The sequence below is a fragment of the Reyranella sp. GW821-FHT14A01 genome, from assembly GCF_058803965.1.
Map to the genome: position 1 here is coordinate 1 of NZ_JBXAPM010000014.1, position 55,389 is coordinate 55,389.

56 protein-coding genes (1 of these 56 only partly in view) are annotated in these 55,389 nt (G+C 65.7%); 30 read left to right on the forward strand and 26 right to left on the reverse strand.

Annotated elements, in window-relative coordinates; all coding sequences use genetic code 11:
• Together AC1ROX_RS23565 and AC1ROX_RS23570 are read right to left on the reverse strand one after the other, a co-directional pair.
• Positions 1-623, reverse strand: a 623-nt coding sequence (locus AC1ROX_RS23565) for a helix-turn-helix domain-containing protein (RefSeq protein ID WP_493129744.1), incomplete at its 3' end; no start/stop codon positions are given.
• 186 nt (positions 624-809) lie between these two features.
• Positions 810-4,613: a Calx-beta domain-containing protein gene (locus AC1ROX_RS23570; protein ID WP_493129746.1), complete on the reverse strand. Its 3,804-nt coding sequence runs from the start codon at positions 4,611-4,613 to the stop codon at positions 810-812.
• Positions 4,614-4,953: 340 nt separating this feature from the next.
• On the opposite strand from AC1ROX_RS23570, the gene AC1ROX_RS23575 reads away from it, so the two are divergent.
• From AC1ROX_RS23575 to AC1ROX_RS23590, 4 genes are all read left to right on the forward strand, one after another.
• A complete protein-coding gene (locus AC1ROX_RS23575) occupies positions 4,954-5,472 on the forward strand; it encodes an RNA polymerase sigma factor (protein ID WP_493129748.1) in 519 nt (172 codons plus the stop codon).
• Positions 5,473-5,608: 136 nt separating this feature from the next.
• Complete coding sequence (locus AC1ROX_RS23580; protein ID WP_493129750.1) at positions 5,609-6,550, forward strand: FecR family protein; 942 nt, start codon at positions 5,609-5,611, stop codon at positions 6,548-6,550.
• Between the two features lie 142 nt (positions 6,551-6,692).
• Entirely contained in the window at positions 6,693-9,146 is a 2,454-nt protein-coding gene (locus AC1ROX_RS23585) for a TonB-dependent siderophore receptor (RefSeq protein WP_493129752.1), read from the forward strand.
• A 28-nt stretch (positions 9,147-9,174) separates the two neighbouring features.
• The gene (locus tag AC1ROX_RS23590) at positions 9,175-10,455 is read left to right on the forward strand and encodes a PepSY-associated TM helix domain-containing protein (protein WP_493129754.1); all 1,281 of its coding nucleotides are present in this window, start codon (positions 9,175-9,177) and stop codon (positions 10,453-10,455) included.
• Positions 10,456-10,528: 73 nt separating this feature from the next.
• Here the strand turns inward: AC1ROX_RS23590 and grxD are convergent, their stop codons facing one another.
• From grxD to purC, 6 genes are all read right to left on the reverse strand, one after another.
• On the reverse strand, positions 10,529-10,870 hold the full coding sequence (gene grxD / locus AC1ROX_RS23595; RefSeq protein ID WP_216961105.1) for a Grx4 family monothiol glutaredoxin: 342 nt from the start codon (positions 10,868-10,870) through the stop codon (positions 10,529-10,531).
• A gap of 55 nt (positions 10,871-10,925) precedes the next feature.
• Positions 10,926-11,162, reverse strand: a complete 237-nt coding sequence (locus AC1ROX_RS23600; protein WP_493129757.1) for a BolA family protein — start codon at positions 11,160-11,162, stop codon at positions 10,926-10,928.
• Positions 11,163-11,185: 23 nt separating this feature from the next.
• Positions 11,186-13,417, reverse strand: coding sequence for a phosphoribosylformylglycinamidine synthase subunit PurL (purL, locus tag AC1ROX_RS23605; protein ID WP_493130102.1), 2,232 nt, complete (start codon positions 13,415-13,417; stop codon positions 11,186-11,188).
• A 46-nt stretch (positions 13,418-13,463) separates the two neighbouring features.
• Positions 13,464-14,156: a phosphoribosylformylglycinamidine synthase subunit PurQ gene (gene purQ, locus AC1ROX_RS23610; RefSeq protein ID WP_493129759.1), complete on the reverse strand. Its 693-nt coding sequence runs from the start codon at positions 14,154-14,156 to the stop codon at positions 13,464-13,466.
• Between the two features lie 109 nt (positions 14,157-14,265).
• Positions 14,266-14,508, reverse strand: coding sequence for a phosphoribosylformylglycinamidine synthase subunit PurS (purS, locus tag AC1ROX_RS23615; RefSeq protein ID WP_493129761.1), 243 nt, complete (start codon positions 14,506-14,508; stop codon positions 14,266-14,268).
• 9 nt (positions 14,509-14,517) lie between these two features.
• On the reverse strand, positions 14,518-15,282 hold the full coding sequence (gene purC / locus AC1ROX_RS23620) for a phosphoribosylaminoimidazolesuccinocarboxamide synthase (protein ID WP_493129763.1): 765 nt from the start codon (positions 15,280-15,282) through the stop codon (positions 14,518-14,520).
• 140 nt (positions 15,283-15,422) lie between these two features.
• Between purC and AC1ROX_RS23625 the strand changes: the two genes are divergently transcribed.
• Entirely contained in the window at positions 15,423-16,544 is a 1,122-nt protein-coding gene (locus tag AC1ROX_RS23625; protein WP_493129765.1) for a ferritin-like domain-containing protein, read from the forward strand.
• A 152-nt stretch (positions 16,545-16,696) separates the two neighbouring features.
• Here AC1ROX_RS23625 and AC1ROX_RS23630 read toward each other — a convergent pair whose 3' ends face one another.
• The 4 genes from AC1ROX_RS23630 to AC1ROX_RS23645 are packed head-to-tail and all read right to left on the reverse strand — an operon-like array spanning position 16,697 to position 19,845.
• The gene (locus AC1ROX_RS23630) at positions 16,697-17,401 is read right to left on the reverse strand and encodes a class I SAM-dependent methyltransferase (RefSeq protein ID WP_493129767.1); all 705 of its coding nucleotides are present in this window, start codon (positions 17,399-17,401) and stop codon (positions 16,697-16,699) included.
• A gap of 7 nt (positions 17,402-17,408) precedes the next feature.
• The gene (locus AC1ROX_RS23635; protein WP_493129769.1) at positions 17,409-18,422 is read right to left on the reverse strand and encodes a glycosyltransferase family 2 protein; all 1,014 of its coding nucleotides are present in this window, start codon (positions 18,420-18,422) and stop codon (positions 17,409-17,411) included.
• A gap of 41 nt (positions 18,423-18,463) precedes the next feature.
• On the reverse strand, positions 18,464-18,997 hold the full coding sequence (locus AC1ROX_RS23640) for a carbonic anhydrase (protein WP_493129771.1): 534 nt from the start codon (positions 18,995-18,997) through the stop codon (positions 18,464-18,466).
• On the reverse strand, positions 18,994-19,845 hold the full coding sequence (locus AC1ROX_RS23645; protein WP_493129773.1) for an HTD2 family dehydratase: 852 nt from the start codon (positions 19,843-19,845) through the stop codon (positions 18,994-18,996). Before AC1ROX_RS23645 ends, AC1ROX_RS23640 begins: the two co-directional genes overlap by 4 nt.
• A gap of 113 nt (positions 19,846-19,958) precedes the next feature.
• Between AC1ROX_RS23645 and AC1ROX_RS23650 the strand changes: the two genes are divergently transcribed.
• From AC1ROX_RS23650 to AC1ROX_RS23665, 4 genes are all read left to right on the forward strand, one after another.
• On the forward strand, positions 19,959-20,285 hold the full coding sequence (locus AC1ROX_RS23650) for a DUF1476 domain-containing protein (protein ID WP_493129775.1): 327 nt from the start codon (positions 19,959-19,961) through the stop codon (positions 20,283-20,285).
• Between the two features lie 92 nt (positions 20,286-20,377).
• On the forward strand, positions 20,378-21,430 hold the full coding sequence (locus AC1ROX_RS23655) for a TRAP transporter substrate-binding protein (RefSeq protein WP_493129777.1): 1,053 nt from the start codon (positions 20,378-20,380) through the stop codon (positions 21,428-21,430).
• Between the two features lie 7 nt (positions 21,431-21,437).
• Positions 21,438-21,917, forward strand: a complete 480-nt coding sequence (locus AC1ROX_RS23660; protein ID WP_493129779.1) for a TRAP transporter small permease — start codon at positions 21,438-21,440, stop codon at positions 21,915-21,917.
• Entirely contained in the window at positions 21,914-23,233 is a 1,320-nt protein-coding gene (locus AC1ROX_RS23665) for a TRAP transporter large permease (RefSeq protein ID WP_493129781.1), read from the forward strand. Before AC1ROX_RS23660 ends, AC1ROX_RS23665 begins: the two co-directional genes overlap by 4 nt.
• 8 nt (positions 23,234-23,241) lie before the next feature.
• Here AC1ROX_RS23665 and purB read toward each other — a convergent pair whose 3' ends face one another.
• A complete protein-coding gene (purB, locus tag AC1ROX_RS23670; protein ID WP_493129783.1) occupies positions 23,242-24,567 on the reverse strand; it encodes an adenylosuccinate lyase in 1,326 nt (441 codons plus the stop codon).
• Between the two features lie 52 nt (positions 24,568-24,619).
• Here purB and AC1ROX_RS23675 point away from each other — a divergent pair, with 52 nt between their 5' ends.
• Positions 24,620-25,453 carry an HAD-IIB family hydrolase gene (locus AC1ROX_RS23675; RefSeq protein ID WP_493129785.1) on the forward strand — a complete coding sequence of 278 codons (834 nt, stop codon included), beginning with the start codon at positions 24,620-24,622 and terminating at the stop codon, positions 25,451-25,453.
• Here AC1ROX_RS23675 and AC1ROX_RS23680 read toward each other — a convergent pair.
• Complete coding sequence (locus tag AC1ROX_RS23680; RefSeq protein WP_493129787.1) at positions 25,414-26,046, reverse strand: 3-keto-alpha-glucoside-1,2-lyase-like domain-containing protein; 633 nt, start codon at positions 26,044-26,046, stop codon at positions 25,414-25,416. The genes AC1ROX_RS23675 and AC1ROX_RS23680 overlap by 40 nt on opposite strands.
• 102 nt (positions 26,047-26,148) lie before the next feature.
• Between AC1ROX_RS23680 and AC1ROX_RS23685 the strand changes: the two genes are divergently transcribed.
• A complete protein-coding gene (locus tag AC1ROX_RS23685; protein ID WP_493129789.1) occupies positions 26,149-27,021 on the forward strand; it encodes a fumarylacetoacetate hydrolase family protein in 873 nt (290 codons plus the stop codon).
• Between the two features lie 128 nt (positions 27,022-27,149).
• Here AC1ROX_RS23685 and AC1ROX_RS23690 read toward each other — a convergent pair whose 3' ends face one another.
• Both AC1ROX_RS23690 and lipP1 read right to left on the reverse strand, forming a co-directional pair.
• On the reverse strand, positions 27,150-27,785 hold the full coding sequence (locus AC1ROX_RS23690; RefSeq protein ID WP_493129791.1) for a TetR/AcrR family transcriptional regulator: 636 nt from the start codon (positions 27,783-27,785) through the stop codon (positions 27,150-27,152).
• A gap of 14 nt (positions 27,786-27,799) precedes the next feature.
• Positions 27,800-28,864, reverse strand: a complete 1,065-nt coding sequence (gene lipP1, locus AC1ROX_RS23695; RefSeq protein WP_493129793.1) for a LipP1 family hormone-sensitive lipase — start codon at positions 28,862-28,864, stop codon at positions 27,800-27,802.
• 65 nt (positions 28,865-28,929) lie between these two features.
• Between lipP1 and AC1ROX_RS23700 the strand changes: the two genes are divergently transcribed.
• Positions 28,930-30,213, forward strand: coding sequence for an adenylate/guanylate cyclase domain-containing protein (locus tag AC1ROX_RS23700; protein ID WP_493129795.1), 1,284 nt, complete (start codon positions 28,930-28,932; stop codon positions 30,211-30,213).
• The gene (locus tag AC1ROX_RS23705) at positions 30,198-30,674 is read left to right on the forward strand and encodes a gamma-glutamylcyclotransferase family protein (protein WP_493129797.1); all 477 of its coding nucleotides are present in this window, start codon (positions 30,198-30,200) and stop codon (positions 30,672-30,674) included. The genes AC1ROX_RS23700 and AC1ROX_RS23705 overlap by 16 nt, the downstream gene beginning before the upstream one ends.
• Before the next feature lie 104 nt (positions 30,675-30,778).
• Here the strand turns inward: AC1ROX_RS23705 and AC1ROX_RS23710 are convergent, their stop codons facing one another.
• From AC1ROX_RS23710 to AC1ROX_RS23735, 6 genes are all read right to left on the reverse strand, one after another.
• On the reverse strand, positions 30,779-31,747 hold the full coding sequence (locus AC1ROX_RS23710) for a dienelactone hydrolase family protein (protein ID WP_493129799.1): 969 nt from the start codon (positions 31,745-31,747) through the stop codon (positions 30,779-30,781).
• Positions 31,747-32,190, reverse strand: a complete 444-nt coding sequence (locus AC1ROX_RS23715) for a VOC family protein (RefSeq protein WP_493129801.1) — start codon at positions 32,188-32,190, stop codon at positions 31,747-31,749. The genes AC1ROX_RS23710 and AC1ROX_RS23715 overlap by 1 nt, the downstream gene beginning before the upstream one ends.
• Positions 32,191-32,266: 76 nt before the next feature.
• Positions 32,267-33,133, reverse strand: a complete 867-nt coding sequence (locus AC1ROX_RS23720; RefSeq protein ID WP_493129803.1) for a transglutaminase-like domain-containing protein — start codon at positions 33,131-33,133, stop codon at positions 32,267-32,269.
• A complete protein-coding gene (locus tag AC1ROX_RS23725; RefSeq protein ID WP_493129805.1) occupies positions 33,130-33,558 on the reverse strand; it encodes an SRPBCC family protein in 429 nt (142 codons plus the stop codon). Before AC1ROX_RS23725 ends, AC1ROX_RS23720 begins: the two co-directional genes overlap by 4 nt.
• Entirely contained in the window at positions 33,468-33,890 is a 423-nt protein-coding gene (locus AC1ROX_RS23730) for an ArsR/SmtB family transcription factor (RefSeq protein WP_493129807.1), read from the reverse strand. Before AC1ROX_RS23730 ends, AC1ROX_RS23725 begins: the two co-directional genes overlap by 91 nt.
• A 50-nt stretch (positions 33,891-33,940) precedes the next feature.
• Entirely contained in the window at positions 33,941-34,681 is a 741-nt protein-coding gene (locus AC1ROX_RS23735) for a DUF72 domain-containing protein (RefSeq protein WP_493129809.1), read from the reverse strand.
• A gap of 41 nt (positions 34,682-34,722) precedes the next feature.
• Here AC1ROX_RS23735 and AC1ROX_RS23740 point away from each other — a divergent pair, with 41 nt between their 5' ends.
• Positions 34,723-35,223, forward strand: a complete 501-nt coding sequence (locus AC1ROX_RS23740; RefSeq protein WP_493129811.1) for a response regulator — start codon at positions 34,723-34,725, stop codon at positions 35,221-35,223.
• A gap of 22 nt (positions 35,224-35,245) precedes the next feature.
• On the opposite strand, the gene AC1ROX_RS23745 is transcribed toward AC1ROX_RS23740, so the two are convergent.
• Both AC1ROX_RS23745 and AC1ROX_RS23750 read right to left on the reverse strand, forming a co-directional pair.
• The gene (locus AC1ROX_RS23745; RefSeq protein ID WP_493129813.1) at positions 35,246-36,244 is read right to left on the reverse strand and encodes a hypothetical protein; all 999 of its coding nucleotides are present in this window, start codon (positions 36,242-36,244) and stop codon (positions 35,246-35,248) included.
• A gap of 25 nt (positions 36,245-36,269) precedes the next feature.
• Positions 36,270-38,123 (reverse strand): hypothetical protein, encoded by a 1,854-nt coding sequence (locus AC1ROX_RS23750; protein ID WP_493129815.1) that lies wholly within the window; start codon positions 38,121-38,123, stop codon positions 36,270-36,272.
• A gap of 423 nt (positions 38,124-38,546) precedes the next feature.
• On the opposite strand from AC1ROX_RS23750, the gene AC1ROX_RS23755 reads away from it, so the two are divergent.
• The 3 genes from AC1ROX_RS23755 (at position 38,547) to AC1ROX_RS23765 (ending at position 41,019) form a co-directional block, all read left to right on the forward strand.
• Positions 38,547-39,200, forward strand: a complete 654-nt coding sequence (locus AC1ROX_RS23755; protein ID WP_493129817.1) for a glycoside hydrolase family 19 protein — start codon at positions 38,547-38,549, stop codon at positions 39,198-39,200.
• Between the two features lie 67 nt (positions 39,201-39,267).
• Positions 39,268-39,414 carry a hypothetical protein gene (locus tag AC1ROX_RS23760; protein WP_493129819.1) on the forward strand — a complete coding sequence of 49 codons (147 nt, stop codon included), beginning with the start codon at positions 39,268-39,270 and terminating at the stop codon, positions 39,412-39,414.
• Between the two features lie 81 nt (positions 39,415-39,495).
• Positions 39,496-41,019, forward strand: a complete 1,524-nt coding sequence (locus AC1ROX_RS23765; protein WP_493129821.1) for a M15 family metallopeptidase — start codon at positions 39,496-39,498, stop codon at positions 41,017-41,019.
• An 18-nt stretch (positions 41,020-41,037) separates the two neighbouring features.
• On the opposite strand, the gene AC1ROX_RS23770 is transcribed toward AC1ROX_RS23765, so the two are convergent.
• Positions 41,038-41,832 (reverse strand): adenylate/guanylate cyclase domain-containing protein, encoded by a 795-nt coding sequence (locus AC1ROX_RS23770; protein WP_493129823.1) that lies wholly within the window; start codon positions 41,830-41,832, stop codon positions 41,038-41,040.
• A 224-nt stretch (positions 41,833-42,056) separates the two neighbouring features.
• Here AC1ROX_RS23770 and AC1ROX_RS23775 point away from each other — a divergent pair, with 224 nt between their 5' ends.
• A complete protein-coding gene (locus AC1ROX_RS23775; RefSeq protein WP_493129825.1) occupies positions 42,057-42,590 on the forward strand; it encodes a hypothetical protein in 534 nt (177 codons plus the stop codon).
• 53 nt (positions 42,591-42,643) lie between these two features.
• Here AC1ROX_RS23775 and AC1ROX_RS23780 read toward each other — a convergent pair whose 3' ends face one another.
• On the reverse strand, positions 42,644-43,360 hold the full coding sequence (locus tag AC1ROX_RS23780; protein WP_493129827.1) for a LuxR C-terminal-related transcriptional regulator: 717 nt from the start codon (positions 43,358-43,360) through the stop codon (positions 42,644-42,646).
• A 339-nt stretch (positions 43,361-43,699) separates the two neighbouring features.
• Here AC1ROX_RS23780 and AC1ROX_RS23785 point away from each other — a divergent pair, with 339 nt between their 5' ends.
• The 12 genes in view from AC1ROX_RS23785 to AC1ROX_RS23840 are tightly spaced (at most 21 nt apart) and all read left to right on the forward strand, a layout consistent with a single transcriptional unit that may run on beyond the window.
• Positions 43,700-44,089: a hypothetical protein gene (locus AC1ROX_RS23785; protein WP_493129829.1), complete on the forward strand. Its 390-nt coding sequence runs from the start codon at positions 43,700-43,702 to the stop codon at positions 44,087-44,089.
• Positions 44,089-44,673, forward strand: a complete 585-nt coding sequence (locus tag AC1ROX_RS23790) for a Pvc16 family protein (RefSeq protein ID WP_493129831.1) — start codon at positions 44,089-44,091, stop codon at positions 44,671-44,673. Before AC1ROX_RS23785 ends, AC1ROX_RS23790 begins: the two co-directional genes overlap by 1 nt.
• On the forward strand, positions 44,673-45,557 hold the full coding sequence (locus AC1ROX_RS23795; RefSeq protein ID WP_493129833.1) for a hypothetical protein: 885 nt from the start codon (positions 44,673-44,675) through the stop codon (positions 45,555-45,557). The genes AC1ROX_RS23790 and AC1ROX_RS23795 overlap by 1 nt, the downstream gene beginning before the upstream one ends.
• A gap of 19 nt (positions 45,558-45,576) precedes the next feature.
• Positions 45,577-47,481 (forward strand): phage tail sheath family protein, encoded by a 1,905-nt coding sequence (locus AC1ROX_RS23800; protein ID WP_493129835.1) that lies wholly within the window; start codon positions 45,577-45,579, stop codon positions 47,479-47,481.
• Positions 47,482-47,492: 11 nt separating this feature from the next.
• Positions 47,493-47,945, forward strand: coding sequence for a phage tail protein (locus tag AC1ROX_RS23805; RefSeq protein WP_493129837.1), 453 nt, complete (start codon positions 47,493-47,495; stop codon positions 47,943-47,945).
• 4 nt (positions 47,946-47,949) lie between these two features.
• Complete coding sequence (locus AC1ROX_RS23810; protein ID WP_493129840.1) at positions 47,950-50,154, forward strand: phage tail sheath C-terminal domain-containing protein; 2,205 nt, start codon at positions 47,950-47,952, stop codon at positions 50,152-50,154.
• A gap of 1 nt (position 50,155) precedes the next feature.
• A complete protein-coding gene (locus AC1ROX_RS23815; protein ID WP_493129842.1) occupies positions 50,156-50,632 on the forward strand; it encodes a phage tail protein in 477 nt (158 codons plus the stop codon).
• On the forward strand, positions 50,629-51,387 hold the full coding sequence (locus tag AC1ROX_RS23820) for a CIS tube protein (RefSeq protein WP_493129844.1): 759 nt from the start codon (positions 50,629-50,631) through the stop codon (positions 51,385-51,387). Before AC1ROX_RS23815 ends, AC1ROX_RS23820 begins: the two co-directional genes overlap by 4 nt.
• Positions 51,388-51,408: 21 nt before the next feature.
• Positions 51,409-51,570 (forward strand): hypothetical protein, encoded by a 162-nt coding sequence (locus AC1ROX_RS23825; RefSeq protein ID WP_493129846.1) that lies wholly within the window; start codon positions 51,409-51,411, stop codon positions 51,568-51,570.
• Positions 51,570-52,643: a phage late control D family protein gene (locus tag AC1ROX_RS23830; protein ID WP_493129848.1), complete on the forward strand. Its 1,074-nt coding sequence runs from the start codon at positions 51,570-51,572 to the stop codon at positions 52,641-52,643. Before AC1ROX_RS23825 ends, AC1ROX_RS23830 begins: the two co-directional genes overlap by 1 nt.
• Before the next feature lie 2 nt (positions 52,644-52,645).
• A complete protein-coding gene (locus tag AC1ROX_RS23835; protein WP_493129851.1) occupies positions 52,646-53,362 on the forward strand; it encodes a phage baseplate assembly protein V in 717 nt (238 codons plus the stop codon).
• On the forward strand, positions 53,356-55,389 hold the 5' portion of the coding sequence (locus AC1ROX_RS23840; protein WP_493129853.1) for a hypothetical protein. 114 nt of this gene lie beyond the right edge of the window; 2,034 of the gene's 2,148 nt are visible here — the first part of the coding sequence; the start codon lies at positions 53,356-53,358; its stop codon lies beyond the right edge, outside the window. Before AC1ROX_RS23835 ends, AC1ROX_RS23840 begins: the two co-directional genes overlap by 7 nt.

Genomic DNA, 55,389 nt, shown 5'->3' on the forward strand with positions numbered 1-55,389 from the left:
GGCGGGCCGTTGTCGGTCAGGATCACCTCGGGCAGGCCATAGCGCTCGAACGCCGCCTGCACGGCACTTTGCACCGTCGCACGGCGCTGGTTGTCGGCCGCCTGCAGGATCACGGCGTAGCGCGAATGGTCGTCCACCACCGTCAGCGGATGCAGCTGGCCACCGCCGAACGGCACGTCGCCCTTGAAGTCCATCTGCCACATCGCGTTGGGCTCGGCATGCTCGAAGCGCTTCCACACCTTGCGCCCCGCCGCCACCATCGGCTCGCCATGCCGGTGCAGGATCTCGGTGATCGTCGACGGTGCCGGCGGCGTCACGCCCTGCCGCCGTAGACTGGCCGCGATCTTGCGGCCACCCCACACCGGATTGGCCCGACGGACCGCCAGCACTGCCGCTTCCAGCGTGCCGTCCGTCCGCGACGGCGAGTGCTGCGGACGGCGCGGCCGATCGGCCAGTCCTTCCACCCCGAGCGTTCGGTATCTCTCCAGCCACTTGTACAGAATCCGCGGCTGGATGTTGAACCGACGGCATAGCTCACGCCGGTTCGATCCCTCCGCCAAGGCAAGGCGGCACAGCTCTTCCCGGCTCTTCTCCCGGTCCTGGAACGGCATCGGAAACCTCATGGGTACACTCCCTGGGAGTGTTCACCATGTCTCCGAACATCCGTTCACTATGTCTCCGGTCCGTACACGATGGGGAGGTGGCGGCATCTTACGCCGTCGGAGGGGTCATGGCTTTGCTCGGCCCATGACCCCATCGCCCCGTGTGACGGGGCACTTCCCCATCTGAATGGGGAAGCAGGCTCGGCCTCAGATCATCAAGTCGTATTGGTGCGCCGCATGCGCGGCGTCCAGGGCCGCGGTCCATTCCGCGATGGCGCTGGCATCCTTGGCGGCGATGTTGGTCAGGGAGAGTTCCGCCAGCGAGACGTCGGTCAGCTTGTAGGTCTGGTTGTTGCCCTCGATGGTGATGACGGTCGAGCCGTTCACCTCGGCGATGGAGAAACTGTCCTTCGCCATCCAGCTGAAGTCGAGCGTGTCGAGGGCGGTGTCGAAATCGATCGCCTTGTTGGCGCCCCAGGCCCAGGTGATCGCGAATGTATCGGCCTTGCCATTGCCCACATGGCCCTGGTCCGGCTCGCGATCGTCATTGACGATGGTGCCGGTGGCGGTCGCATCGGCAAGGGTGGCGCCGCTGGCGTCGGAGAGCGTGACCGTGAAGGTCTCGTTCTCCTCGAACACGGTGTCACCCTTGATATCCACATGCACCGTCTTCGAGGTTTCGCCCGCCGCGAAGGTGAGGGTGCCGTTGCCGGCCACATAATCCGAGCCGGCGGTCGCCGTACCGTCTGCGGTGGAATAGGCCACCGTCACGGGCCCCGTGGCGGCCTTGTCGAGCGTCACGGTGAACATGAAGTGCGCATGGTCGCCATTGCCCTCGGTGACGGAGAGGTCGGCGATCGAGAGGGCCGGCGGGACCGGGGCGCTGTCGTCGTCGATGATGGTGCCGACGGCGGTGGCGTCGGCGATCGTGGCGCCGACGGCGTCGGAGAGCTTGACCTTGAAGGTCTCGTTGCCCTCGACAAGCGCGTCACCCTTGATGTCGACATGGACCATCTTGGAGGTCTCGCCGGCAGCGAAGGTGATAGTGCCGCTGGACGCGACATAGTCCTTGCCGGCCTTGGCCGTGCCATTGGCGGTGGAATAGGCCACCGTCACGGCCTCCGTGGCGGCCCTGTCGAGCGTCACCACAAACATGAAATGGGCATGGTCGCCATTGCCTTCCACCACCGAGAGGTCGGCGATGGAGAGGGAAGGGGCGCGATCGTCGTCGACGATGGTGCCGGTGGCGGTGCCGTCGGCAATCGTGGCGCCGGCGGGATTGGACAGGTTGACCGTGAAGGTCTCGTCTTTCTCGGCAAGCGCGTCGGCCTTGATGTCGACATGGACCATCTTCGAGGTCTCACCGGCGGCGAAGGTGACGGTGCCGCTGGAGGCGACATAGTCCTTGCCGGCCTTGGCCGTGCCATTGGCGGTGGAATAGGCCACCGTCACCGGGCCGTCGGCGACCTTGTCGAGCGTCACCACGAACATGAAATGGGCATGGTCGCCATTGCCTTCCACCACCGAGAGATCCGCGATGGAGAGGGTGGGAAGTACATCGCCATCGTTCCCGGTGACGCCGTCGGTCGCCCCGGACGCCCCCGCCACCGTGCCGCCACCGGCAATGGGCAGGTTGAAGTCGACGATCTGGCCGTTCGAGGCCTGCCCCATGCCGATCTTGCCGGACAGATCGTCCTCGCGGACCTGGGTGAAGGTGAACTCGAAATTGGCCGAGGAGAGATCGGCCCGGGTGACGCCGAGCAGGATGAGCTTCTGGCCCGTGCTGAGATCCTCGATGACTGCGCCTTCGGGGCTGTCGCTCATCGTGAGGTTTTCGCGGCTGCCGTAGAATTTGAAGTTCACCACGTCGGTCGCGGGATCGAAGGCGACCCGGTCCACCTGACCGACTTCATGGGAGCGCATGTAGACGGTGTCGGCGGCGAGCACCGGTCCGTTCTCCCAGGCGAGCGCGCCGCTCAGCGCCTCTCGCAAATGGTTGTTGTCGATCAACGTGAAATTTTCCACCGAGAGGTCGGCGAGGCGAACGCCCTGCACGATCACCGTCTCGCTGTTCCAGGGGCTCCTGAAGCCGAAGCCCTGGGGCGTGTCGATGACGATGAAGGAATGGATGTTGGCGTTGCCGAGGTCGATCTTGTCGACTGCCGGATTGAAGCCGACGATATCGGCGCCGCTCACGGAATTGACGAGATAGACCTTGCCGGGGCCGTTGCCCGGATCCACGACCGTGTCGTCGTCGGTGATCTGCCCGATCGCCGTGCCATCGGCGATGGTTGCGCCGGTGGCGTCGGAGAGGTTGAAAGAAAAGGTTTCGTTCGCCTCCACCGCGGTATCGCCGTTGACCACCACATGCACGTGCTTCGAGGTTTCGCCGGCCGCGAAGGTCAGCGTTCCGGAGAGGGCGGCATAGTCGGAGCCCGCGGCTGCCGTGCCGTTGGCGGTGCCGTATTTCACGGTCACGGGGCCGGTCGCCGCCTTGTCGAGCGTGACGATGAACATCAGCTCGGCGGTGCCCGAATTGCCCTCGCGCATGGAAACGTCGCCCACCGAGAGCGCGGGCAATGTGGGGCCCGCATCGTCGTTGGTGAGGGTGCCGGTCGCCGAGCCGTCGGCGATGGTCGCGCCGGCGGCATTGGCCAGGCGGACGGTGAAGGCCTCATTGCCCTCCACCGCCGTTTCGCCGTTGACCGTCACCTGGATGGTCTTCGAGGTTTCCCCCGCGGCGAAGGTGAGGGTGCCGCTCGCGGCGACATAGTCGCTGCCGGCCGCGGCGGTGCCGTCAGCCGTGGAATAGGCGACCGTGACCGGGCCGGTTGCCGCCGCGGACAGGGTCACGGTGAAGGTCATGAGCTTGGTGCCGGCGTTGCCCTCCTGCACCGACGCGTCGGCGATGGACAGGCTGGGCATCGCCGGCTCTGTCGAGTCGAAGGCCTCGACCCATTCCTGGATCGCGTCCGCGTCCTTCGCGCGGATATTGTCCATGCTCAGTTCGGCGAGCGTCACGCCGTCGAGCTTGTAGGTCTGGTTGTTGCCGGCGATGGTGATGATCACCGAGCCGCCCACCTCGGCGATGGAGAAATTGTCCTTCTGGAACCAGCCGAAATCGAGCACGTCCAGCTCGGGATCGAAGCCGAGGACCGTATTGGTGCCCCACATCCAGTTGATGGTGGTCACGGTCGCCGCGCCGTCGCCCTCCGTCTGGCCGTCGTCCCCTGTATCTCCGCCGGTGGAGCCGCCGTCCGCCTGGGTGCCGTCCCAGCCCGAGAAGTCGGAAACGGTGCCGTCATTGTTGAAGTCGTCGTTCCAGAGTTCCTCGGCCATGGCGAGAGTCTTGCCGGCTTGCTGGGCGGCGATGAGGGCCGAATAGCTCGGCGTGTCATAGGCGCCGAACTGCTGGATGTATTTGAGGATGGAGGTGCCGTATTCGTCGGCCGAGGCGCTGCCGTTGTTGAGAAGGTCCAGCGTGCCCCAGGCCCCGCGCAGATGGGCGGCGGCAAGGATGCCGGTGAGGCTGAGCGTGACGGTGATGCTCTGGCCGTTGGTGTCCACATAGGTGCGCTGGGTCCCGATCAGCGCGTCGAGGCTGGTGCCTTTGGCCTCGAGCCCGCTCTCGATGACGTTGAGGTTGTAGCCGAAGGCATCGAGGATGATGGCTTCCTGGATGTCGGTCTTGAGCGTGGCGAAGCTGTCGACGCCGTTCTTGCCGGTGAAATGGCCGGTCCACAGGTTGCCGGTGTTGCCCTGGTAGTAGCCGAGATCGTTGAGCAGCGCCTCGCCGAACTGGTAGCCAACGAAGCCCAGCGCATTCACGGAGGTGTACTGCATGTCATGCCAGGAGAGCTGGCCGGCCTGATAGGCGTTCCAGTTGGCATCGCCCACCCAGCCGCGGATCTGCCATTCGGTGATCTGCCCCGAGAGGTAGCGATCGTAGTCGACACCCGATTCGAACGCCCGCAGAGCGTCCAGAAAGTCCGTGAAAGTCCCGTTCGACATAACTCGCGCCTCCGACTGCACCGCTGATATCTGCACGCAATACCCCAATACTATAGACGTTCGATGTCACTCCTCCTTCGAAGACTGCAATGTCGATAGCGGATGGGCTCGCAGCTCGCCGAGACGCTGGTGAAAATGAACCCCGGCGCCGTGTGGCCCTGGGTTCGAGCGGAGGTAAAGCCGGGGGGCGCCTTCCGTTTCGTTTGTTTCGTTTATTGCGTTTATTTCGTTTGTGCGCCTCGCCGATGTCGTCGAGGCGAAGGCGCGGAGCGAGCTCTGTTGATCTCGCGTCCCGTCTCCGATATCAGACTGCGAACCATTCTCATCGCAAAGGTATCTGGTGCAGCCGGCGGAAACGCTCGCCCTCTATCGGGAAAATCGCGACGAGCTGCTGAACTACGCGGCGCGGATCGTGCGCGACCGGGCGAGCGCCGAAGACATCGTCCAGGAGGCGTGGCTCAAATTCTCCGACCGGCTCCAGCAGGGCGGCGAGATCGGCCAGCCGCTGAACTACCTCTATACGATCGTCCGGAACCTGGCGTTGAACCTCGTCCGGCGCGCGGCCATGCAGAGCAAGGTCGTCGTGCCGGTGCCCGAGATCGAGAACGTCGTCCATGACGCGCCCTCGGCCGAGCAGGTCCTCTATTACAAGGACGAACTCAGGGTCATGGCCGACGCCATTGCCGAGCTGCCCGAACGCACACAGGTCGCCTTCCGCCTCTACAAGATCGAGGGCAAGCCGCTGCACGAGATCGCCGCGAGGCTCGACATCTCGGTACCCCGCGCCCACCAGCTCGTGAAGGAAGCGGGCCTGCACGCGGCGCGGCGTCTCCTGGGCGACGAGCGCTCGTCGAAATAAATTTCTTGATCGCCTTAAACCGGCAGCGCGTCCTTGATCTATCTAAGGGGGAACGCGTCTTGCGAACCCGCCGCGTGAACCCAGGACAGCCTTGAGCCGAGTGGAAACCCCAGAGCAGACGCCCCGAGAGCAGGCCATGGACTGGCTGCTGCGGCTGGAAGCCCATCCGGATGACCGCTCGGTCCGGACGGAATTCGAGACGTGGCTCGGCCGTCCGGCGAATGAGGCCGCGTTCGACGAGATGAAGCGCGTCTGGGCGCGGCTCGATGCTCTGGCAACTCCGGCCGATCGGCTGGAGACGGAGGCCTTGCCCTCGCTGCCGGCCATCGCCGCGGCCCCATCGACGCGCCCGAACCTGCTGCGCCGGTCACTGGCGCTGGCGGCCGTGGCCCTGATCGCCTGCGCCGCCGTCTTCTCTTATCCCGCGCTGCGCCTGCATCTCGACGCCGATCATCTCACCGGCACGGCTGAGACGCGTACGATTCGGCTGGAGGATGGCAGCCTCGCGATGCTCGACGCGCAAAGCGCCGTCTCCGTCAATTTCACGACCGGCCAGCGCGAGATCGTGCTGCTCGAAGGCAACGCCTTCTTCGAGGTCGTGCCCTCGACCGAACGGCCGTTCGTCGTGCGCGCGGGCGATGTCGCCGTGACGGTGGTCGGCACCGCCTTCGCCGTGCAGACCAATCCGCGAGAGGTCTCGGTATCGGTGCAGTCCGGGGTCGTGCGCGTGGCGAGTTCAGCGGGAGCACAGCCCGCGACACTGACACGCGGCGAGCGGCTGACGATCGACCGCGCGACACGGCACGACGTTCGCAGCGAAGTCCTGCCCGAAGACGTCGCCTCGTGGCGCGACGGCCGCCTCGTCGTGCACAACATGCCGCTGCGCGCGGTGGCCGACGAACTCGGCCGTTATCAGAGCGGCATGATCGTCTTCCAGGATTCGGCGATGGCGGACCGTCGGGTCAACGGTGTGTTCAATCTGCGGCGGCCTGCCGAGGCGCTCTCGGCGGCGGTCGATACCCAGAACGGCCGGATCCGCTCGGTCACGCCGTACTTGATACTCGTCTCCGCTAAATAGACGCCTCGCCTGCGCAAACTTTTTTGCACTTTTGCCTTAATCGGCTGGGCCCCGCTTTGTCGTGACAGATAGAGGCGGGTGCATCGCCCGCCTCGTGGTCCTCCGTGTACCCGCCGGCACGGAGCCGGGGGAGTGTCGAAGAGTGAGTCAGTCGAAGCGTAAGGTATTCGGCAAGGTCGTTCTGTTGACGGCGCTGATGGGCAGCGTCGCATTCGTTCCCGCCCAGGCGCAGGATGCGCTCGCCCAGACGGTGGCGGACGATCAGCAGCAGGCCCAGGCCGGCGCCGCGCCCGTCACCTTTAATATTCCCGCCCAGCCGCTGGCGCAGGCGCTGACGCAGTTCGGTCGCCAGTCCGGCCTTCAGGTCGCGGTCGATGCTGCCGCCGTCGCGGGCAAGTCGAGCGGTGGCGTCTCCGGCACGATGAGCGCCCAGAGCGCGCTGCAGCAGCTTCTGGCGGGCACGGGAGTCACCTATCGCTTCACCTCGCCGAACGCGGTCAGCGTCGTTGGAGCGGCACCCGGCGCCTCGGGCGCCCTGCAACTCGATCCCGTGCAAGTCCAGGGGAATACGGTTCCTGCACAGGCCGAGATCGGCAGCCTGCCGCCACCTTTTGCCGGCGGCGAGGTTGCCACTGGTGGGCGTGTAGGCGTCCTCGGTAACCGGGACTACATGAACACCCCGTTCAGCACGACGAGCTACACGCAGCAGTATCTCAAGGACAATCAGGCAATGACGCTGATCGACGCGGTTGCTGACGACCCGACGATCCGCGCGCTTTATGGACAAGGCTCCTACAGCGACGCCTTCATGATCCGCGGCTTTTACCTCGGACCGCCCGACATGGCGTTCAACGGGCTGTACGGCGTCAACCCGCAGAACTCGATCAACCTGCTGGGCATCGAGCGCGTCGAAATCTTCCGTGGTCCCAGCGCATTGCTCTCCGGCATGGCGCCTTCAGGCGCGATCGGCGGCACGATCAACCTGGTGCCGAAGCGCGCGACCGATGCGCCGATCACGCAGGCGACGGCGCGCTATTCCTCGGCGAGCCAGTTCGGCGGCCAGTTCGATTTCGGCCGCCGCTTCGGCCCGGACAATGCGATCGGCTTGCGCGTCAATGCCGGCTATTCCGGCGGACAGACGCCGGTGGACAATCAGTCGGACTCGCTGCTGGGCGTTACCGTAGGCGTCGATTTCCGGAGCGAAAACACGCGGCTCGATGCGGACTTCGGTTACCAGAACCGCAACATCATCGGCGCCCAGGGCGGCACTTCAGTGGCTGCAGGCCTCACGGTGCCGGCGGCCCCTAAGGCCACTCTGAACTACTACCAGCCTTGGGGCTTCTACGCGACCAACGATGCCTACGGCGACTTGCGCTTCGAGCATGACATCGTTTCGAATCTCACGGCCTATGTGAAGGTCGGTGGGAAGAGGACCAACGGCTCGTATGTCCTCGACTTTCCCATGATCAACAACACGCAGGGCGCGACGTCGTCGACCCCGAGCCGGTGGTTCCAGTTCAGCGAGTCGATCTCGACGGAAGCGGGATTGCGGGGCCGCTTCGAGACGGGCTTCCTCAAGCACGAGGCGGTAGTCAGCGGCTCGTGGCTCTCGCTCTCGAGCGGCGGCATATCCCGGCCACTCAGCCTGGTCCGTTCGAACATCTACTCGCCGATCGATGCACCGGCGGCAAATCTGACGAACATCCCGAATGGTGCGCCGCTGACTTCGAAGAACGTGCTCGGCAGCATCAGCCTGATCGATGCGATGTCGGCCTGGGACGAGCGCGTACAGTTGATCGGCGGTGTGCGCGTGCAGAGTGTGCAGACGTCCAACTGGAATGCCACGACCTACTTGCCGACCGCCGGCTACAGCCAGAGCGCCGTGACGCCATCGCTCAGCTTGGTCGTCCGGCCGTGGAAAGAGTTTGCCCTCTACGGCAACTACATCCAGGCACTGGAGCGTGGGCCGATCGCGGCGGCTGGTACGCTGAACGCCGGCCAGACCTTCGCGCCGTTCGTGTCGACGCAGTTCGAGGTCGGCGCCAAGCTCGACTTGGGTAATTTCGGCGCGACCTTGTCAGCCTTCCAGATCACCAAGCCCAGCGCCTTCGTGAATCCGGTCTTGAACATGCTCGTGGTCGATGGCCAACAGCGCAACCAGGGCATCGAGTTCACCATGTTCGGCGAGCCCATCAAGGGCCTGAGGCCAATCGGCGGCTTCACCATTCTCGACGCGAAGCTGACCAGTACGCTGAACGGCACGAACAACGGCAAGTATGCGCCTGCCGCTCCCGCCTTTCAGGCCAATCTGGGCGTCGACTGGGATACTCCCTGGGTGAAAGGCCTGACGGCCGGTGGGCGCATGATCTACACCGGCAACTCCTACATCGACCCTGCCAACAACTTCGGGACACCGGCCTGGACCCGCTTCGACCTGCAGGCGAAGTACGTGTTCGAGCGCGCCGACGGCAAGCCGATCGCGCTGCGCGGCCAAGTCCTGAACGTCGGTGACAACAATTATTGGATCGCCACGAGCGGGTATCTGACCCAAGGCCAGCCGCGGACCTTCATGCTGTCGCTGACCGCCGACTTCTGACGCAACTCCGAACCTCAAGGTCGTCCCCATGAGGCTTGTCTTCACCATCCTGCACCGCTGGGTCGGCCTCGTGATCGCGGGGTTCCTATTCGTCTCGGGCCTGACCGGAGCGGTGATCTCGTGGGACCATGAGCTGGACGACCTGCTCAATCCTCACCTCATGGAGGCGAAGTCGACCGGCCCCGCCCTGCCGGTCCTCGACCTTGCCAAGAAGGTCGAGGCGGCCGATCCGCGCGTGCAGGCTGTCGCCTTCCCGATGGTGGTCGAACCAGGCGAATCGCTGGCGATCGCCGTCCTGCCGCGTGTCGATCCCTCGACGAACCGGCTGTACGAAACGGAATACAATCAGATCTTTCTCGATCCGGCGACGGGAGAAGAGCTGGGACGTCGCAAGTACGGACAGGCATTTCCGCTGTCTCGCGAGACGTTTGTCTCCTTCCTTTACCAGTTTCATTACAGTCTCCACATCCCGGAGTTCTGGGGCATCAATCGGTGGGGCGTGTGGCTGATGGGCGGTATTGCCGTCCTTTGGACCATCGACTGCTTCATTGGCCTCTATCTCACGACGCCGCTCCGCCGCGGCCCCAATCCGGGCCGCCCCGCCGATGTCGAGCGAGTGCTGCGCCGTGGCTGGTGGTCGCGCTGGAAGCCGGCTTGGATGATCAAGACAAGCGGGAGCGCCTACCGGATCAATTTCGACATCCATCGCGCGTTTGCGCTCTGGACGTGGATGCTGCTGTTCATCGTGGCTTTCACGGCCTTCTCGCTCAATCTGACGCGCGAGCTGTTCTTGCCTTTGATGCAGATGGTTTCGACGGTCACGCCGACTCCCTTCAATTCGCGTCCGCTGAGCGACCGCCACCATCCGATCGAGCCGCGAATCAGCTATGAGCAAGCGATCGCCGCCGGCCGTGCCGAGGCCGATAAGCAGGGCTGGAACCTTCCGATAGGGCATATCTTCTACGCCCGCCGCCAGGGGTTTTACGGCATCCGCTTCTTCAAGGGCGACGCTCATGGCGCGGCCGGGGTTGGACCTCGCGTGATCTTTGTCGACGGCGGTGACGGCACGATCATCTTTGAACGTATTCCGTGGAAGGGCACTGTCGCGGACATTTTCATCCAGGCGCAGTTCCCCCTGCATTCCGGCCGCATACTTGGTACGCCGGGCCGCATCCTGATCTCGGTAATGGGACTTGTCGTCGCCGCGCTCTCGGTGACCGGCGTGGTGATCTGGTATCGCAAGCTTCGGGCGAGGCGGGCGGTGCAGCGGAGCCGCACGCCAAGATCGAAGCTGGCACCCGCCGAGTAGTCATTGGCGCGCTCCAATGAAAAACGGGGGCACTTGCGCACCCCCGTTTCGAAAATTCCTGTGTGGAAGACGTTTACGCAGCCTCGGCCAGCGCCACGCCCTTTTCCTTGAAGACCTGCTCGAGCTCGCCGGTCTCGAACATCTCGCGGATGATGTCGCAGCCACCGACGAACTCGCCCTTCACGTAGAGCTGGGGGATGGTCGGCCACTGGCTGAATTCCTTGATGCCCTGGCGCAGTTCCGGGTCGACGAGGATATTGACGCCGTGGAACTTCACGCCGAGCTGGCTCAGCACGTCGACCACCGCGGCCGAGAAGCCGCACTGGGGAAACACGGGCGTGCCCTTCATGAACAGCAGAACGTCGTTCTTGCCGATCTCGTCGCGGATACGCTCGAACACCTGGGGTTCGCTCATGATCGATCTCCGTGGAGCGCCACCGGGGCGCGGGGTATGCCCGAATATAGGGCGTTCAGGGGCGCTGCGCCATGGTGGTCAGCTTGAGGGCGTGCAGGACGCCGCCCATGCGGCCACCCAGTGCGCCGTAGACCATCTGGTGCTGCTGGATCTTCGATTTGCCGGCAAAAGCCGCAGAAATCACCGTGGCAGCGTAGTGATCGCCGTCTCCGGCGAGGTCCTGGATCTCGACTTCGGCATCCGGAATGCCGTCCTTGATCAGGCGAACGATGTCGTTTGCTTGCATAGGCATGAGAAATCCTCAGGCGGCGCTGTTCATGTAGCGCTGTTCATGTAACCCGGGAGCCAGGCCTCGTGGGCGTCGCGCAGCTCCTGCAACGGCACGCTGAGCAGCCCGTCGACCACGATGTCCGGCCCATTGGAATAGCCCAGCAGCACGGCCGGAACGCCGGCCTTCCGCGCGGCCTCGACGAGGGCGCCGCCATCGTCGGTGGCGATCAGGTAGCGGCCCTGGTCCTCGCCGTAGAGATAGGCATGGGGGGCAACGTCGCTCGGGGGCAGCTTGATGCAGGCGCCGACGCTGCCCGACAGGCACATCTCGGCCAGCGCCACCAGCAGGCCGCCGTCCGAGAGGTCGTGGCAGGCATGGACGCGGCGGCCGGCGATCTGGCCGCGCACGAAGTCGCCGTTGCGGCGTTCGACGGCGAGATCGACCGGCGGTGGCGCACCTTCCTCGCGGCCGTGCAGCTCGCGCAAGAAAATCGACTGGCCGAGCCAGCCTTTCGTCTCGCCGACCAGCACCAGGGCGAGGCCGGACTGGGTGAGGCGCGAACCCGCCGAGGCCGCGATGTCGTCGATCACGCCTACCGCGCCGATGGTCGGCGTCGGCAGAATCGGCCGGCCCTCGGTCTCGTTGTAGAGCGAGACGTTGCCCGACACGACGGGGAAGTCGAGCGCGATGCAGGCCTCCGCCATGCCCATGATGGCGCCGGCGAACTGGCCCATGATCTCGGGCTTCTGCGGGTTGCCGAAGTTCATGTTGTCGGTGACGGCGAGCGGCCGGGCGCCGACCGCGGTGATGTTGCGCCACGCCTCGGCCACGGCCTGGCGGCCGCCGGTCTCGGGATGGGCCTGCACGTAGCGCGGCGTGCAGTCCGAGGTCATGGCGAGGCCCTTGTGGCCGGCGCTCTTGGCGGTGCCCTTCGGCGCGGCGGGCACGCGCACCAGCGCGGCGTCGCCGCCCTGCGGGCGGATCGCCGTGTTGCCCAGGATGAGATGGTCGTACTGGTGCCAGATCCATGCTTTGCTGGCGAGATCGGGGCAGCTCATCAGCGTGAGCAGCGAAGCCTTCCAGTCCTTCGGCGCCGGCACCGTCGCGGCGTCCAGCTCGGCCGGCAGTGGCGTCAAGGTCCACGGGCGCTCGTACATCGGCGCTTCCGTGACCAGCGGCGGGATCGGGATGTTGCCCACCACATCGCCGTGCCAGGACAGGACCATCCGCTCGGTGTCGGTGAGATGGCCGATCACGGCGAAGTCGAGTTCCCACTTCTCGAAGATCTTGCGCGCCTCGTCCTCGCGGCCGGGCTTCAGCACCATGAGCATGCGCTCCTGGCTCTCCGACAGCATCAGCTCGTAGGGGTTCATGCCGGTCTCGCGCATCGGCACCTTGTCGAGTTCCATGACGAGGCCGAGGCCGCCCTTGGCTGCCATCTCGAACGACGACGAGGTGAGGCCGGCCGCACCCATGTCCTGGATGGCGATGATGGCGTCGGTCGCCATCAGCTCGAGGCAGGCTTCCAGCAGCAGCTTCTCCACGAAGGGATCGCCGACCTGCACCGTGGGCCGCTTGCTCTCGCTGTCCTCGTTGAACTCGGTCGACGACATGGTGGCGCCGTGGATGCCGTCGCGGCCGGTCTTGGAGCCGACATAGACCATCGGATTGCCGACGCCGGTGGCGGCCGCATAGAAGATCTTGTCGGTCGGCGCGACGCCAACGGTCATGGCGTTGACCAGGATGTTGCCGTTGTAGGCGGCGTGGAAGTTGGTCTCGCCGCCGACGGTGGGAATGCCCATGCAGTTGCCGTAGCCCGCGATGCCGGCCACCACGCCCGAGACGAGATGGCGCGTCTTGGCGTTCTTCGGGTCGCCGAAGCGCAGCGCGTTGAGGTTGGCCACCGGCCGCGCGCCCATCGTGAAGACGTCGCGCATGATGCCGCCCACGCCCGTCGCCGCGCCCTGGTAGGGCTCGATGTAGGAGGGGTGGTTGTGGCTTTCCATCTTGAAGATGGCGGCCTGGCCGTCGCCGATGTCGATGACGCCGGCATTCTCGCCCGGGCCCTGGATGACCCAGGGCGCCTTGGTCGGCAGCTTCTTCAGCCACACCTTGGAAGACTTGTAGGAGCAGTGCTCGCTCCACATGGCCGAGAAGATGCCGAGCTCGACCATCGTGGGATCGCGGCCCATGATCTTCAGCAGGCGCTCGTATTCATCCGGCGCCAGCCCGTGCTCGGCCACGATCTGCGGGGTGATCGCGGGTTCGTTCGGCAGCTTGACCGGCGGGTTCTTCTCTTGGGCAACAGTCACGAAAAATTCCTCACGAAAGCGCCTCGACCATGCCCTCGAACAGAGCCTTGCCGTCGGTGCCGCCGAACATCGGCTCGACCGCGTTCTCGGGATGGGGCATCAGGCCCAGCACCGTCTTGGTGTCGTTGAAGACGCCGGCGATGTTGCTGCTCGAGCCGTTGGGATTGCCGCGCCCGTCGACGATCGAGCCGTCGGGTCCGCAGTAGCGGAAGGCGATCTGGCCGCGATCCTCGAGCTTCTTCATCGTGTCGGCGTCGGCGAAATAGTTGCCCTCGGCATGGGCCACCGGGACCTTGATCACCTGGCCCGCCTGGTAGCGGTTGGTGAAGAGGCTCTGGCTGGTCTCGACCCGGAGATGCACGTCGGCGCAGACGAACTTGAGGTGCGAGTTGCGCATCAGGGTGCCCGGCAGCAGGCCCGCCTCGGTCACGATCTGGAAGCCGTTGCAGATGCCCAGCACCGGCACGCCCTGCGCCGCGCGCTTCTTCACCTCGGCCATCACCGGCGACTGCGCGGCCATGGCGCCGCAGCGCAGGTAGTCGCCGTAGGAGAAGCCGCCCGGCACCACGATCAGGTCGACCTTCTCGAAGTCGCCGTCGCCGTGCCACACCATCTGCGGCCGGCGCCCGGTGACCAGCTCGATCGCCTGGGCCACATCGCCTTCGCGATTGGAGCCGGGGAAGACGAGGACCGCCGCTTTCATTTCATGATCTTCCGCTGGGGGCGCGCCACTCCGTGGCGCGTCATTGTTGATACAGGCGAAGATCGCGCCACTGGAGTGGCGCGCCCCCAGCCAAGACGCGACTCCATCGCTAGCCCACCAGTTCGATCGAGTAGTTCTCGATCACCGTGTTGGCGAGCAGCTTCTTGCACATCTCCTCGAGGCGGGCCTTGGCCTTCGCCTGGTCGGTCTCGGTGAGCTCGAGCTCGATGAACTTGCCCTGGCGGACGTCGCCGACCTCGGGGAAGCCGAGGCGATTGAGCGAATGTCCGATGGCCTTGCCCTGGGGATCGAGCACGCCGTTCTTGAGCGTCACGTGGACTCTGGCTTTCATGTCGCCTCTTTACTGCAGCGTGGTGGGGCCGCGCACGTCGCCCGGTCCCTGGTCGATGAGGATGCCGAGGCGCCGCGCCACTTCCTGGTAGGCTTCCTCGACCTTGCCGAGGTCGCGGCGGAACCGGTCCTTGTCCATCTTCTCGTTGGTCCTCAGATCCCACAGCCGGCACGAATCGGGGCTGATCTCGTCGGCCAGCACGATCCGGACCATGTCGTCCTCGTAGAGGCGGCCGAACTCGATCTTGAAGTCGATCAGCTTGATGCCGCAGCCGAGGAACAGGCCGAACAGGAAATCGTTCACGCGAAGTGTGAGGGCCACGATGTCATCGAGGTCCTGCGGCGTCGCCCAGCCGAAGGCCGTGATGTGCTCCTCGGTGACCATCGGGTCGCCCAGCGTGTCGTTCTTGTAGAAGAACTCCATGATCGAGCGGGGAAGCTGCGTGCCTTCCTCGACGCCGAAGCGCTTGGCGAAGGAGCCGGCCGCGACGTTGCGGACCACAACCTCGAGCGGGATGATCTCGACCTGGCGGATGAGCTGCTCGCGCATGTTCAGGCGACGGATGAAGTGGGTCGGCACACCGATCTCACCGAGCTTGATCATCAGGAACTCGGAGATGCGGTTGTTGATCACCCCCTTGCCGGTGATCGTGCCCTTCTTCTGGTTGTTGAACGCGGTGGCGTCGTCCTTGAAGTACTGGACGATCGTCCCGGGCTCGGGCCCCTCGAACAAGGTCTTGGCCTTGCCCTCGTAGATGCGGCGACGGCGGGACATGTCTCACTCCTGCGCGGGCGCTGCAGATCGCCCGCCGTTCGGCCGGAATATGGCGGAAACGCCATGCCCCGGTACTGGGGAAAAATCCATTGAAAAAGGTGACGGTGCCGTCATATTGACCTTGTAACAGGAGGCCTCACATGGCCCAGCAAATCACTTACGACAAGGCCTATGACACGGTCGGGCCCGGAGATTTTCCGGCCATGCTGGACGTGCCGCGTTACGGGCGTCGGACAGATGCCTTTGACGGCATCATTTCGGCCACCCACGACCATTTCTGGGACCCCCTGGACCGGAATTACATCGATTTCGACCTGCCCTTCGACATGACCCGGACTCCGATCATGCCCCTGGACACGGTCGTCGAGCTGAGAAGCGCGGTGGCCGACCGGCTGGACGAGGGCCAGAGGATCGGGCTGGGCAACGATGTCATGCACTGGTCGATCTCCAACCTGCTGCACGGAGAGCAGGGCGCGCTGTCGCTGTCGGCCAGCCTCTGCCACATCCTGCTCGATCCCGGCGCCCAGGAATACGCCGCCAACCAGGCGCGCGAGGAAGCGCGACATGTCGCAGGGTTCACGCGCTATATCGGCAAGCGCTGGGGCGCCCCGCTGCCGGTCGGCAAGACGATCTCCAGCGTACTCACAGATCTGGTGACGACCCAGGAGGTCTACAAGAAGATCGTCGGCATGCAGATGCTGATCGAAGGCATCGCCATGGGCTCCTTCGCGACCCTGAACGCCAAGACCAACGACCCGGTCCTGCGCCGGCTGGTCCAGCTGGTGATGAGCGACGAGGCCTTCCATCACCGGTTCGGCCGCATCTGGGCATCCCGGACCATCAGCCATCTCAGCGAGGACGAGCACAGGAAGGTCGAGGACTGGGCGGCGCAGATCTTCCAGACGCTGCTGTTCAACCTGATCAACGCCGAGCAGAAGCAGGTCATCTACGCCAAGTACGGGCTCGACTGGCAGTGGGTCCGCGACGCGATGAAGGAGGTCTTCACCGACGAGGACCGCCGCGCCAACCTGAAGGACAGCACCAACATCTTCCGCGTCCTCATCAAGACGCTCCTCCATGCCGGTATCATCACCTCCCGCACCGCGCCGCTTTACGGTGTCTGGGTCGACATGAAGGAGCTGGAAGCCGAGGGCGACGGCATCCCCGGCGACATCGTCGCCGAGGAGATGATGGTCACGCTCCGGGAGATCAACGCCAAGCGGAAACGGATCGCGTCGAAGGATGTGGTGGCCGCGGGCTGACGCAGGAAAGATCCTTCGCTTCGCTCAGGATGACACTGTTGTTGAGGTAGACGCAGTGCGTCGATCTCAAAATAGGTGTCATCCTGAGCGAAGCGAAGGATCCTTAAATCTTATCATCTCATTGGAGCGCGCCACTGGAGTGGCGCGCTCCATTAGGGCTTCCGTGCGAGCACGAAGCAGGAGAGGCCTGCTAGGCGGTTCAACGGGAACAGCGGGAGTTCGGCGGCGCAGATCGTGGTGAGGATCGCGTTCGTGACGGGGCCTTGCTTCTTCAGGCTGCTGCGCGGTTCGGTGGTGTTGCGGTCGGAAAGGCGGACCGCCGCTGCCAACGGAAACACGAAGCCGAAATAGTAGCTGCCGCGCACGATCTCGAGGCCAGCATCGCGCATCGCGGTTTCGATCTCGGGCAGAGTGTAGCGGCGCTTGTGCTCCAGGAAGACGTCGTGGCCGCTCCACAGGAAGGCGAAGGCCGGCACCGTCACGAGGAAGTGCGCGCCCGACGGCACCTTCTCCGCATAGTGCCGCAGCAGCCGGCGATCGTCGTCGACATGCTCCAGCACGTCCATCATCAGCACGAGGTCGCAGTCGGTCGGGCCGGTGTCGCGGCGGTAGCGCACCGGCTTGCCGGCGACGCGGTCGTCGCGGTCCGCGGGGTAGCCGATGTCGACGCAGAGCGCGCTCTCGGCCGGCGTCGCCTCGAGAAGATGGCGCGAGAAGAAGCCCGAGCCCGCGCCGATGTCGAGCAGGCGCTTGGGCGCCAGCGAGCCCACGGCGCGGCGCAGCGCGGCGGCCTTGGAGCGATAGTACCAGTGGCTGCCGATGCCGGCGCCCAGGATGTCTTCTTCCTTGAGGTCCATTGCGGCGTCAGGTCACCGGCGGCTTCGGCGCGACATCCTCATAGACGCCCTCGACGACATAGATCGGTCGGCCCTTCACCTCGACGAACAGGCGGCCGAGATATTCGCCGATGATGCCCAGCGACAGGAGCTGGATGGCGCCCATCAGCAGGATGGCGATCAGCAGCGAGGCGTAGCCCGGCGTGTCGACACCGAAGATCAGCACGCGGGTGACGATGAACAGGGCGTAGAGCACGGCCACCGTGGCGATCGCGAGCCCGACATAGAACCAGGCGCGCAGCGGCGCGGTCGAGAAACTCACCACACCGTCGATGGCGAAGTTCCAGAGCCGCCAGAAGTTGAACTTGGTCGTGCCGGCGACCCGCTCGGGCCGCTCGTAGGGGATGCCGACCGAGTTGAAGCCGACCCAGGCGAACAGGCCCTTCATGAAGCGGTTGCGCTCGGGAAGCTGGCGCAGCACCTCGACGGCGCGGCGGTCGACCAGGCGGAAGTCGCCGACATGGGCCGGGATGCGCACCGGCGACATGGAATTGAACACCCGGTAGAACCAGCCGGCCGAGACGCGCTTGGCCGGCGTATCGGCGTGCCGTGACGCGCGGATGCCGTAGACGATGTCATAGCCCTCGCGCCAGCGCGCGATGAAGGCGCCGATCAGCTCGGGCGGATCCTGCAGGTCGATGTCCATCGGGATCAGGATGTCGCCGCGCGCATGGTCGATGCCGGCGGTGAGGGCGGCCTCCTTGCCGAAGTTGCGCGACAGGTTGACGATGCGGATGCGCCGGTCGGTGCGGCCGCGATGGAACAGGCGCGCGAAGGTATTGTCGCGCGAGCCGTCGTTCACGAACACGAGTTCGAACCGGACGCCGTCGCGCTCCAGCAGCGGCACCACGGTGGCGAGGAAGAGGTCGACCGTCTCCTCCTCGTTGAACACCGGCACGACCAGTGACAGAAGAGGATCGACCGGCCGCCGCGCGCGCTGGGCGGCGAGCTGGTGTTCCAGTGCCGCGTCCTTGTCGATCACGAAGGGAAGGGATTGCTCGGGCACGAGATTGGCGGGATGAGCTAGGCCACCGCTTCGACGGTGCCGTTGAGGTCCATGATTCCCAATTCGACGATGAGCTGCGGCTGGCGCTTCAGGGCCTGGTCGCGGAAGGCGCGCAAAGCCTGGCTGAGCATCTCGGTCTCGTAGGCCTTGTCGGTCTTCAGCCGGTCGCCGTAGGCAACCGCCGCGGCACCGCAGTCCCGATGCGCCATGCCGATCAGGCGCTTCACGTTGTGGAGCTGGCAGGAGATGTCGAGATTGGCTTCCCAGGCGGCGCGCCATTCCTGGAAGATCGGCGCCACCGCGGCGACCGGGCCGCCGGCGATGTTGAACTGGCTGTAGTTGTTCTGCCAGCCGCGCGAGGTCATGTACTTCCAGGTGTCGGTGGTGAAGCGCGGGTCGATGCACTTCATCAGCATCGCCTCGTAGCCCTCGTCGAGGGCCAGCGCGGAGCCGGCAGAGGCGATCGCAGCGGCGCCCAGGCCCAATCCCATCAGGTTCCGCCTGGAAAGGGCGGCCAGGCAGCCGCAACCGGCATGATGCTTGTGGGTCATCGGAAGGTAGCCTTGCCCTGTTGTGCGAGGCCGCCGTTGGAATCGGTGACCCATGTTGTGACCGAGCCGTCCTGTTCGCGGCGGCCCCCGACCGTGAGCGTGGCGCCGCCGAAGACCGGCGACAGGGCTCGGAATTCGAAACTCCTGGCCACCTTACCCGCGTTGGAGCGCCGCGCCAGTTCGATCTGCAGCATTCCCATCAGCGGGCCGTGCACGATCAGGCCGGGATAGCCTTCGGTGCCGGTCACGTAGGGCTGGTCGTAGTGGATGCGATGGCCGTTGAAGGTGAGGGCGGAGAAGCGGAACAGCAGCACCGGGTCGGCCAGGATCGAGCGCGTCCAGGTGGCGTCGGTCGGTGCCGGCTTGGGCGGCCGCGGCGTCTCGCCGGGCTTCGCCGCCTCGCGGTAGACGATGTCGTGCTCCTCGACGAAGGAGACGCCGCGGGGGCCTGAGATGGTGTGCTGCACGGTCACGAACACCATCGATCCTGTGGAGCCGGTCTTGGGTTCGACCGACTTGATCTCGGACAGGCGCCGGATCGTCTCTCCGACCCGGATCGGCTCGCCGTCGAAGGAGAAGCGGCTGCCCGCCCACATGCGGCGTGGCAGCGGCACCGGTGGCAGGAAGTCGCCGCGTTCGGCATGGCCGTCGGGCCCGATCTTCGACTGCGGCGCGATCTCGAGGAAATAGAGCCAGTGCCAGAGCGGCGGCAGGGGATCGCCGTTCTTCGGCTCGGGATCGCCCTTCTCGTCGAAGGTCGCGGACAGGGCGCGGACCGGGAAGGGGGCGGCGAGATCCTCCATGGACTGCGTCCGGCCGATCCAATCTTTGAGCTTTTCCAGCGACATGATGGGGTTTCCTCTTTGCCGGCGTGACACTGCCACTGCGAACGTGGGGTGGAAAGACAGTGTCGCGACCGCTATATAGCGGCCCAACAAGACATGCCCAAACGGAGCGGCCGATGACCACGTTCGACGATCGCGAGAAGGCCTTCGAGGCCAAGTACGAGCACGACCAGGAACTGAAATTCAAGGTCAATGCGCGCCGCAACAAGCTCTTGGGCCTGTGGGCAGCCGGCCTGCTGGGCAAGACCGGCGACGATGCCGAGGCCTATGCCAAGGAAGTCGTGATGGCCGATTTCGAGAAGCCGGGCGATTCCGACATCCTGCACAAGCTCATGAAGGACTTCGCCGCCGCCGGAAAGCCGATGGAGGATCACACCATCCGCAAGCAGTCCGAGCGCCTGGCCGACGACGCCCGGAAGCAGATCATGACGGAAGTCCGCTAAGGCGGCTCGGGCTTCATGTTCCTCTCCCCCTATCGGGGGCGAGGAGTCTGATTTAGGCTGTCTCCCATAAGAAAAGTCTTAGGGAGGCATGAGTGCCGATCAATCGTCGCAAGATGTTTGCGTATGCCGGCGCCGCCGTGGCGGCGCCGGCGTTGCTGCGCGAGGGCCATGCGCAGGCCGCGGAAGTGAACCTCAAGCTGCATCACTTCCTGCCGGCGGCCTCGAACATCCACCAGAAGTTCCTGACGCCGCTGGTGCGCAAGATCGAGGCCGAATCCAACGGCCGCATCAAGATCACGATCTTCCCGGCGATGCAGCTCGGCGGCGCCCCGCCGCAACTCTACGACCAGGCGCGCGACGGCGTGGCCGATATCATTTGGACCCTGCCGGGCAATACGCCGGGCCGCTTCCCGGCCAGCGAGGCGATGGAGCTGCCCTTCGTTGCCGACAAGCTCGGCATCGTGAACGCCAAGGCGTTCCAGGAATATGCCGACACCTACCTCAAGGACGAGTTCAAGGAAGTCCATCTCATCTGCGCTTGGGCGCACGATGCCGGGCTGATCCATGCCAACAGGCAGGTGAAGACGATGGAGGACCTGAAGGGTCTGAAGTTGCGCTTCCCGACGCGGCAGGCCGGCGAGGCGCTGAAGGCGCTGGGCGCCAGCCCGATCGGCATGCCGATCCCGCAAGTGCCCGAGAGCCTCGCGCAGAAGGTGATCGACGGCTGCGTCGTGCCCTGGGAGGTCGTGCCAGCGATCAAGGTGCAGGAGCTGCTGAAGTACCATACCGGCATTCCCGGCTCGCCGACGCTCTACACCGCGACCTTCGTGCTCGCCATGAACAAGGGCAGCTACGACAAGGTGCCGGCCGACCTGAAGAAGGTGCTCGATGCCAACTCGGGCATGGCGGCCGCCACGATGGCCGGCAAGACCTGGGACGATGCCGGTGCGGCGGTGCTCGAGATGGTCTCCAAGAGGGGCGGCAACGTCATCAGCGAGATCTCGGTCGAGGAGGCGGGCCGCTGGCGCAAGACCACGCAGCCGGTCATCGACGCGTGGATCGCGTCGGTGAAGGACCGTAACCTCGACGGCACCAAGCTGGTCGAGGCGGTGCGAACGCTCGTGCAGAAATACAAGGTGTCCTGAGCCCCGCATGGGCTGGATGCAAAGGGCCGAGAGGCTGGGTGCGGCGCTTGCTTTGGCGGGCGCTGCGCTGTCGCTGTTCATCGCCGGTCTCGTGACGGTGAGCGTGCTGCTGCGCTGGGCCACCTCGAACGGCCTGCCGGGCGACTTCGAGATGGTGCAGATGGCGGTCGCGCTCGCGATCTTCTCCTTCCTGCCCTACACGCAGCTCCGTCGCGGCAACATGCTGGTCGACACCTTCACGAACCGCCTGCCGCCGCGGGCGATCGCGGCGATCGATGCCTTCTGGGACGTGGTCTACGCCGCGGTCGCGTCGCTGCTGGGCTGGCGGCTCTCGGTCGGCGCGACGGACGCCATCAACTCGCACACGACCACGATGGTGCTGGGTCTGCCGGTCGGCTGGGCGATCATGGCCTGTGCCGTGATGGCGGGCCTGCTGGCGCTGGCGTCGCTCATCACGGCCGCCGGCCGTTTCGGAACAGAGACGTGACCGGCACTTCCGCTGCCATTGCGGGTTTCGTCATCATGCTGCTGCTGATGGCGGCCCGCATGCCGATCGGCCTGTCGCTCCTGTTCGTGGGCGGTGCCGGCTATGCCTGGCTGGGCGGCTGGCCGACCTTCCTGAACTACATCAAGGCCACGCCCTATCACGACTTCTCCAACTACACGCTCTCGGTCATCCCGCTGTTCATCCTGATGGGGGCGCTTGCCGAAAAGTCGGGCCTCTCGACGTCCTTGTTCCGCGCCGCTTCGAGCCTGATCGGCCATCGCCGCGGCGGGCTGGCAATGGGCCTGATCGGCGCCTGCACGGCGTTCGGTGCGATCTGCGGATCGTCGGTGGCCACCACGGCCACCTTCGCGCGCGCCGCGCTGCCGGAATTCGAGCGCTACCGCTACGATGCGGGCTTCGCGACCGGCACCATCGCCGTCGGCGGGACGCTCGGCATCCTGATCCCGCCCTCGGTGATCCTCGTCGTCTACGGCATCTCGACCGAGCAGAACATCGCCAAGCTTTTCATGGCGGCCTGCATCCCGGGTTTCATGGCCGCGATCTTCTACTGCATCGTCATTGCCCTGGTCGTGCGCCGCCGCCCCGAACTGGGACCGGCGCTGCCCCGCGTGCCGATGGAGCAGCGGTTGCGCGACGTCGCCGCCGTCTGGCCCGCCGTCCTGGTGGCGCTGGTCGTCATCGGCTGCATCTATGGCGGAATCTTTTCGCCGACCGAGGGCGCGGCGGTGGGCGTCATCGCCATGCTGGTCGTGTCGGTGCTGGTGGGCGGCATGCGCTGGGCCGCGCTGAAGGCGGCGCTGCTGCAGACCGCAGAGACCGCCGGCATGATCTTTTTGATTTTGCTGGGCGCCGACGTGTTCAACGCCTTCCTGGCGCTGTCGCAGCTTCCCGTCGCCGCCGCCGAATGGATCGGCGGCTCGGGCTTCACGCCCTACGGCGTCATGGCGCTGATCCTGCTGTTCTACATCCTGCTGGGTGCGGTCATGGACGAACTGGCCATGATCCTGCTGACCCTGCCGATCTTCTTCCCGATCGTGCAGGCGTTGGATTTCGGCATGCCGGCCGACGATGTCGCGATCTGGTTCGGCATCCTGGTGCTGATCGTGGTCGGCATCGGCCTGACCGCGCCGCCGATCGGCCTGAATGTCTTCGTGGTTTCGGCCATCGCCCGCCACGTGACGCTGACCCGCATCTACCGCGCCGTCCTGCCGTTCATCGCTGCCGACCTGATAAGGCTCGGTCTCGTGATGGCCTTTCCCGCGCTCGCTTTGGCGACGGTGCGGTTTCTGACGTGAGGCTCGGCTTAGCCAAACACCCGCTTGAAGATCGTGTCGACGTTCTTGGTGTGGTGGCGCATGTCGAACAGGGCCGTGAGCTCGTCGTCCGCGAGGAACTCGGCGATCTCCTTGTCGGCGCGGCACAGGGCCAGCAGCGAGGCGTTGCCGCGCCAGGCTTCCATGGCATTGCGCTGGACCGCCGCGTAGGACGCCTCGCGGCTCATGCCCTTCTGCGTCAGCGCCAGCAGGATGCGCTGTGAGAAGACGAGGCCGCCAAGAGAATCGAGATTGGCCTGCATGCGCTCCTTGTAGACCACCAGGTTCTCGACCACGCCGGCCATGCGGTTCAGCGCGAAGTCGAGCGTGCCGGTTGCGTCCGGCGCGATGTAGCGCTCGGTCGAGGAGTGCGAGATGTCGCGCTCGTGCCACAAGGTGACGTTTTCCAGGGCCGGGACGACGGCCGAGCGCACGACGCGGGCGAGGCCGGTCACGTTCTCGGTCAGCACCGGGTTGCGCTTGTGCGGCATCGAGGACGAGCCCTTCTGGCCCGGCGAGAAGAACTCCTCCGCCTCGCGCACCTCGGTGCGCTGCAGGTGACGGATCTCGGTGGCGAGGTTCTCGATCGAGGAGGCGACGATTGCCAGCGCGGCGAAGAAAGCGGCGTGGCGGTCGCGCGGGATCACCTGCGTCGACACGGTCTCGGAGGCCAGGCCGAGCTTCGCGGCGACGTGATCCTGCACCCGGGGATCGACCGAGGCGAAGGTGCCCACGGGGCCGGAGATCGCACAGGTGGCGATCTCGGCGCGCGCCGTCTCCAGCCGCTTGCGGTTGCGCGCGAAGGCGGCGTAGTGGCCGGCGAGCTTGACGCCGAAGGTCGTGGGCTCGGCATGGATGCCGTGGCTGCGGCCGATCGTGACCGTATCCTTGTGCTCGAAGGCGCGCTTCTTCAGCGCCGCCAGCAGCTTGTCGGTGTCTTCCAGCAGGATGTCGGCTGCCTGCGTGAGCTGGACGGCGAACGCCGTGTCCAGGATGTCCGACGACGTCAGGCCCTGGTGGACGAAGCGCGATTCCGTGCCGATGTACTCGCCGAGCCAGGTCGTGAAGGCCAGCACGTCGTGCTTGGTGACCCGCTCGATGGCATCGATCTTCTCGATCTCGCCGGCCGGATCGGCCTTGAGGGCGGCCATCGCCTTGGCACCGCCGTCCCAGATCGCCCTGGCGGAGTCCTTCGGGATGATGCCGATCTCCGCCATGCCGTCGCAGGCATGAGCCTCGATCTCGAACCAGATGCGGAAGCGGTTCTCGGGGGTCCAGATGGCCGCCATCTGCGGCCGCGAATAGCGCGGGATCATGGCCGGGCTTTTAGCGCCGAAGGGACGTCCGCGCCATGTTAGAAGTCGCCGCATGGAGCCCCTGAAGAACTGCCCCCGCGAGACCCTGGCCGCCGTGCGCGGGGTCCTGACCGACATCGACGACACCGTCTCCAGCGACGGAACGCTGACGGCCGAGGCCTACGGCGCCCTGGAGGCCCTGAAGAAGGCCGGGCTGCTGGTGATTCCCGTAACCGGCCGGCCGGCCGGCTGGTGCGACCACATCGCCCGGTTCTGGCCGGTCGACGCCGTGGTCGGCGAGAACGGCGCCTTCTGGATGTGGCACGACCGGGCCCAGAAGCGCCTGCGCACCCGCTTCATCCAGTCCGAGGCCGAGCGCGCCGAGGGGCGCCGCCGGCTCGAGCTGGTACGGACCGAGATGCTGCGGGAAGTGCCGGGTGCCGGCATCGCCTCCGACCAGCCCTATCGCATGGCCGATCTCGCCGTCGATTTCTGCGAGGACGTGCCGCCGCTGCCGGCCGCCGACATCAAGCGCATCGTGGCCATCTTCGAACGCAACGGTGCCAACGCCAAGGTGAGCTCGATCCACGTCAACGGATGGTTCGGCGACTACGACAAACTCACGACCAGCCGCACGATGATGCAGGAGCTGTTCGGCGTCGACCTGGCGGCCGAGAAGGCGACTTACGTCTTTTCAGGCGATTCGCCCAACGACGCGCCGATGTTCGGCTATTTCCCCAATGCCGTGGGCGTGGCCAATGTCGTGGACTTCGCCGACCTGCTGGAGCACCGGCCGCGCTGGGTCACGAAGGCCCGCTCGGGCGCGGGCTTCGTCGAGCTGGCGACGACGCTGCTGGCGGCGCGGGCTCAGCGCGGCTCCGGAGGCCCAATCAGCAGGGAGCCGTAGTGGGTGACGCTGTCGCCCTGGCTCCATACGCCCACGGGCCCGGGCTGCATCAGCGTCCGGTCGGTGACGTCGAATAGCTTCTTGCCGTCGAGCGCCACCTCGATCCGATCGCTGACGGCGATCACCCTCAGCGAATGCCATTGGCCCAGCGCCACCGGCGCCTCCTTCATGCCGAGCTGGCTGCGCTTGCCCTTGTCCATGCGGTAGAGGCGGACCGAGTTGTCGCGGGCATTGGCGCGCACGACGTAATAGTCGTTGGCGCTCTGGGCGCGGAACATGAAGCCGGCAACCTGGTCGCGCGATCCCGAAACCGGCTTGAAGCGCAGGGTGGCGTCGAAGTCGCGGCCGGACGCCTGCTCGGCAATGCACAGGGGGAAGCGTTGGTCCGTCGCATCGGGCTCGCGCTCGACCAGCGCCCAGCCATCCGGCCCGTCGGGGTCGGCGACGGCGCGCCAGTCGGCCGGCCGGCCGATGCCCGTCTTGCCCTGGGTGCAGCCGACACGGCCGTCCGGCGTGGTGAGCGGCACGACGAGCTGTGCCGAGGCGGGAAGGGCGGTGAAGAGGAGAGGAAGGAGCAGAAGCAGGAATCGCATCGGCAGAGAGTAGCAAAAAACGCGGCAAGCTTGACCGCAGATGCGGGAGGGAGGAGTTTACGCGCGGCCGTATTTCGGACGAAATCTTCAAGGGGGAATTCAATGCGTCTTTGCACCATCCTGATCGGCGGCAAGCCGGTCGTCGGCGTCAAACTGGGCGACGGCAAGATCGTCGATCTCAGCAAGCAGATGCCGCGCGGGCCGAAGTCGGTCGTCGAGATCCTGGCCGGCGGCAAGAAGGTCCAGCAGGAAGTGCTCAAGGCCTGTACCAAACTCAAGGCCGGCGCCCTCGTGTCGGAGAAGTCGGCCAAGTACCTGCCGCCGATCCCCGCACCCGGCAAGATCCTCTGCATCGGCCTCAACTACCGCAAGCACGCCGAAGAGACCGGCAGCCCGATCCCGCAGTATCCGGTGGTGTTCACGCGCTTCAACAACACGCTGGTGCCGCACAAGGGCAAGATGCTGTCGACCACCCATTCGGAGGAATTCGACTGGGAGGCCGAACTCACCGTCGTGATCGGCAAGAAGTGCCGCAACGTGCCGAAGGAGAAGGCTCTCTCGGTGATCGCCGGCTACGCCTGCTTCAACGACGGCTCGATCCGCGACTGGCAGAAGAAGTCCGGCGGCCAGTTCACCCTGGGCAAGAACTTCGACGGCACCGGCGGCTTCGGTCCCGACATCGTGACGCCGGACGAGCTGCCCAAGGGCGGCGCGCCGCTGCGCATCATGACCCGCGTCAACGGCGTCACCATGCAGGACAGCAGCACCGACGACCTGATCTTCGACGTGCCGACCCTGGTGCATGAGCTCAGCAAGTGCATGACCCTCGATCCGGGCGACATCATCATCACCGGCACCCCGTCGGGCGTGGCGATGGCCCGCAAGCCGCAGCCCTGGCTGAAACCGGGCGACGTCTGCGAGGTCGAGATCGAGGGCATCGGCGTCCTGCGCAACACGATCGCCCAGGGCGCGTAGGCGCTCTTCGGACATCGCTTCAAGACCGACGGCGGCCCCGCGAGGGCCGCCGTTTTCATTGGAGCGCGCCACTCCAGTGGCGCTCATGGTTCATGAGGCGCCACTGGAGTGGCGCGCTCCAATGACGGTTAGCGCCGCGGCAGCTTGTCGAGGCCGCCGAGCATCAGGTGGGTGGCGAACTCGGCGGCTCCGGTGGGGTCGACCGGGTCGCGGGCGACCATGACCATGGAGATCTCGAAAGCGATGCCGGCCATCGAGGCGCTGAGGTAGGAGACGTCGACATTGGGCAGGATGCCCCGCGCGATGGCCGAGCGGATGTCGTCGTTCAGCGCCACGGCCAGCGCGCGCACGTCGGGCTTGTCGAGGAGCGTGCGCACGGCGGTGAAGCTCGAGCGTGCCAGCGCCAGCAGCTCGGGATCCTCGGCCAGGAAGTTGAAGTAGGCAGCATAGTGCTGCCGCACGAACTCCTCGGCCGTGGCGGCGCGGGCGCGGCCGTCGCGATGGCGCTGCAGCAGCACGCCGGTCAGCTCGCCGACGACGGCCTCGAAGATCTCGTCCTTGTCCTTGAAGTAGTTGTAGAAGGTGCCCGAGGCGAGATCGGTGCGGCGCACGATGTCGCGCACGCTGGCCGCGCCGTAGCCCATCTCGGCGAAGACGCCGCGCGCGGCCTTGAGCAGGGCCGTGCGGTTCTCCGCCTTGTTCTGTTCCCGGCGGCCGGCGCGCTCGGCGCGGGACTCCGTCTGTGTCGTTCCGTCGCCAGCCATGTCTCGACGCTCCATCATCGTCCCAGTTGCGCGAGTTCGTGGCGCAGGCCCGCCACCATGTCGTCCATCGCCCGCGCCGCCGCATGAACCGTGCCGCGCATGCCGACGAAACCATGGATCAGCGTCTCGAATTCGCGGTGGATCGCCTTGACGCCGGCCGCCTGCAGCTTCGAGGCATAGGCCTGGCCTTCGTCACGCAGCGGATCGAAGCCCGCGGTGAAGACCAGGGCCGGCGCCACGCCGGAAAGCTCGTCGGCGCGCAGCGGCGAGGCGCGCGGGTCGTCGACCTCGGCGACGGCATCGTTGAGGTAGTGCATGCGGAACCAGGCCATGTCGGCCTGGGTCAGAAGGAAGCCATCGCCGCAGCATTTGTGGGAGTTGGTGTCTCCGGCCATGTCGGTGGCCGGGTAGATCAGCCATTGCAGGCAGGGGGGATGCGGCTCGGCGCGCACCGTCCGGGCGACCACGGCGGCCAGCGTTCCGCCTGCCGAATCGCCGGCCACGACGATGCGGTCGGGGTCGAGACCCAGCGAGACGGCGTTGCCCGCCACCCAGCGGTAGGAGGCAAGCGCGTCGTCCACCGCCGCGGGGAACTTGTGTTCGGGCGCCAGCCGGTAGTCGACCGCGACGACGGCGCAGCCCGACCGTGCGCAGAAATAGCGGCAGGCGAGATCGTAGCCTTCGAGGCTGCCGATGACCCAGCCGCCGCCATGGAAATACACGATGGTGGGCAGCAGGCGCGCCACGGCTCCGGCCGGCCGGTAGATGCGCACGCGCAGGGGGCCGGCGGGGCCGGGGAGGGTGCGGTCGAGGATGGAGCTTACCGGCGCGGGCCTGCCGCCCAGCAGCTTCATGAAGGCGTCGAAATCGTCGCGCGCCTCGGCGACGCTCAGGGAATGCACCGGAGGCTGGCCGCTATGGGCCAGGAGTTTCAGGAACCATTGCGTCCGGCCGTCCAGCGTGCGGCCGTCGACCTCGACCGGCGGTCCGGCCAGGATGTTGACCCAGGAAATCGGCATGCGCAGGGCCAGGTTGGCGACCTTTCCCTGGATCTCCCGCGCGATCTCCTTCATCGACATGATGAGTAAGTAGCATTGCCTCAGCCCGTTGTGGAGCCCGACGCCACTGGCTAGTTTGGCGCGCGATGGCTGCCGCGGTGCCCGACTTCTTCTCAGACGCGCTCCGCCGCGAGATCATTCGCAGCGAGCAGCAGCGCATGCGCGCGCTCGCCATCATCCTGGCGATCTTGCTGGCGGTCACGCTGATCGTGGCCAATTTCTTCCCGGATTATTCGGCGCGCATGTTCCAGCATGCCGTGCCGGGCTGGATGCCGCTGGTGGGCGTCGCGCCGTTCCTGCTCTACGAGCTGGGCTCGCTCACCTTCCTGCGCTACCGCGCGGCACGGGATCTCGATTTCCCGAGGGTCGCGCGCTTCGGCAACGCCCTGATCGAAACGTCGCTGCCGGCCGCTGTGATCGTCACGCTCAGCCACTACATGGACCCGATACTGGTCTTCAGCTTCTGGCCACCGCTGCTCTATTTTCTCTTCATCCTGCTCTCGACCCTGCGGCTCGACTTCTGGCTGTCGGTCTGGACCGGCAGCGTCGCGGCCCTGCAGCAGATCGTGCTGGTCCTCTGGCTGGTGCCGCTAGAACCATGGGGGAACATCCCGCAGGAAACGCTGCTGTTCCATTTCAGCCGTACGCTGATCCTCTTCGCGAGCGGCCTGATCGCGGGCTTCGTGGCGATCAGCCTGCGCACCCAGTTCGAGAAATCGGTGCGGGCGGTGGCGTCGCGCGATCGCGTCACCAACCTGTTCGGCCAGCATGTCTCGCCCGCCGTCGTCGACCGCCTGCTGGCGACGCGGACCGATCCGCCGAGCGAGATGCGCACGGTGTGCGTGCTGTTTCTCGATATCAGGGGATTCACGGCGATGACGCGCAAGCGCTCGGCCGAGGAAACCGTGGCGTTGCTCAATGCCTTCTTCGCCGAGATGATCGACGTGGTCGACCGCAATAACGGCATCATCAACAAGTTCCTGGGCGACGGTTTCCTCGCTCTGTTCGGCGCGCCGCTCGCCGATCCCGCTGCCGCGCGCAATGCGCTGGCGGCGGCGCAGTCGATGATCGCGGCCGTCGAGGAATGGAACCGCACGCACCCAGGCTGGGCGCTCCGCGTCGGCATCGGCATCCATCTTGGTGACGCGGTGACCGGCACGGTGGGCTCGCCGCAGCGCAAGGAATATACGGTGATCGGCGACACGGTGAACCTCGCGGCGCGGCTGGAGCAGCTCACCAAGGACGTGGGTGCGAAGCTGCTGGTTTCCGATTCGGTGTATGACGCGACGCCGTGCGACGGCGCGGTCGATCTCGGCCCGATCGCGATCCGCGGCTACGAGGAGAAGGTGCGGGTATGGCGGATGGCCTGACCTGGTATTTCGCCTACGGCTCCAACATGGATGCCGCGCGCCTGTTCGACCAGCGGCTGGCGCCCAGGGGCGTGCCGCGCGGCGACCGCATCGCCGGCCGCCTCGACGGGTGGCGCCTCGTCTTCGACAAGCCCGAGCGGAACATGGGCGGCGGCGCGGCGGCCAACATCGTCCCGGCCGACGGCGCTGTGGTGCATGGCACGCTGAACGCGCTGCCCGACGAAGGCTTCATGGTGCTCGATATCTACGAGGGCGTCGCCGATCGCCACTACGAACGCCGCACCATCCGCGTGGTGCGCGGTGACACCGGCGAAGAAGTCGAGGCGATCGTCTATGTCGCCCTGATGCAGGGCGAGGGCCTCAAGCCTCAACGGGCCTATCTCAACTGCCTGCTCGCCGGCCGCGATCTGCTGCCGGCCGACTATTGGGAACAGTTGGCCAAGACGCCGACGTTCGACTGAGCAAGGATCCTTCGCTGCGCTCAGGATGACACCGATTTCGGAGTTACGCAGTGCGCCAATGCAAACAGGTGTCATCCTGAGCGAAGCGAAGGATCCTTAGGCAGCTACCCGCCCAGCAGGTGGCGGCGCACGTAACCCTTCAGATCTTCCATCGACTGTTTGGCCGCCGCGTCGTTGGCGCCGCCGCTGACGCCCAGCGTCTTGCACGCGGCCATGGCCTTGGCCAGCGCGCCGGGGACCGGCTTGCCGTCGGGGCCGAAGGTGACGATACCGCTGTCACGCGTGATCCAGGAGCGGTCGGGCTGCTGCTGGTTAACGCACTTCGAGTAGTTCTCGCCGCGCGGATTGGAATAGGGCGGGCCGTAGTCGAAACCGTGCATGGCGCCGGGGAAGACCTTGGTCTGGATCGTGGCGCCTGCAGCGCGCAGCGCCTCGCCGTAGGTCTGGCAGGGCTCGAAGCCCACATAGCTATCGGCGCCGCCCAGCAGCTGGTAGATCGGCGCGCCGGTCGTGCGCGGCTGGTAGTACTGCGCGGTGCACGCCGGATAGAAGGGCACGTGCAGCGCATAGCGCGGCCCGCCCGGCGTTCCGCCGGCGGCGAGGATGAGCTGCTCGTGCGAGGCCATCAGCGCCGAGGTGCCGCCCTTCGAGAATCCCATGATGCCGATATGGCGGCGGTCGATGCGCGGATTGGCGGCGAGCGCCTTGAGCGCGGCCAGCGCGTCGAGGTTGAAGTCCTGCCCGGTGACGGCGGACTGGTCGGTCACGGTCGAAGTGACGCCGCGCGGCTTGAAGGAGTCGATCACCACGGTGGCAACGCCCATCGGCAGCAGCTCGCGGACGTAGCGGGCCTCGCGCTCGCCGACGCCGCCGCTGCCGTGATGGATCACCATAGCCGGTACGGGACCGGCTGCAGAAGCGGCCCAGGTGATCTCGGCCGTCACCTGGACGGGCTGGCCCTTCTGCCGGCTCTCGAAGGATATCGTCTCGCGCTGCTGCGCCTGCGCGCCCGTCAGAAGAGCGGCGCAGGCCAGCAGGGAACAGGCGGCGACGCGTGCCGCCCGCAGCAACATCAGGCCGGGACTTTCTGCTTCTCGGCCGTGATCTTGTTGGCCATCGGGTCGTAGCCCTTGAGCTCGGCCACGTCTTCCTCGTGCCAGAAGTTCAGCTCGATCATGACGCCGTCGGGGTCGTGCACGAAGACCTGCTGCAGCGGCCGCGCCGGCACCTTCTTGACCTCGAAGGCCACGCCGTCCTGCTTGATCTGGTCGAGCGTGCCGCGGATGTCGGCGCAGTTGATGGCGATATGGTCGATGGCGCCGCTGCCCTGGTCGGTGCGGCCGCTTTCGGAGATGAGATGCAGGATCGCCTTCTCGCCGGCGTACATCCAGGCGCCGGGGAAGGGGAAGGGCGGACGGTCGCCGTTGATCAGGCCGACATAGCGCTCGTAGAAGCGCACGGTGGCCTCGAGGTCAGTGCAGTAGATGTTGTAATGGTCGAGCGAGAGTGCAGGCATAGGGCTTCTCCCAAGATTTGGCAGGCTCCGAGCTTACAACAGTCGGGCGGGCTCGGGGCAGCAGGAATCGCCGGATTCAGCCGCTCTGCGCTACGGCTTCCTCGCGGCCCAGGACATTGTTGAACAGGACCGGCGGCACGGCGACCCGGCTGTCGTCGTAGGCCGCGCGCAGGGCTTCGGGATCGGTATCGGGGCGGCTCGACAGGTTGGCCAGCCGGTCGATGAAGGGGCGGTCGATCCTGTCGTTGTCCATCACCATGGCGCCCCAGGTGTCCCACGGCAGCATCTCGTGACCGTTCAGGGCGGCCACGTCGCGGATCACGTTGTCGGCGATGAACCACCAGCCCTTGAGGTGGAGGATGCAGAAGTCGTCCGCATCGGCCTTGCCTTCGCGGCAGACCGTCCAGGCATCGCCCGCGACCAGGAACTGGTCGCGCGGCACGTCGAGCGGATCGATGGCGACGTTGAAGAGCTGCCTCTGGTGCGGATCCATCTGGGCATCGACCAGCACCCAGCGCTGCCCAGCCTCGTTCCAGTATTCCGTGACCCAGTGGTCGTAGAACTTGCCCTTCTCGAAATAGGCGGCGAAGCCGCAGCGTGCCCGTGCCGGGATGCCCTGTGCCCGCAGCAACGCGACGTGGATCAGCGAGAAATGGCGGCAGACGCCCACCTGGCGTTCGGCCGGCGCGCGAGCCGCCGTGAGCGGACGTGCGTCATCGGCGGCGATGCCGTCGAGAATGCCCTCGACGGAGCGGACATGTGCTTCGGCATGCTGGGCGTCGTCGAGCTGCACGCCGTAGGTCGGGGCGACGTGCTCATGCATCAGGATGCCCTGTACGATCTCGGCAAGGGCCTTCGGTCCGCGCGGCAGGCCGTCGAGAAGGTCCGAGCGGCGACCCGGCGAACTCAGACCGGCGGGCTGGAGCCATTGTTCGACGTTCATGCGAACAGCTCCTCCAGCCGGTCGAGCGCCATGCCCCAGCCGCCGCGATGACCGTCGCGCGCCTTCTCGTCGAAGAACTGCTCGTGGGTCAGCGTCAGGATCGTGCCGTCATTGTCCGGCTTCAGGTCGATCGTGACCTGCGATTCGCGCTCGGGCGTGCTCTGCCAGGCCCAGGAGAAGACGAGCCGGGTCGGCGGATCGATCTCGCGATAGACGCCGCTCACGCTGTGATGCTCGTCGTCCGGCGTCCAGAACTGGACGCGGAAGCGGCCGCCGACCCGGAGGTCGGTCACGGCGATCGGTGTCTTGTGGCCGGTGTTACCCCACCATTGGATCATTTTTTCCGGCTGCGTCCAGGCTTCGTAGACTTTTTCGGGCGGGGCCTTGAGGCGGCGCTTGAGGGCGAGGCTGGGCTTGCTGGCCATGTGTCGTCTTTCTCCAGGAAGGCGGCGAGGCGGTCGAGCTGTTGCGTCCAGTAGCGTTCGTAGTGGGCAAGCCAGTTCAATGCCTGCTCCATCGGCTCGGCCTTGAGCTGGCAGGTGACGGTACGGCCGGCCTTGGAGCGCACGATCAGGCCGGCCTCGGAGAGCACGTCGAGATGCTTCATGATGGCCGGCAGCGACACCGGGAAGGGCCGCGCCAGCTCGCTCACGGTGACGCCGTCTTCGGCGTCGAGGCGGGCGAGCAGCGCCCGTCGCGTCGGGTCGGCGAGGGCTGAGAAGGTGCGGTCGAGGACGGCGCTTTGATTGTTAACCATAGGGTTAACGGTTAGGCGGCTCCCTCGGGCAAGTCAAGAGGCAGCCGGTCTCAGCCGAGCTTCTCGATCAGCGCCTGGGCGGCGGCGGGATTGCGGACCTTGGCGCCGGAGATGAAGTAGACGAAGGCGTCGCCTTTCTTCGCCCAGGCCTTGGCACGCTTGGCCCACTTGTCGATGTCGGCGGGCTTGTAGCCGGTCTTCACCTTCTCCTCGGCCTGCATCAGCCGGGCGTAGGTGAAATCGGCGGTCGGCTCGTCGATCTCGGGGAAATCCTTGTCGTGGGCATAGACGATCGCCGCGTTGTACTTGCGGGCAAGATCGTAGAAGCGCTCGTCCTTGAAGCTGTCGTGCCGGACCTCGAGCGCGTGGCGCAGCTTCAGCTTGCCGACCTCGCGCGGCAGAAGCTTCAGGAAGGCCTCGAAGTCTTCCGGATCGAACTTCTTGGTGCCCATGAACTGCCAGTTGATCGGACCCAGCCGGTCCTTGAGCTCGACCAGCCCCTGGGTCACGAAGCGCTGCACCGATTCGCCGGCATCGGCGAGGACCTTCCGGTTGGTGCAGAAGCGCGAGGCCTTCACCGCGAACACGAAGCCGTCCGGTGTCTCGTCGTGCCACTTGGCCCAGCTCGCGGGCTTGAAGCTCGAATAGTAGGTGCCGTTGATCTCGATCGAGGTGAGCTGGCGGCTGGCATATTCCAGCTCGCGCTTCTGCGTCAGGTCTTCGGGATAGAAGACGCCGCGCCACGGCTCGAAGGTCCAGCCGCCGATACCGACAAGGATTTTTCCACTCATGCCGCGGAGTATAGCGGCAAAAAAAGAACAGTAATTCCGGAATGCGATTGGACCGGAGTGAACTGAAAGGCGTTTGCCTCCGTACTGAGAGTGCGGCCGTGGGAAGCCGTGCGCGTTGCGTAGGATTGGGGTGGGTGTTGGCGGATTCGGGTGATGCAGGCGCGTCAGGCCTGTCGATTCTCGTTGTTGAAAGCGATCCGGCGGCGAAGAGCGTCCTCGTGGAGCATTTGCGGCGGCACGGGTTCAGGATCGTCGAAGCGGAGCATGGTGGACCGGCCATCCGGATCGCCCATGCCCAGGCCTTCGATTATGTGATTGCCGACATCGACTGGGCGGGCGTCAGCGACGGTGCGGCCCTGGCCCGGTGGTCGAGGACCAGCCGCCCGGAATCGCGGGTGATCCTGACGTCGACGACCCTGTCCCACTGGTTTCCCGCCGGCAGCGCGATGGCCGGCCTGCCGATCATCAGGAAGCCTTTCCGCCAGGAAGACCTCGATCGCTTCCTGGCGCCGGTGGCGGTTACGGCAATGCCGGGTTCGTGAATTTGGCCGTGCCTGCCGCCGGTCACATCTCCCAAGGGCAGGGCGGCTGCGTCACGGGAGTCGGATTGCCAATTGCAGAGACGAAGGATCTTCTGAGTGAATCCGGGACGGCGGCTTTTCGTGGATCCGCGATCTCCAGGTTGGCGGTCACCTCGGCGGCCCATTTGTGCCGCAGCAGTGAATTGCAGGAATCGCGCTCCTCGAACGTCAATTTTTGATCGGAAGGCGTGCTGGGAAAGGCCGCCTGGGTCAAGGCGGCAGACCAGGCGCGCAGCACCTGATACTGGGCGAGCAACGCATAGATCCGCAGGGACTGCTCGGTGGTCAGCGGCCTGCCCTCGATCGGACTGGCATTCTCGGCCAGGCCCTTGCCGATGTTCTGGAAAGCCGATTTGAAATTGCCGCTGGCGACCTTTGGATTGCCATTTAGGGTATTCCTGAGCCCCAGATTGTGATCGAGCAGGCCGCTCAGGATGATCATGGTGAACCGGTCCCGCTTGAGAAACGGTTGCTCCCGGAGCAGCGCCGCCGCCTTGATGCTGCTCTCGTCGGCGCACCTGCGATGGTTCTGGGCCTCGCACGGATCGGCTTCATTGCCGGCAATAGACCCCTGCAGATCGTCGAGCCGCCAACTCGCGAGAGCCAGGAGTGCGTAGGCGGATCCGGTCAGCTTCTGCTTGTCGAGGGCCGCCCCTTCCTTGTCGAGCGCCTTGCGCACATTTTCCCGGGCATCCGCATAGTGGATCACCGCTCCTCCGGACAAAGGCGCCGCCTGCGGTCCAGGCTTGATGGCGTCGGGAGGAGGCTTCAGAGGATCGACACTCTGGGGCGGCGTGATGGCCGCGAGCGGTTCGCCGAGCACCGCCTGGTTCTCGATGGCGGCACCCCTGCTGAACGATTCCTGTGCGTTTTGGAGATGGCGCTCGGCGCAGCCGGCGGTGGCCAGCAGTATCCCCAGTACAAAGACGGTGCGAAGCTCACCGAAGAAGGTGCTTGCCGCAACGGCTCGATCGCGTGTCATGAGGGTTCCCTTCGATCAACTGCAATTAAGCGGTCAGTTTCTCTGCAATCGTTTCGCCGAGCTGGCTCAGTGACTGACCCTTGGAAATGGCGTCGACGAGAGCTGCTTCGACTGCGTCAAGCTTCGGCCCGTTCACGGGTTTGGTTTCGGGCAGTACTGCGATGACATCGAAGGCTGCCTGGACCAGGCCGACCTGGAACGTCGTTCCCGTGACACGCCACTTCGCAGCATCGCTTCCATTCACCTTTACCTTGGCCAGCGCCCTGAAGACCGCTTCCAGGACCGCCTTGAGCACGATGGAGCCTGGCGTCGCCTCCTTCAGCAGGGGCTGGTTGAGCGTGGCTGCCTCGACGCCTGCTGCGATGATCACGACCGCGTCCGCCGCGGACAACTTGCCGACGCTCTGGTCGGACAGCGCTTTCAGCATCCCGCTCAGGGCGAGCTTGAGGTACGTGTCGCTGCCGGGTAGTGCCTCCATCAGCTTAGGATTGGTCGCAACTGAATCGATAACGGCATCAACCAACTGAATCATGTCGTCGGTTGTGAAAGTTGACAGGCGACCGGGGCTGGCGGCCACACCGGCAAGCACGTCGAGCACTGTCGTTGCCGCTCCACGTGCAAGGTTTTGCTTTGGATCAAGCGAGTTATTGGGCCAAAGCGTGTCGATATGCCGATCGGTGGCGGTGATCACGATGGCGGCGGTATCGGCGAATGCCCCTTGAAGGGTGGTTGGCACTCCCGCCTTGGAGAATGATGTGAAGAGGTCGGCGAGTAGTGGCGACAACCGCTTCTCGGTCTCGCCCTCCATGCGCAGTATTCCAGGATTGTTGCCAACCGCTGCGAGGGTCGCGCGGATCATCGTCTCGAATCCTGCGGTCGAGACGGCGCCCGCGACATCGATTTTGACATGACCGGCAAGGTCGGCAGGCAAGACCAGATCGAGGAAGACCTTGCCGACCTGCTGCACAACCTTGGTTTCCGGGCCGCTAGCCTCGTCGAGGATCTCGAAGAGCGCGGGATTGTCGAGCACAGTCTCGGCCGCCGCTCGCAAGGTAGCTGCTGCGAGGCTCTGTACGATGAAGCTCCTCTCCTCCAGCGCATTGGTGTCGAGATTGTCGAGAGTTTCCTTCGGGATTGCCTGGATGGCTTTGCCGAGGTTGCTTGTCATGGCCTTTATCAGCGCGCTTTCGCGTACGCCGTTGGTGATCAGGCCAGGGTTTGCGGCCACGGTATCGAGCACCGCGACCATCGTATCGGTGACGATTTTGGTTTTCTTTGCATGGGCAAAATCGACGTTTTGCATGGCTTGCAGAAATGCCTTAAGGGCCTTGCCCTCCGGGCGGCTGGTCGAGATGGCGCCTGGATCGTTGGCGAACCACAATACCGCGACGTCCACGACGGTGCCCAAGGCGATCTGCCAGGCAACCGGTGCGTTGGGGTCGCCCTTCGTCCACTGTCGGATCGACAGCATGGCGAGCACGGCCTCGTTTGGGGCGATATCCGGACTGGCGGTCACCACTACGAACGGCGGGGGGTGAAGGACGTCCAGCCAATAATTGCGAAAGGCGACGGCTGCGTACTTCTGCTCATCCGGAGGTTCGATGCCCGTCGCGTTGAAAGCCTTCGCGATCGGCAGGACGATCTCTTTCTGACGCTTGAAGGTCTCGAGAAGCCCGGGATCGGTCGGGGGCGGCTCGGTCCTTATGAAACCGGCCACGACTCCGAAATTTGCTGTCACGCCCTCTGCCATCACGCGTGGCAGCGGGAGCGTGATGGGCGCCTCCTTGATGGACGCGGCATAGGCCTCGCGCAGGCCGCTGTAGAGCTTGACGCCTGCCTGGATGGCGAGAATGACCAGTTCGACCGGGATTGTGATCATGACGTTCGCTCCCCCTGAATTCGTAACCCACGGCGCGCTATGTGCGCCCGCCAGGCGCAGTTGCAACGGCGACGATCGCAAGAGAACTGACGCGCGCGCGACCGCGCTTTGGCTTTTGCTGCCAACACGGCAAGCCGGCGTAGGGGGGGCTTGTCGAGGCCCCAACATGTTCGTAGCGTCTCCCCCGCTCGACAGCGTGGAGTATGCTGCTGCCCGCGCAGGTTGTCTGCAGCAATCTCCATCTCCTTAAGCCCTGACAAATCTCGCAATAAAATTGGCATTTCGCTGCTGGACGACAATTGCAAGGGCGAAAATGGGGTACACGGAAGAGTCGTTGGATATGTAGGAATAGCCCTTTAAGGTATATCGCTCGTTGAGCGTATCGATCAGCTTGCGTGTGTCCGCAACGACGGGGAGGTTGCTATGCGCGTGCTTGTGACGGCGAGCCAGTGGCGGAAGCTATTCCCCAACGCGCCGCAGAGCGTGATCGATGCGTTCGATGCCAATGCCGGCGTCCTCGATGCGGCAGGCATCACGAACAGCAAGACACATTTCGCCTTTGCCTTCGCCAATGTCGATCATGAGTGCAACGGCTTTCAGATCAAGAACCTCATCGAGAATATCAACTATAGGGCCGACCGGCTGGCGGCAGTCTTTCCCAACCGCTTCGGGTCGGCGGACGACGTGCGCTTGAAGTATGGCACCGAGCCTGGCTGGCAGAAGAAGGCGTTCGACGAGATCTACGGAAAGCGCATGGGCAACCGGCCGGGGACAAGCGATGGATCGACTTACATCGGCCGGGGTGGACCGCAGATCACCGGACGTGACGGCTATGAAGAGGTAGGCCAGCGGTGCCAGCTTGACCTCGTCGGCAATCCCGATCTCGCGACGCTGCCGCAGCACCAGCCCGCGATCCTCACCGCGTTCTGGGACTGGAAGAAGCTGAACGCCTTTGCCGAGAGCAACGACTTCGAAGGCTGCGTTCGGGCCTGGAACGGAGGCCTTAACGGATTCGAGGACCGTGAAGCCCGGATGGAACGGCAGAAGCCGATCATCGATAGCCTGGCCACGGCCTGAAAGTCGCTTTGGGGAGGTCCGTCATGTCGTCATCGACGGGTGCGGTCATGCAGAAGGGCTTCGCCTGATGCCCGACGCCGGCCCACCGACCAACATGGCGTTGGTGAGACTACCGATCGAAGGCCTTGCGAGCGGCGAGGCCAATGCGTTCGTGGCGAAACGGGTTATCGCCGCGGTAAGCGGCTTCGATCTCGCAGGCGGCGTCGACGTCTGATCGGGCGGCGCCGAGTCCGGGCGAAGGTCGACGCGAGTGGGTTTCCCTTGATGTATCGGAACACACCGGAGGATCGCCGACATGCCCCGCAGCACTGAAGAGCAGCGCGTAATCTGGCGGGAATTCGAATGTGCGGAAGAACGAATGATCGTTATTCCCTTCGGACCCGATCGCATTCGCGTGGCGCCTCCCACGGCCGAGGCCTGGCAGGCGCTGGCCGCCGTGCTGGCCCATCACGGTTACCAGATTCGGACGGCCGATACGGACAGCTATAACTGTCGCACGATAAAGAGCGGCACGGGTCGGAGCCTTCACTCCTACGGGATCGCGCTGGATGTCAACTGGAATACGAATCCGTGGCTCGATCACGAGGGCAGCCGCGCCGTGCGTTTCTCGGACAAGGCAACGCAGCAGGAACGGGCAGAGGATGTCCGGTTCGGCAAGGCCGACACGGACATGACACCGGCCATGATCGAATCCGTGGGAAAGATCCAGACCAAGGATGGTCTCCGGATTTTCGAATGGGGCGGCCACTGGCAGACGGTCAAGGACTGCATGCATTTCGAGATCGACGTGGCGCCGGCGGAGCTTGCGAAGGGCATTGATAAAGGCACGGTCGAGGGGTGGGAGGTATTTGCCGCCGAGGCGGCCATCCCATCCTCGGCATCGATGACCCAGTCCAGCACCGCCCATTCCCCAGCTTCACCCCTTCCGGGAGGACCTTCGATGAGCAACGCCGCCAATCCGCCATCACCGTCCTCGGCACATGTCGTCATTGCGCGCGACGGGTTGAACCTTCGGAGCGGACCCGGAACGGACTTTTCCGTGCTTCAGACTCTCCCGCCCGGGAAAGCGATCTTTGTCATCGGGCGTCAGGGTGATTGGGCGCAGATCGACATCGAGGGGGATGGTCTGGCGGATGGCTTCGTCGCATTCGCATTTCTGCGCGCCGCCGGCACGCCGCCGGCGCCTTCCACGCCAATGCCTGCCCCGCCGTTACCGGCTGCCCCTGCAGGGATTGCCGGCGGGATCCTGAATGGAGTCACGCCCGCATTGGTGAAGCGAATGTTCCCGGCCACGGGCCTGGGCCCGATCACGGCCAACCTGCCGTTCGTCCTGCAGGGCCTGGCGGATTGCAATCTGGGCGATCGCGCGATGGTGCTGATGGCGCTCTCCACGATCCGGGCGGAGACGGAGGGCTTCGTCCCGATCGACGAATTCCGCAGCATCTTCAATACCCAGAGCAATCCGTTCGACCTCTATGACGCTGGCACCGAAATAGGGGCTCGACTTGGCAATACCGTGCCCGGCGACGGTCCGCGCTTCAAGGGGCGGGGCTACATTCAGCTGACGGGACGAGAAAACTACAACCGCATCGGGGCGCAGGTCGGTGAAGACCTTGTGAACAATCCCGATCGGGCGAACGATCCGCGCATCGCCGGCCGCATCCTGGCCCAGTTTCTCGCAAACAAGCAGCAGGCAATACGAGACGCGTTGGCACGCGACGATCTCCGCCGCGCCCGCGTCCTCGTGAACGGCGGCTCGCATGGCTTCGATCGCTTCAAGGATGCCTATGATCGGGGTCTTTCAGCACTTCCCGCTTAAGCAGGCCTGCGTGCTCGCCTACGGATCGACCCGGTAGAGGCGCCACCGCTTCGGCACGCCCTTGAGCTGGTGGAGGCCGCGATCCTTGAAGCGGACGTCGGAGTCCGACAGCAGATCCTTCACCGCGCGCGAGACCAGGACCTCGCCCGCGCGTGCTTTGGCGGCGACTCTCGAGCCGATGTGGAGGGCGAGGCCGACCACGTCGGGGCCGCTCACCTTGTACTCGCCGACATGCAACCCCGCCCTGATCTCCAGCCCGAGCGTGCGCACGGCGTCGCGGATGGCGGTCGCGCACTGGACCCCCGCGGCCGGCGCCGGGAAAGTCGCAAGCATGCCGTCGCCGGTCGTCACGACTTCCTTTCCGCTCGACGCCTTCAGTTCCTTGCGAACGGCGGCGTAGTAATGGTTCATCACCTGCGTCCACCGCGCATCGCCCAGCCGTGCGGCCTTTTCCGTCGACTGCACGATGTCGACGATCAGGATCGTGGCGAGCGCCTGTTCGAGTTCGGCGCCTCGTCTGGCGGGCCGGCGACGGATGGCGATGCTCGAGGCGAGCGGCTCGTAGTCATGGCTGCGCCGCCGTGCGACGGCGTTCCTCACATAGTCGGTGGCGGCTTTCACGGAACCGCAGCGGATTTCCTTCTCGCGCGGCGGGACCGTCCAGTAGACCTTGCGTCCGTCGCCCACGCCATGGACTTCGACCGCGCCCCATTTCAGGAAAACCGTCGGGCCGACCCGGCGGATCCACCAGGCCTTCGACGTGTAGCCGGACACGTTGGATCGATGGACACCGATGCGAAGGAACTTGGACATGTTCGTGGGGCGCGGCTGTTCCGTATGGCACTCGCTCAGGAAGGAAATGTGATCGTGCCTTCCTGGCTTGGCAACAAGGTTCCCCGATCCCGGAACCGAGCCGGCAACCTCAACTCGCGAAGCCAAAACGCCCATTATGGGCGGCGATCGGATTGCGAAGATAACGGAACGTTGAAAATATCCCGCCCCTGCCGGGGGACCGTATGCGCGCGCATTGTCTGAGTGTGATTCTGTTTGCGGCAATAGTTGCCGCGTGCACGCCGATCGAGGATCGATCCAGCGTCGTCGCTCCGGCTCCGGGTCAGCAGGCGACGGTCGGCGTCGGCGACATCGTATTCGAAATCCGCAAGCGCGAATCGCTGCCGGATGAATTTGGCGGCGCCGATATGTTCGGGAGAACCCGCGACACCGGCCGCATCACGCTTCGTTATACCGGCGTGCAGGATGGCCGGGCATACTTCGTCCGCAACGACGTGAACGTCGATACGGACGAAACGACCCGGTCACACTCCCCGCGATACATCCCGGTCCCGCAAAATACGACGACGACGACGGGCAAGACCGGCAATCAGTCATTCCAGAGCAACTCCACGACGACGGGAATGATCGTCGTTCCGCCGAAGCCGATCACGCGCACCGTCACGCAATCAGGCGATATCAGCGTGTCTGCGCCGATCGGCGGGACACTCATCGTCGCGGGGCATCGGGTGAACGTGATAGCGGCTGACGAGTCGGCCATCACCTACACGGCGAACTAGCCTGTCCTGGATCAAGGCGAGCAGGGCAGTCCCAAACCTCGGAAGCCATGGCTTCATCGCCAGTCGGGTGCAACGCCAGGCTGATGGGCGGGGAGGCCGCCGCGAGCATCGAGCACGCGTTGGTCGAGGCGGCTGCCAATGGCGGCACGCCGCCGGACCTGGAGCTTTTCCAGGATATTGTGGATGTGGTTCTTGACGGTCGCGGGACCGATCCGGAGCTCGATGGCGATCTCCTTGTTCGACAGGCCCGCGCATACCAGGCGGGTTACCTGACGTTCGCGGGGCGTGAGTGGCGAAGAGGGCGTCTGGGGCGGCGCTCCCGACAGCGCCGCGATCCGACGGCATAGCATTGCCGCGAGTTGAGGGGTGCAGCCGACCTCGCCCGCAATCGCCTGCTCGACGACCCGCTCGAGTTCGGCCAGCGTGCCGTCGCACCCGACAAACCCCATCAGGCCCGCCTCCGCGCAGGCGACGCTGTTCGCCTCGCTGCTGATGCCGAAGCCGACGATCGGGAGCTGGGGGCATGCCGCGCGCAACTGGCGAGCGAAGAAGAGCGATTCGGGTGAGGAGGCGTCGAGCAGGATCGCATCGACATCGATCGTGGAGATTGTCCTGACGGCGTCGACGCCGCTGACCGCATCGACGACCGCGAACCGTCCCATTCGTGCAATGCTCGTCGCCACGCCTTCGCGATGGAGAAGCACACTGCTCACGACAAGCAACCGAATTGCCCCGGTCTTGCGCGCATCGCCTGTCGCATTGGGTCTCATGGCTCGAAACTCCATTCGCACAAAACACACGCCTGTGATGTTTTTTGGGCGGGACCGGTTTTCGGCGAGGGCAAGTGGACGATACCACTGTGGCGAGAAGCCTCAAGCTGCATATGCTGCGTCCCGATCATGCAGAATTAGGGGATTCCGCCGGTTGCCGCCCCATCCCGTCCAGAGGTCCATGAAGTTCTGCTTCCTACGATCTGGACCATTCGGACTATTGCGCTTGATTCATCTTGATTCATCCGGCGGCTCCCTCCGGTTCGCTGGCTCGGAGGGGAGCCAGACGGCCTGGGCCAAGAACCAGACCATCGGAGATCCGACCGGGCGATAGGCGCTGTGCCCCAAATCCTTAAGCTGACCGCATTGCTTTGTCTGGAGGAGGCGACGATTGCGATCCGGATTCAGCTCGGCCCGATGCCCACAATGCTCAGCGAGATCGTGGTCCAGATGCTAGCGGAACGCGACACGATCATCGTCGGGCGGACCGCACCGGGAGACGATCCGCTCGCAGCCGCGTGTGAAACCGGCGCGCAGTTGATCGTCATGCAGTCGCAGGCCAGCGGGAACGAAGTCGTCGAGCAGATATTCGCTCTTCCGGACTTCGGCATTCTCCTGATCTCGCACGATGGCCAACAGGGCAGGCTCGTCCGCTTCATGCAGGAGCCGGTGACACTCGATCGCGCGTCCATTTCCGCGCTTGTCGCCAAAGTCGCGGAGCACGCCTGATGGCCAACTACCGTGCCATTGCGGCTGCCAGCGCCACCATCCTCGGGCTGATGCGCGACCGGTTCCCCGTCGCCGATTTCGGCTCGCCGCTCACTATCGAGCTCTACCAATCGAAGGATTTCCACAATCCTATGAAGGAGGGAATCGCGATCTGCCTGTGGCGTGTCGCGCCCAATGTCACGCGCCGCGCGCTGGGGCCGCGGACCGACATTTACGGCCGCCGCTTCAAGCCGTCGCTACCGCTCGACCTTTACTACCTGATGGTACCCTTCGCGGAGGGTTCCGAGCGGCAGCAGCGCCTGCTCGGCTGGATGCTGCGCACCATGCACGAGCTGGGGCCGCTGGTGCCGAGCCAACTCAACCATTTCCTCGCCGAAAGCGACATTTTCGCCCAGAGCGAGACATTGGACCTCGTCAACGATCCGCTGACGCTCGCCGACCAGCTCACCCTCTGGGACCGGATCAAGCACATGCCGCCCTGCGCGACCTATGCGATGCGGATGCTGCTTCTGGACAGCGACGTGAGCCTCGACGAGTACCCGATCGTTGTGGAGCGCGAGTTCGATGCGGGAGTCCTCGCGTGATGGCGGTCAGGATCCTGGAGCGGCTAGTCCTGCCGGCACCCTTCGGCTTGCGCTTTCGTGACGTGGCCACAGGGCAGTTCGTGATGGGAGGTCTCGAGGTCACGGTCACCTCGATCCGAAACCCGGCGCGGACGGTGTCGCTCGCGGTCAATGGCAAGGGCGTATGGTATGCGCGGCGACTTCCCGGCCTGTCGGACGAGGCGCTGGCCGGTACCGCCGACTGGGCGGCGCTGCAGCAACCGTGGCGAATTGTCGTGAACGACACGGCCGGGCATTTCCTGCCGCTTGAAGTCGTGCTCGACCTGCCGGTGCGCGGCCTCGTCACCTGGCCCGGCTGGGTTGCGCTGCCGCAAGGGCCGCTGGCTCCCCTCACCGACACCGACGGCGCGAGCCCGCCCACCGTATCGCTTGACGCGTTGCCACTCTTCTCAAGCGCGGGCCGTGTCTCGCCGGCACCGCTCGCGGAAATCCGCTGCCAGCTCCAGCGGGACGATGGCGGGCCCGCTGCCTGGGCGCTGCTCACGGCCTCGCATGGTGGGCGTGTCCGCGCGCTCGGCCAGGCCGATGCGGAGGGCAGGGTGGTACTCCTCTTCGCCTATCCGGAACGGCCGCGGCCCTCGCTCGCAACGTCGCCGCCGGCGATCACCGATTTCCGCTGGTCGATCGAGCTCACGGCCTACTGGAATGGGCTCGATCCGGGGGTCGCGCCGGACTTCGGCGAGACGATGGCCCAGCTCGTCCATCCACGCCTGCTGTTCGAGGCGACCGTTTCGCCGCCCCAGCCGTTGCCCTCGCAACTGCTGAGCTTCGGCCGGCCGCTGGTATTGCGCACTGCCGCCACGCCCACCGGCCCGAGCTCCTACCTCGTGATGGCGGCGTCATGAGCAACCAAGGAGAAACCTGATGCCCGAATATCTCGCCCCCGGCGTGTTCGTCGAGGAGGTCTCCTTCCGCGCGAAGTCGATCGAAGGCGTCTCGACCACCACGACCGGCTTCGTCGGTGCGACGCGCTACGGGCCGATAGACATAGAGCCGGAGATCGTCACGAGCCTGGTCGAGTTCGAGCGTGCGTATGGGGGTAAGGCCAAGATCAACTTCTCCGACGGCGGCGAGACCGACAACTACATGTGGAATGCCGTCCGCGCGTTCTTCGAGGAGGGAGGCAAGCGAGCCTACATCGCGCGGGCCTTTACACCGACGGCTGGGTCCAACCTGATCGATAGTTGTTCGAAGGCCGACACCGCAACGGGCGGTGGCTCGCCTCCTGGCCTGCTCGACTTCGCAGTACGGGCGCGCTTCCCCGGCCGTGCCGGGGATGCCCGCGTCACCTTCACGCTCTCGCTCGGGCAGAACCGGCTGGCCCGCAACTTCGATGGGACCCTGTCGCTCAACGGCATGGCCACCCGCGATGTGGTGTGGGTGGGCGCGCCCGGCTCGGGCTTCCGCCTGCTGCTCTGGGACGAGCTGAACCGGGCCTGGAAGCTGAGCACGGGCAGCGACGACCTGAATGCCGCGACCGATCTCCTGTCGCTCTTCCCGGCGCCTGTCCCGCCGGGCACCGCGCTCGACGTCCGCGCCGTCACCGTCACCGTGACCGTCGAGCCCATCAGCGGCGACTTGCCGACCTTCGTCGCCGGCGAACTGCCGCTCGATCCGCACCATCAGCGCGGCGGCGCGCCGGACTCGCTGTTTGCATACTTCGCGGAAACCCCCGCGAGTCTTTCCCGTGCGCGGACCATTCCGATCGTGATCGGTGAGTATTCGGGCCACGGCCTTCAGGTGCTCGACGACCTGCGCGACCTGCACGACCTTCCTGCCTCGCCGCCGCAGCCGACACTCGACACGGTACTGATCGACCGCGAGAGCAGTAATGCCGCGCGCAGCGTCGTCGTGCGGCTGACCGGCGGAAGCGATGGCGCCATGCCCACGCCGGCCGCCTACGCGGGCATGACCGACGCCACCACCAACCGCTCGAGCGGTCTGGTCGCGTTCGAAGCGCTTGAGGATATCTCGATCGTCGCCGCGCCGGGATCGATGGTCACCGAGACCCCCCAGTCTCGCGCGATCATCGCCAATCTCATCAGCCACTGCGAACGGATGAAGTACCGCATCGCGGTGGTCGACAGCGCCAAGGGCCAGACGATCTCGGAGGTGCGGGCACTGCGTGGCCTCTACGACAGCAGCCACGCCGCTTTCTACTATCCCTGGGTGCGGATCCTGGATCCGCTCAGCGGGCAGGAGAATTATCATCCGCCATCGGGCTTCGTCGCCGGCATCTATGCCCGCAACGACATCAACCGCGCGGTCTACAAGGCGCCCGCGAACGAGGTGGTCGGGCTCGCGATCGGCTTCGAGACGATGCTCAACAAGGCGCATCAGGAAGTGCTCAATCCCGAGGGCATCAACTGCTTCCGCTTCTTCGAGGGCCGCGGCATGCGGCTTTGGGGCGCCCGCACGATGTCGAGCGATCCCGAGTGGAAGTACGTCAACCTGCGGCGCTACTTCGCCTATCTCGAGCGCTCGATCGACAAGGGAACGCAATGGGCGGTGTTCGAGCCCAATGGCGAGCAGCTCTGGGCCAACGTCCGCTCGACGATCCAGGATTTTCTGCTGAACGAATGGCAGAACGGCGCGCTGCTCGGCGAGAAACCCGAGAAGTCCTTCTTCGTGAAGTGCGACCGCTCGACCATGTCCCAGAACGACCTCGATAACGGCCGGCTCGTCTGCCTGATCGGGGTCGCACCGTTGCGGCCCGCCGAGTTCGTCATTTTCCGCATCGGCCAGTGGACGGCCGACCGCAAGATCTAGGGAGACTCATCATGGCCGTTCTGCGCGATCGCCCGTACGTCCAGTTCAACTTCCTGGTGGACATCGGTGATGGACAAACGGAGGGACCGGCGGCTGGCTTCCAGGAGCTGTCGGGGATCGGCATGGAAGTCACGGTCTCCGAATACCGGACCGGCAATTCGAAAGAGAACTCGGTGATGAAGATCACCGGCATGAACAAATCGACCGACGTCACGATGAAGCGCGGTGTCATCGGTTCGCTCAACCTCTACCAGTGGCTCGACGACATCCGCAACGGCAACCAGAATGCGCTGCGCACGGTCCGCGTCACGCTTCAGAACGAGGACCACACGGCGGCGGTCGTGACGTGGAAGCTGCTGCGCTCCCGCATCATCAAGTCGACCATGGGACCTTTCAATGCGAAGGGGACCGACGTCGCCATGGAAGAGATGGTGCTGGCATACGAACGGCTGGAGATGGAGTGAGCCGGTGTATGCGCGCCGCCTCCTGCCCGGCATCGCCGTCGCTGTGCCGCCTGCGCCGTTCCCCGACGCGCTGCCGCGGATGGACGTAGCGCTGTTCGTCGGTTTCGCCGAACGGGGACCCGTCCACTGCCCGGTCGCGATCGAGAGCGTCGATGCCTATGCCGCGGTCTTCGGCGGCGATGTCGTGCTTGCCCATGGTGCGAAGGGACAGCGGCCGGCGGTGGCGGCGCTCGCACCGTCGGTGCGCGGCTTCTTCTCGAACGGGGGCACCCGCGCCTATGTGATCCGTGTCGCGCGCACAGATGCGCTCGAGCGGCGGTGGCGTGGGGCAGGGCCGGCGATCCGTGACATCGCTGTCGCGCGAACTTTCACACTGCCGACCAAGCCCGGCGCCATCGCTGTCCAGGTAAAGGCGAGCAGCCTCGGCAGCTGGGCCGACGACCTGCGCGTCGCCGCTCGCGTCGATCGCAGAGGAGGGCGGCTGCGGCTGATGCTGCGGGCCGAGCGCGGGGGGACGGCGGTCGTCAGCGGCCCGTTCGGCACCACGCCGGGCGACGCGGACAGCTGGTGGAGCGAGCGAGACGACGACGCGTACTATGCCGATCCCGCGGCGCTCGCCGGCGCCCGTGGCTGGCTCGCGCCCAAAGGGACGCCCGTGTCCTGGGACCTGGGCGCACTCACCGACTTCTGGTCCGAGCCGGTCGGAGCCGATCCCGATCCTCGGACGCCGCTCGAGCGCGACGGCCTCTCGCGCTTCGATGCGGAACTGTTCCTGGATCCTGCGCTCGCGACCGCGTCGGTCGGCACGCTCGCCGAGATGGCGACGCGAATGCGCGACATCGACCGACTGCCGCTGTTCGGTCTGCACGGGGCGTTCGCGGTGCCGGGCGGCGCCGATTTCGCCGAGCCCAGCATGATCGTGGTGCCCGACGCCATCCAGCCGGGCTGGAGCCCGCGCGGATCCGAGCCGCCGACCCCACCGGTCAATGCACCCGGCGCGATTCCGCCAGCCTGGCTCGACCACATCGGCTCGTGCGCCGTTCCGCCGGCCAAGCCCGACCTCGCCGCGCCCGATGCGACGCGCTTCCTCGACTGTACGACGCGGCTGCTGGCCGCTCCGGTCTTTGCCCCGATCGACAGCCGGCAGCCGGCAGGGTTGGTCGATCTGAGCTGGTCGGCCTCCGAGCTCGGCGCGCTCTATGTGCTCGAGGAAGCCGGCCGCGCCGACTTCGTCGGCGCCGAGGAGATCTGGCGTGGGGAGGCGCTTACGCATCGCCTCCTGATCGAGCGCGAGGGCGCCTACTACTACCGTGTCCACGCCGAGATCGGGGGGAATGTCAGCGCAGCGTCCGTCACCGGCTTCCTGGTCGAGGACAGCGCGTGGGCCGCGACCGAGCCGGCCGACTACGATCCGCAGCCGCTCCTGACGGTCCAGGCGGCCCTGCTGCGGGCCTGTGCGGCGATCGGCGACCAGTTCGCGCTCCTTGCCCTGCCGCGCCATTTCCGTGTCACCCAGGCGGCTGCGCATGTCGCAGCACTTTCGGCGCGCTTCCCGACGAACGAGGTGCGCGCGCTCAGCCATGCGGCGCTCTATCACCCCTGGATCGTCTCGCCGACGGTCGGTGCCGCCGAACCCGATCAGCTTGTCGTGCCGCCCGAGGGCGCGGTCGCGGGCACCTTTGCGCGCCGGTCGCGCCAGCGCGGGCCGTGGCTGGCGCCCGCCAACATCCCCATCGACGACAGCATCGCGCTTGCGCCCGTATTCGCCGACCGCGACCGCGAGGAATTCGCCCGCGCCCGAGTCAATCTGGTGCGCCACGATCCGCGCGGCTTCATCGCGTCGGACGCGATGACGCTTTCACCCGAGCATGATTGGGGCGAAGTCAACGTGCGCCGGTTGATGAGCCTTTTGCGCCGCATGTGCCTGCGCCAGGGTGCGATCTTCGCCTTCGAGCCGAATGGCGACACCACCAGGCGGGCGATCGAGCGAACCTTCGGGCACATGCTCGACGAGATGGTCCGCCGCGGCGCCTTCGCAGGGAAGGGGAAAGCGGACAGCTACCGGCTCTCCGTCGACGCCAGCGACAGCGATCGGATGAACGGCCGGCTGGTGATCGAGATCGGCGTCGCACCCGCCCAGCCGCTTCGCTTCCTTATGCTTGTCCTGGCGCAAGCCGGCGAGCGCTTCACCGTCGCCGAGGAGCGCTGACATGCCCGACGCGACGCCGCGCCCCTATCCCTTCCTCGCCTTCAATTTCGCCGTCGAGATTCATCGGGCGGGGGACAGCAAGCCGCTCGTCCAGGCCGCCTTTTCCGAGTGCGACGGGCTCGAGATGACGATGGACATCAAGACCATCAAGGAAGGCGGCGCTCCGGGCCGGGCGGTTCGCGTGAACGGCCCCGTGAATTACGCCAACCTCTCGCTCAAGCGCGGGATGACCGACAACTTCGATCTGTGGACATGGTTCGAGGACTCGGTCGCCGATCCGCGGCTGCGCGCCGACGCCGAGGTCGTGCTGCTCGGCCCCGATGGCGCGAGCGAGCGGGCGCGGTTCCAGCTTTCGCGTTGTGTCCCGATCAAGATGAAGGCACCCGCCTTGAGTTCGACCGGCACTGCGGTCGCGATCGAGGAACTGCAGATCGCATACGAGACGCTCAAGTTCGTGCCCGGAAAGGCGCCCGCATGACCGAGCTTGCCAAAGCCCAGCTCATCGAGCTCGACGCCGACTTCAAGAAAGACAAGCCGGGCGGGCGGAAGGTGAGCGTCCAGTTCAACCCCGAGACGCTCAAGGTCACCTTCGCCAACCAGCTCGTCCAGGCCCAGGGGGGAGACCAGGCGGCGGGCAACACCGGACGCCAGTTCGTCGGCGCAGGCACCACCAAACTTGCGCTCACTCTGTGGTTCGACGTGACGGCGATGACCCAGGACGCCGTCGACGACGTACGGCGACTGACGCAGGAAGTTATCTTCTTCATGACTCCGAAACCCTACGATTCGGACAAGAAGAAGCTGGTGCCGCCGGCGACGCGGTTCGTCTGGGGATCCTTCCTGTTCGATGGGATCGTCGAGGGGCTCGAGGAGACGCTCGAATTCTTTTCTCCCGAGGGCAAGCCGCTGCGCGCGCAGGTGGCGCTGACGCTGAGCCAGCAGAAGATCTTGGTTTCCGAGTTCAAGGGCGATGGCAGGGTGCCGTCCTCGCCCGGCCAGACGCCGATGTCGCAGGCAAAGGCCGGCGACAACATTCAGGGCATGGCGGCTAAGAACGGGCGGCCCGATTGGAAGGGCATCGCCGCCGCCAACGGCATCGAGGACCCGCTGCGCCTGTCGCCGGGCCAACTCATCGACATCAACGCCACGGCCGGCGCCAGCGTCGGCTTTTCCGGCAGCACCCTTGCGCCGCCCACCATCGCGCCGCCGAAGTTCACCGTCGGCGCACGCTGAGCGCCCAGAAAGGACCCACGCATGGCCGTCGTCATCAACGAGTTCGAAGCGGTCTCGGAACCCGCGCCGGAAGGCAAAGGTGAAGGCAAGCCCAAAAGTGCCCGCCGCAAGATCGAAGTCGAGCAGCTCCGCTCGGCGCTGCGACGCATGGCGACGCGGCAGGCACGGCTGAGAGCCGATTGATGCCGGCCACCGCCTCCAACGTCACGCCGCTGCCGATGCGGCCGGCCCGCCCGACGATCGAGATCGACGGGCGGCGGGTCGACAGGCTCGAATCGGCTCTGCTCGCGATGGAGATGGCCGATAGTGTCGAGGGGATGGCCCATGCCGAGCTGAGCTTCGGCAATTGGGGCGGCGGCGACACGCCGGGTTTCCAGCACTTCGATCGCTCGACGATCGAGTTCGGCAAACCCCTCAAGATCAAGCTCGGCGACGACCTGCTGTTCGACGGGCGGATCGGCGCGATCACCGCGGACTATCCCGATGGCGGCCCGCCGACAATCGGCGTGCTGGCCGAGGACCGGCTGCAGGACCTGCGCATGACGCGCCGGACCCGCACCTTCGACAAGGCGTCGCTCGCGGATGTGGCCCGCAAGATCTCGTCGGACCACGGCCTGTCGCCCCGGATCGACGTCCAGGCGGCGACCCAGCCTTGCATCGCGCAGCTCAACCAGAGCGATCTGGCGCTGCTGCACGATCTCTCGCGCCGCGAGGATGCGGTCGTCTGGGTAGAGGGGAGCGACCTCCATGTCGCGAAATTGCGGCCGGCCGAGCGAGTCGAGCTGCGCTGGGCAGGGTCGCTGCGCGAATTCCATGTCGAAGCCGATCTCGCGAGCCAGCGGACCGCGCTGGTCGCGTCCGGCTGGAACGTCGCCGACAAGGCCGTCGCGAGCGCGCGCGCGACCGATGCCGCGATCGCCGGCGAGACCGGCTCGACCGACAGCGGCGCCCGGATTCTTCAATCCGCCTTCGACGAGCGCGTCGATACGATCGCGCACGCGCTTCCCCGCGACAATCTCGAGGCTCGCGCCGTGGCGGAAGCGAGTTTCCGGCATATGGCGCGGCGCTTCGTGACGGGCGAGGGGGTGGCGGAGACCAGGGCGGCACTCCGTGTCGGCGCGACGCTGGTGCTCAGCGGGCTCGGCAAGCTGTTCGACGGCGAGTATCGCGCGACCGCCGTCACCCATCGCTTCGATCAGGAGGCCGGCATGCGCAGCGAGTTCCGCTGCGAGCGCGCCGGCCTTGGGAGGCTCTGAACGTGCTGCTCGATCTCGACCGCGGCGAGACGCAATTCCACGAACGCCAGAGCGATGGCTGGGGCGGCCGTTGGTACGGCGTCGTCCCGGCGACGGTGTCCGATATCCAGGATCCGGATGGGCAGGGGCGCGTGAAGATCAAGCTCGACTGGTCTCCCGACGGCGGAAGCGGCCAGGGTTACGAGGCCTGGGCGCGGATCGCGACGCTGTTCGCCGGCAACAACCGGGGGAGCTGGTTCATTCCCGATGCCGGCGATGAAGTGCTGGTCGCCTTCGAACATGGTGACCCTCGGCGCCCCTATGTCCTGGGCGGCCTGTGGAACGGCAAGGACAAGCCGCCGCAGTCGATGTCCGGCGGCAATGCGCTCAAGGTCATCCGCAGCCGCAACGGGGTGAAAGTCACGCTCGACGACAGCGACGGGCGCGAGACGCTGAAGCTCGAGACGCCGGGCGGCCAGACCCTGACGATGAAGGACGGTCCCGGCGCCATCACGATCGAGGATTCGAACGGCAATTCGGTGAAGCTGGAGACGGCGGGCGTTACCGTGACCGCCTCCGCCAAGGTCACCGTCAATGCGAGCCAGGTCGCGGTCTCGGCGGGGATGGTCAAGGTCGATGCCGGCATGTCGACCTTCTCGGGTGTCGTGAAGTGCGACACGCTCATCGCGACCACGGTGATCTCGTCGACCTATACGCCGGGCGCGGGGAACATATGGTGAGCGCGGTCGCCCACAAGGTCACCTGGCAGGCGCCACGGCCGCTGTGGCGTGGTGCGACGCCCTATGAGGCGCGGCCGCAGATCCTGCGTTTCGCGAGCGACGACTTCATGGAGCAACTGCTCGCCACGCTCGCCGAAGAGCCGGCGCGCCTCTCCGACCGGATCGCCCGGCCGGAGACATGGCGGACGCCGCCGCAGCCGGCAGATCTCAAGGACCCGATCGTGCGCGTCCCGCTGCCGGAGCCGATCAAGCAGGCGAAGCGCTGGCGGCTGTGGCGCTCGGCGCCCTCGGCGCCGCCCGTGCCGCCCGCCGAGAAACCGCTCAAGCTCTACCAGCCTGCCCACCAACGCTACTACCTCGTCTCCGGCACGCTCGCCTGCCAGATCCCCGGGCTGCCCGAACGCGCACTCGAGGGAGGGCATGAGCGCGTCGCATTCGTCCTCCGGCGGTTCTTGCCAATACCGGGCGCCACGAAACCGGACGGCAAGCCGGATCCGACCCTTTTCGAACATGCCTATATGAAGGCCGGCGACGAGGCGCGCTGGCAGCGTGTCGGCGGCGGAACCGAACTCGCTCCGGGCGAGGAGCAACTCCCGCTCTTCCCGCTCCAGCACCATGACGAGGCGGGCGCCCCGCGCACCTTGTGGGCGGGGCTCGTCCCCGTTGCCCGGCGCGAGGAATATCTCGGCAAGCCCGTGGTGAGCACGCCGGTCTCGCTGATGGAAGGCCAACTCGCGGCGCTCAGGCCCTCGGCGCCGCCACCCCGTGCGAAGAGCAAGTACGCGCGCACCGCACAGCTCCGCATCGAGTTCAGCGAGCCGTGGAAGGCGATGATTCGCGCGGCGATCAAGGCTGGCAGCGAGTTCGAAATCAAGACACCCGACGCCCAAGAAACGACTGAGGAACGCAAGGAGCGTGTACTCAAATACAATTACCAGTTCCAGCATCAGTCCTGGCTTCTGCTGGTCGACCTGCGCAAGTGGATCGACAACTACCTCCCCGGCGTGAAAGCGGCTTTTGCCGGAGAGGCCGTCCCCACGATGACACCCAACGAGAAAGAGGTGTGGAACTTCCTGGACATAGTCAACGCTGAAGACATTGGCTCGACCATGTCCCCCGAGCCGATACCGAAAGTGACGATGCGCGACGCGCTCCAGCGGATCCTTGATTTCGAGGACCTGCTCGAAGGGGCCACTACCCAATACACGCCCACCAATCAGGTCCCGGCCGACTGGCCTAATTTTCACTTCCCGCTGGCCGGGCTGAGAGTCCCGGAGTCCCCCGTGTCCGTTGCGCGTCCCGGCGGGGCCTACAGGTATGTCTTGCCGCCGCAATCGGAGCCGCTAGTACCACCGGCGCCGCCGCTCGGAGATGTCGGCACGGCGCTCGATCCAGCCGGCGTCACGGAGTCGGAGGCACAGGGCATCGAGACTCCTTCGGACTCGCCTCCGGACCTTCCTCCGGCCTCTCCTCCGGACACCGCCGATCCCATGCCAGATGTCCAAAAGCTCGACCGTTTCACAGCACTGCTCGCGCGCGCGCTGCTCGATGACATCGAGGACGAAATCAAGCCGGTCCCGCCGCCCCCGATCCCGCACGCGATGAAGTTGCGCGACGTGCTGATCAAGACCGCCGGCGATCAGGGTCTGTTCGTGATCCGTATGGTCCACTTGAACGAGGATTGCGGACCGCTCCATCCACCGACGCTCTCCGCACCCAGCGAGCGCTTCCAGCTTGCGAGCTTCTTCGATTCGGACGCGCCGGTCCGCCCGATCACGATCACCCTTCCGTCGGACACCAGCCCGGCCGGGCTGCGCAAGCATGGTCGCGGCGCCGCCTTCGTGATGTCGGACATGCTGTGCGGCCAGGTGCAGCGGGCCAAGGGACTCGGCTTCATCGATCTCGTCCTCCAGGTCCTGCCCTGGCCGTTCCACAAGGACATCGCCGTTGGCGACGGCGGTGCCTGCAAGGGGGGCACCACCGAAATCGGCATGATCTGCTCGCTGTCGATTCCGATCATCACGCTC

What these genes read in the sequence shown, in the direction of transcription:
- AC1ROX_RS23570 (WP_493129746.1), bottom strand. Translation starts at nt 4,613, where the DNA reads ATGTCGAACGGGACTTTCACGGACTTTCTGGACGCTCTGCGGGCGTTC.
- AC1ROX_RS23580 (WP_493129750.1), top strand. Translation starts at nt 5,609, where the DNA reads ATGGACTGGCTGCTGCGGCTGGAAGCCCATCCGGATGACCGCTCGGTC.
- AC1ROX_RS23590 (WP_493129754.1), top strand. Translation starts at nt 9,175, where the DNA reads ATGAGGCTTGTCTTCACCATCCTGCACCGCTGGGTCGGCCTCGTGATC.
- grxD (WP_216961105.1), bottom strand. Translation starts at nt 10,870, where the DNA reads ATGAGCGAACCCCAGGTGTTCGAGCGTATCCGCGACGAGATCGGCAAG.
- AC1ROX_RS23600 (WP_493129757.1), bottom strand. Translation starts at nt 11,162, where the DNA reads ATGCCTATGCAAGCAAACGACATCGTTCGCCTGATCAAGGACGGCATT.
- purQ (WP_493129759.1), bottom strand. Translation starts at nt 14,156, where the DNA reads ATGAAAGCGGCGGTCCTCGTCTTCCCCGGCTCCAATCGCGAAGGCGAT.
- purS (WP_493129761.1), bottom strand. Translation starts at nt 14,508, where the DNA reads ATGAAAGCCAGAGTCCACGTGACGCTCAAGAACGGCGTGCTCGATCCC.
- purC (WP_493129763.1), bottom strand. Translation starts at nt 15,282, where the DNA reads ATGTCCCGCCGTCGCCGCATCTACGAGGGCAAGGCCAAGACCTTGTTC.
- AC1ROX_RS23625 (WP_493129765.1), top strand. Translation starts at nt 15,423, where the DNA reads ATGGCCCAGCAAATCACTTACGACAAGGCCTATGACACGGTCGGGCCC.
- AC1ROX_RS23630 (WP_493129767.1), bottom strand. Translation starts at nt 17,401, where the DNA reads ATGGACCTCAAGGAAGAAGACATCCTGGGCGCCGGCATCGGCAGCCAC.
- AC1ROX_RS23640 (WP_493129771.1), bottom strand. Translation starts at nt 18,997, where the DNA reads ATGACCCACAAGCATCATGCCGGTTGCGGCTGCCTGGCCGCCCTTTCC.
- AC1ROX_RS23645 (WP_493129773.1), bottom strand. Translation starts at nt 19,845, where the DNA reads ATGTCGCTGGAAAAGCTCAAAGATTGGATCGGCCGGACGCAGTCCATG.
- AC1ROX_RS23650 (WP_493129775.1), top strand. Translation starts at nt 19,959, where the DNA reads ATGACCACGTTCGACGATCGCGAGAAGGCCTTCGAGGCCAAGTACGAG.
- AC1ROX_RS23660 (WP_493129779.1), top strand. Translation starts at nt 21,438, where the DNA reads ATGGGCTGGATGCAAAGGGCCGAGAGGCTGGGTGCGGCGCTTGCTTTG.
- purB (WP_493129783.1), bottom strand. Translation starts at nt 24,567, where the DNA reads ATGATCCCGCGCTATTCGCGGCCGCAGATGGCGGCCATCTGGACCCCC.
- AC1ROX_RS23675 (WP_493129785.1), top strand. Translation starts at nt 24,620, where the DNA reads ATGGAGCCCCTGAAGAACTGCCCCCGCGAGACCCTGGCCGCCGTGCGC.
- AC1ROX_RS23680 (WP_493129787.1), bottom strand. Translation starts at nt 26,046, where the DNA reads ATGCGATTCCTGCTTCTGCTCCTTCCTCTCCTCTTCACCGCCCTTCCC.
- AC1ROX_RS23685 (WP_493129789.1), top strand. Translation starts at nt 26,149, where the DNA reads ATGCGTCTTTGCACCATCCTGATCGGCGGCAAGCCGGTCGTCGGCGTC.
- AC1ROX_RS23690 (WP_493129791.1), bottom strand. Translation starts at nt 27,785, where the DNA reads ATGGCTGGCGACGGAACGACACAGACGGAGTCCCGCGCCGAGCGCGCC.
- lipP1 (WP_493129793.1), bottom strand. Translation starts at nt 28,864, where the DNA reads ATGTCGATGAAGGAGATCGCGCGGGAGATCCAGGGAAAGGTCGCCAAC.
- AC1ROX_RS23700 (WP_493129795.1), top strand. Translation starts at nt 28,930, where the DNA reads ATGGCTGCCGCGGTGCCCGACTTCTTCTCAGACGCGCTCCGCCGCGAG.
- AC1ROX_RS23705 (WP_493129797.1), top strand. Translation starts at nt 30,198, where the DNA reads ATGGCGGATGGCCTGACCTGGTATTTCGCCTACGGCTCCAACATGGAT.
- AC1ROX_RS23710 (WP_493129799.1), bottom strand. Translation starts at nt 31,747, where the DNA reads ATGTTGCTGCGGGCGGCACGCGTCGCCGCCTGTTCCCTGCTGGCCTGC.
- AC1ROX_RS23715 (WP_493129801.1), bottom strand. Translation starts at nt 32,190, where the DNA reads ATGCCTGCACTCTCGCTCGACCATTACAACATCTACTGCACTGACCTC.
- AC1ROX_RS23720 (WP_493129803.1), bottom strand. Translation starts at nt 33,133, where the DNA reads ATGAACGTCGAACAATGGCTCCAGCCCGCCGGTCTGAGTTCGCCGGGT.
- AC1ROX_RS23725 (WP_493129805.1), bottom strand. Translation starts at nt 33,558, where the DNA reads ATGGCCAGCAAGCCCAGCCTCGCCCTCAAGCGCCGCCTCAAGGCCCCG.
- AC1ROX_RS23730 (WP_493129807.1), bottom strand. Translation starts at nt 33,890, where the DNA reads ATGGTTAACAATCAAAGCGCCGTCCTCGACCGCACCTTCTCAGCCCTC.
- AC1ROX_RS23735 (WP_493129809.1), bottom strand. Translation starts at nt 34,681, where the DNA reads ATGAGTGGAAAAATCCTTGTCGGTATCGGCGGCTGGACCTTCGAGCCG.
- AC1ROX_RS23740 (WP_493129811.1), top strand. Translation starts at nt 34,723, where the DNA reads ATGCGATTGGACCGGAGTGAACTGAAAGGCGTTTGCCTCCGTACTGAG.
- AC1ROX_RS23745 (WP_493129813.1), bottom strand. Translation starts at nt 36,244, where the DNA reads ATGACACGCGATCGAGCCGTTGCGGCAAGCACCTTCTTCGGTGAGCTT.
- AC1ROX_RS23750 (WP_493129815.1), bottom strand. Translation starts at nt 38,123, where the DNA reads ATGATCACAATCCCGGTCGAACTGGTCATTCTCGCCATCCAGGCAGGC.
- AC1ROX_RS23755 (WP_493129817.1), top strand. Translation starts at nt 38,547, where the DNA reads ATGCGCGTGCTTGTGACGGCGAGCCAGTGGCGGAAGCTATTCCCCAAC.
- AC1ROX_RS23760 (WP_493129819.1), top strand. Translation starts at nt 39,268, where the DNA reads ATGCCCGACGCCGGCCCACCGACCAACATGGCGTTGGTGAGACTACCG.
- AC1ROX_RS23765 (WP_493129821.1), top strand. Translation starts at nt 39,496, where the DNA reads ATGCCCCGCAGCACTGAAGAGCAGCGCGTAATCTGGCGGGAATTCGAA.
- AC1ROX_RS23770 (WP_493129823.1), bottom strand. Translation starts at nt 41,832, where the DNA reads ATGTCCAAGTTCCTTCGCATCGGTGTCCATCGATCCAACGTGTCCGGC.
- AC1ROX_RS23780 (WP_493129827.1), bottom strand. Translation starts at nt 43,360, where the DNA reads ATGAGACCCAATGCGACAGGCGATGCGCGCAAGACCGGGGCAATTCGG.
- AC1ROX_RS23790 (WP_493129831.1), top strand. Translation starts at nt 44,089, where the DNA reads ATGGCCAACTACCGTGCCATTGCGGCTGCCAGCGCCACCATCCTCGGG.
- AC1ROX_RS23795 (WP_493129833.1), top strand. Translation starts at nt 44,673, where the DNA reads ATGGCGGTCAGGATCCTGGAGCGGCTAGTCCTGCCGGCACCCTTCGGC.
- AC1ROX_RS23800 (WP_493129835.1), top strand. Translation starts at nt 45,577, where the DNA reads ATGCCCGAATATCTCGCCCCCGGCGTGTTCGTCGAGGAGGTCTCCTTC.
- AC1ROX_RS23805 (WP_493129837.1), top strand. Translation starts at nt 47,493, where the DNA reads ATGGCCGTTCTGCGCGATCGCCCGTACGTCCAGTTCAACTTCCTGGTG.
- AC1ROX_RS23815 (WP_493129842.1), top strand. Translation starts at nt 50,156, where the DNA reads ATGCCCGACGCGACGCCGCGCCCCTATCCCTTCCTCGCCTTCAATTTC.
- AC1ROX_RS23820 (WP_493129844.1), top strand. Translation starts at nt 50,629, where the DNA reads ATGACCGAGCTTGCCAAAGCCCAGCTCATCGAGCTCGACGCCGACTTC.
- AC1ROX_RS23825 (WP_493129846.1), top strand. Translation starts at nt 51,409, where the DNA reads ATGGCCGTCGTCATCAACGAGTTCGAAGCGGTCTCGGAACCCGCGCCG.
- AC1ROX_RS23830 (WP_493129848.1), top strand. Translation starts at nt 51,570, where the DNA reads ATGCCGGCCACCGCCTCCAACGTCACGCCGCTGCCGATGCGGCCGGCC.